Origin of the sequence: Streptomyces sp. NPDC005576 (genome assembly GCF_042871745.1) — a bacterium.
Lineage (GTDB): Bacteria > Actinomycetota > Actinomycetes > Streptomycetales > Streptomycetaceae > Streptomyces.
Genome location: NZ_JBIAJC010000013.1, coordinates 57,672 through 112,466, shown reverse-complemented (window position 1 = coordinate 112,466; position 54,795 = coordinate 57,672). Strand labels below are relative to the sequence as shown.

Genomic DNA, 54,795 nt, shown 5'->3' with positions numbered 1-54,795 from the left:
TCCACCGGGCGTCCGGCCGGTTCGCCGAGACCGTGGGCGGCGGTGAACCCGTCGTCGTACACGGTGCCGAGATACCGTTCGGGCCCGTCCGGGAAGACCGTGACGACGACCGCCTCCGGGTACGTACGGGCCGCCCAGGCAGAGACGAGGGCGACGGCTCCGGTGCTCCATCCGCCGCTGACGAAGTTCCCCGAGGCGAGCCGCCGACAGGCATGCACGGCTTCGGCGGGCCCGATCCAGTGGACCTCGTCGAACGCTTCGTGGACGACATTGTGCGGGCGGATGCTGCTGCCCAGGCCGCGCATCAGGCGTGGGCGAGCCGGTGGGCCGAAGATCGCCGATCCCGAGGCGTCGACCCCCACGAGCCGCAGGCCGGGCAGGCGCAGGCGGAGCGGTCCCGCGATGCCCGCGCTGTGGCCTCCCGTACCGACACTGCATACGAGGATGTCGATCCGGCCGAGCCGGGCGTCGAGTTCGGACGCGAGCGAAGCGTAACCGGCCACGCTGTCGGGGTTGCCGTACTGATCGGGCCAGTAACTTCCAGGGGTCCGGCGCAGGAGCTCGTGGAGGCGGGCCAGCCGGGCGGCCTGCCAGCCGCCCTGTCGGGCCGGGCGGTCCACGAACTCCAGCCGGGCTCCGTAGGCGTGCAGCAGCTTCCGCATGGCCGGTTCGAGTTCTGCGTCCACCACCAGAGTGACCGGGTGCCCCAGGGCCTGCCCCGCAAAGGCGAGCCCGACACCGAGTGTTCCGGAGGTCGATTCCATCACCGTTGCGCCAGGCGGCAGTTCGCCGCGTTCCCTGGCACCCAGCAGCATCGAGACCGCGGGACGTGCCTTCATGCCTCCGGCGCCCAGCCCTTCGAGCTTCGCCCAGAATCCCGGGTGCGGCCCCGCGAGGTCAGTGGTGATGCGGGCCAACGGGGTGTTCCCCACCAGGTCGAGGAGCGCGCGGTTCTCCACCGGAGCGCGGACGGCCGTGGTCACGGAGTCCCCCCGGAGAGTCCGCCGTAGAGGTGCACGGAACCAGGACCGCCGTCCAGCCAGAAGAACGGGTACGGCTCGGCGCACACCGCCGTGACGCCCGCCCCGATGAGCCGGGGCAGTACGGCGCTGCCGGTCTGGGCGAACATCACCAGCGGCTTGCCCTGCCGTACGGCGCGGGTGCGCAGGCCCTCGAACGTGCCGTTGCCCAGGGTCATTCCGGAGGCGAGTACGGCGTCGCAGTGGTCCAGGGCCCCGATCGCGTCCGTCGTCACGGGCTCGCCCCACTCCGTGGCGCCGCCTTTCCAGTCGCACGGGATGTAGCCCAACCCGCGACGACGCAACGCCTCAAGGAGGGAGTTGACGACTCCCACCACCAACACCCTTCCTCCTGGGCGGAGTCGCAACAGGCTCACGACGGCCCGCGCCCGCGCCCGCGACCTGAGCAGTGAACTCCCACCCGGCAGTGCCCAGGTCACCGCGCCGGAGGCGGGTCCGTGTCCGTGGGTGTGCATCAAGTAGGCGTCCAGGGCGGCCACGCGGACGGGCAGGAGCGGGTGCCCGAGAAGGCTCCCGGCATCCGATCCGGCGCATTCCGCCACGACGTCGGCGGGCAGCGAACCCGGCTCCACCGCACACGATCCCACCGCACCGGCCAGTCGCAGACTCAGTACTTCGTTGCGGTAGCCGGTGTTCCGCCCGTCGTGGCGCACAGCCTGGTGCGTGGTGAACGCCGACGCGATCCGCAGGTCTTCCGGGAGGGCGCCGAACTCCCCCGAGAGAACCCGCTCGACGAGTTCGGGGTACGAGCCCGCGGCGGCCCGGGGGCCGGTCGGGGCCGGCCCAGCCGGACTCGCACACATCAGGGGGGCCATGGCGTCTCCTTCTCGGTACGGGCGTCCGGGCGCGGCGGCAGATCCCGGCAGGGGTGAGCACCCCGGAGGATCACGTTATCGACAATCGTTTTCATTGTCATCTGTTCCGTGAAGGGATCCGCTGCCGTGTTCGCGCCGCACGGATCGAGCGAGCCCGCAGTGTCCCCGGAAGGGGTGAGACCTTGCCGTTGCGGAGCGGGTGCTTGAGGGGGGTGGGGGTCGAACCGTGCGGGTTCCGGGCCTCTCGCCTCACCGTGTGCCGGGTGGGAGCGGGCCCCGCGGGGCCCTCGCCGCGGTCTGCGGACGCGGGGGTGGCGTCGTCACGTCCGACTCGTCGGTATCCCAGGCGCTGAGCCGCCGAAGAGGGGCTGGTCGCCCTCCTGCTCCAGGGAGCTGATCGGAGTACGGTCGTGCGGACTGAGGACCAGCTCGTCGACCGTGCCCCGGACGGAGGAGTCGGCCGCCTCCGGGCCACGGTCGGCAGTGGTGGCCGATATGGTGCCGGGTCCGGGGAGACGGGTGGTCCGTGTGCCGTCGGCGGAGAACCAGAGGCGCCAGGAGCGGCCCTCGGAGGCGTGGAAGTCGACGACAGCCGGCTCGTGTGGCCAGGCACTCGTCACGCGGACTGTTCATCACCCTTCCCCTGAACGGCCCGGAGGGGCGGCGCGTGACCCGCGCCGCCCCTCCGGCCTGCCGTACTCCGGCTACCGCCGGCTTCGGCTCAGTCCACGTAGGTGATGTCGGAGGAGCTGTAGACGCAGTACGTGCCGTCGGCGCCCGAACCGGTCTCGGACGGCTCTCCGCTCGTCACCCCCTTGTACTTCTTGCAGATGTCGATGTCACGGTCCTTGTCGTCGTAGATCGTGACGCCCGAGATCTTGGCCGTGTCACCGTAGTTGGTGTTGATGCCCACCACGGAGGTGCCCGGCGCGGTGATCCAGACGTTCGAGATCTGGACGTGGCGGGCGTACTGCGTCGAGCAGTTGCCGCAGGAGCGGTACAGCTTGCCGAAGTCGTCCACCTGGAAGTTCTTGATCACGACCGTGCCGGCGCCGTTGTGCTGGAAGACCTTGTCGTCCGCCAGCCGCGCGCCGCCGCCGTCGACCGTGGCGACCTGCGAGGAGGAGCTGCCGCGGAAGGTCGCCGCGTCCTCGCCCACGTCCTCCCACCAGACGTTCTTGAGCGTGCAGGCACCGGCGCAGTGGACGCCGTCGGCGGCGGGGGAGCCGAGGATGACGTTCTGCAGGGTGGCGCCGGCGGCGAGTTCGAACATCGCCGGCTGGTCCTCGTCCTGGCCGTCGCTGCCCAGGTCACCGGTTCCGTAGAAGCGCTTCAGGCCGCCGTCGTAGGTGCCGGACACCTGGATGCTTGCCGAGACGGCCTGGCTCCCGTTGGCGGTCGGCCAGGCGGGCTTTGACCCCGAGGTGGGCGGCGGGGTCGTGGGAGGGGTCGTCGTGGGCGGGTCGGTCGGAGGCGTGGTCGTGCCGGCCGCGGTGAACGTCCAGCGCTTGCTGGCCACCGAGTCGCAGGAGTTCTGCTGGACCAGGGTGCCGGCGGCGGTGGCGGAGTCCTTGGTGTTCAGGCACTTGCCGCCGTTGCTGTTGACGACCTGGTAGACGTTCCCGCTCACCTGCGTGAGGGTCCACACTTGGGTCGCCGCGCCGCTGCACGTCTGCTGCTCCACGGCCTTGCCGGCGCTGGTGGAGGCGTCCTTCACGCCGGCGCACTTACCGCTGTGCGAGGCGATCAGGGTGTAGCCGCTGCCGGAAGCGGTGAGCTTCCAGGTCTGCGCCGCGCTGCCTGCGCAGGAGTTCTGGGTGAGCTGCGTTCCGGTGGCGGTACTCGCGCCCGGGACTTCCAGGCACAGTCCGCTACCGGCGTTCTTCAGGGTGTACGAGCCGGCTGCGGGTGCGGCCGAAGCCGAGCCGGTGGCGAACAGTGCGGTGAGCGTCGCCGCTATCAGTGCGGCGACCGCGAGGAACGAGGCGGCTGCCCTGCCGCCCCGCCTTCTGGCATGCTGATTCTCCGTGCGCATTCGAGGGTCCTTTCACCGCCTGCGGCGTCCTCCGCAGGCACCAGGAAGTGTTGGTGCGGTGGTAAAGGCAAGCTCTCGGCCGGGAAGGCGTGAGGAACTGTGTTCGTTCTTCTGAACCGAGTTCTTATATGCGAACGCCGGTGACGGTACGACAACCGGAATCGGCGGTCAATGGGTTGCGCGCGAACCGATGCGAAGGGGCCCCCGGGCCGCCGACCCGACCGGCGGACGAGCCGGAACCGGACCGGACGGCCCCGCGAACCGGCCTCAGGACTCGCTGACCGGCCGCCGCCGCCGCGTGCCGGTGCTGCTGAGCCTCCGCCTCAGCCGGCGCAGCAGGGGGTGACGCTCGTGCAGTTCCGCCGAGCGGCGGTCGAGTTCCTCGCCGAGCCGCTCCGTACGCTTGTCGATGTCGAGCTCGTCGAGCACCCGGTCCACCTCGGCCAGCAGCGCGCCGTGCAACTGCCACTGCCTGGGGTGCTCCTGCACGTCCTCCAGCAGGAGGTCCGCGATCCGGTCACGCGTCTCCCGGCCCCGCGCCAGCGCCTCGGCGAGCCGGTCCTCGGCCTGCTCGCCGCCCGTCGCGAGCGGGGTGGTGATCAGCCGGGCGAACGCCTCGATCGCCTCGGCCATCCGGGTGAAGAGTTCGGTCAGTCCCTCGCCCACGTCCTCGGGGAACATGGATTCCTCGGTGCGCTGCTTGGCCAGATCCGTCAGGGTGCGGGTCAGTACGCGCAGCACGACCGCGCAGATTTCCAGCGTGTCGAGCCCGGTACGGAGCACGACACGGTTCAGCAGCCCCTGGCGCACCCTCGGGTTGAGCATCAGGCTCTCCTCGGCCTGCCGCAGCGAGGCGTCCACCTCCACGATGTCGTGGTCGAGGCGACGGGCCTCGTGCAGCCGGGCGGCGGCCTCCGGTACGGGGATGTGACCGCCGATCTCCTGGCCCATGGAGCGCAGCATCGAGCCCATCCGGGTGGCCAGCCCCTCGATGGAGGCGCCTGCCGTCTCCACCCAGACCGGTGGCGCGAAAAGGAGGTTGAAGAGGAGCCCGACCCCGGCCCCGATCAGGGTCTCCAGGATTCGGTCCCAGGCGGTGTCGGCGATCTGCGACACCCCCAGGACGAGCATCGCGCTGATCGCCACCTCGGGGACGAACTCGTTGACCCGTACGACCCTCCCGACCAGCAGGGCGGTGAAGATCGTCAGTCCGAGACTCCACCAGCTCAGGCCCACCAGAGCGCTGAAGCCGATCGCGATGAGGACTCCGACGATCACCGAGTTGACTCTGCGGATGCCGGTGGTCAGGGTCGCGTAGAGGGTGACCTGCACGACCAGCAGCGCCGTCAGCGGAGCGGTCAACGGCGCCGGCTGCGGCAGCGTCGCCTGCGCCACGGAGAACGCGATGACGGCCGCGGCCGTGGATCGCAGGGTCTGCACGGCAGCCGGTTCGGTGGTGCGCCGGACAAGTTCGAGTACGGGTGCGGAAACTCCAGACATTCCTACAAACTGCCCAGAAGATCGCCTTCGCAGCATCCCCGCTTCCAGGTGCCACCGTACGGACGCAACGCGACGCCGGCTGCCACCGGGCGCGGGCCGTTCCGTGCCCGATGGCGAGTGGCGCGCCACCTGCCGGGCCATTCGGCCCCGACCGGCCTCGATCCGGTCCCAGACGCCGTCCATGACCGGCATCCGGTAGCGCCGTGTGCGGTCCGGCCGGGATCGGGCGCACCACCTCCGCGTGCAAGAACGCGAAGGACGGGGCCATGCCCGCGCAAGAGGCTCCTGGAACGTGGGGTGCGACGACCGTAACGTGTCCGGCGAAGCCGTCGTGCGGAGCGGGTCGCGAGAGGGCGGCAGGCGCCGGCACGGTCGCCGGGACCGGCACCCACCCCGCAGGAGGCATGGCGTACCGCATCGCCGCTGGTGAGCGGCGTGGACGCGGGGTGAAAACCACGTTGCGCCGACGATGGTGATGCTGCGACGCTGCCGCTCATGCCCGACAATGACGCACGCCCCGCTCCCCATCTGGCGGACCTCTACTCCCGGGGGCGCCTGAAGTCGGTCCCGCGCCGACCGGCCCGCCGGGGCCCGCTGCTGGCGCACCTCGCCGAGACGCTCTTCGAACCAGAACGCGACTACACGGAACGCGAGATCAACGACGCGCTCCTGACGGTCCACGACGACGCCGCGGCTCTTCGCCGCTACCTGGTCGAGGGGCGTCTACTCACCCGTACCCGCGACGGCAGCACCTACCGGCGCGTGGCGGAGGGCTCCACCGGCTGACACCGGCTGACACCGGCTGACACCGTCAGGGGGCTTTCGTCCGGATCAGGCGGGGTCGGTGCCGGGGCGCGAGCCCGGCATGATCCGATCGCGAGGCGCTCGGTACCTGGGGCGGAACGCGCCCGGTCGAGGCCGTGTGCTGAACTGTCCGGAATCCGAACGATTCAGGAGCAGCATTGTGAGCAGTTTCCGCCACCCGGGTGTCGTCTTCACGGACCGCAGGTTCACCGTCCCCCTCGACCACGCCGATCCCGAGGGCGAGCGGATCGAGGTCTTCGGCCGGGAGGCGGTCGCGCCGTCGAAGGCCGGCGAGGACCTGCCCTGGCTGGTCTACCTGGAAGGCGGCCCGGGGTTCGGGGCGCGACGGTTCATCGGTACGGAGGCATGGCTCGGCCGGGCCCTCCAGGACTTCCGGGTGCTCCTCATCGACCAGCGGGGCACGGGGTTGTCGACGCCGGCGAACCGGCAGACCCTGCCGATGCGCGGCGGCCCCGCCGAACAGGCCGCGTACCTCGCCCACTTCCGGTCCGACAACATCGTGCGGGACTGCGAACTGATCCGCGTGCAGCTCACCGACGGGCGCCCCTGGACGGTTCTCGGCCAGTCCTTCGGCGGATTCTGCGCCGTCCGCTACCTGTCCGCGGCCCCCGAAGGCCTGGCGGCCGTACTGATCACGGGCGGACTTCCCTCCCTCGACGCCCACGCGGACGAGGTCTACCGGGCGGCGTACCCGCGCATCGAGCGGAAGGTCGCCGCCCACTACGCCCGCTACCCGCAGGACATCGCGCGGGCCCGCGCGATCGCCGCGTACCTCGCCTCGCACCGCGTCGAGTCCGCCGGTCACGAGCTGACGCCCGAAGGGTTCCAGTCGCTCGGCATCCTGCTCGGCGGCAGCCAGGGAAGCCACCAGCTGCACTACCTGCTGGAGAACGCCTTCGTCGCCACTCCGGACGGCCCCGCACTCTCCGACGCCTTCCAGGAGGCCGTGCGCACGGCGAACTCCTTCGCAGGGCACCCGCTCTACGCTCTGATGCACGAGGTGATCTACGGCCAGGGCGAGCGGCCCACCGCCTGGTCCGCCGAACGCGTCCGCGCGGAATTCCCGCAGTTCGACGCCGGCTCCGCCCTCGCCGGAGACGGCCCCCTGCTCTTCACGGGCGAGAGCATCCACCCGTGGCACTTCACGACGGACCCCGCGCTCCGCCCGCTGCGCGAGACCGCGGACCTGCTGGCCGCCCGTACCGACTGGCCGGATCTGTACGACAAGGAGCGGCTCGCCGCCAACGAAATCCCGGTCGCGGCGGCCGTCTACCACGACGACATGTACGTGGACACGGCCCACGCCCTCGCCACGGCCTCGGGCATCCGCGGACTGCGGACCTGGGTGACCAACGAGTTCGAGCACGACGGCCTGCGCGCGGGGGGACCCCGTGTGCTGGACCGCCTGCTGGCCATGGTCCGCGACGACGCCTGAGGGCTTCGGCCCTACAGCTCGCGCCCGGCGCGCCGGGCGGTGGTGAGGCCGCCGGCCTCACCACCGCCCGCGGTGCCGGGGCCGACGTGCTTCATCTCAACGGCTCGCTCAGTTCCATGGAACGCAGAGCCGCCGCGAGAGCCGGTTCGTCGCCGAAGTCGAGGGCCGTGTCCGTCAGTTTGATGACGTGTTCGTCGCCGTGCGCCAGGGCCCGTTCGAAGACCTCCTCCTCAGTGACGTCGCCCGGCGGGACGTAGGCGACCGGTTCGGCCGGTGCGTACATCGCCGTCACCGCGGCGGAGGCCGCCCACGCAGCCCGCAGACTCGGCAGCCACAGGGTGTCCGGGAGCGCGGGCAGAGTGCGCAGGACCGCGTTGGGAGCCGTGGCCGCGTGCACCAGCATCGTCTCGTCGCCGTGGCCGTGGGTGGCGTACCGGTGAGTCGCCGCCCGGACCAATTCGGTGAGGCGGCGATATGCCTCACCCGGTTCCGACACGTCCGACCCCCAGACCGGCAGGGCCTCGACCAGGGCGAGCCGGTCCGAAAAGCCGCCGTTCCGGACGGCGATGGGCGTCACCGCGTCCAGGGCGGCTGCCGCACCCTCGGCGCCGGGCAGCGTCGCGAGGTCCGCTACAGGCCGGTGGCGAGCGGCCCAGTAGCCGAGGCCATGAGCGAGTTCCGCCACACGAGGTTCGGTCGTCTCGCCCGACAGCAGTGTGCGCACGGCATGCCCCACCCGGATCACCGGATGCGTCGAGCCGCCGTAGATGCCGGGCAGGAGACGTGGCCACCACCGGGTGAGTACCTCGCGCCAGGGATGTTCGGCGAGCTCGCGTTCGAAGTGGTCGACCCAGTCCGCGGCCCGAAGCGGATCGCCGAGTGCGAGCCGCCAACCGGCCGCCGTGACCGGCTCGACGCGCGGCGGGAAATCCTCGAGCCGGTGGGCGTACTTGTCGAGCCAGCGGTGCACCGACCGGGCCTGTCCGTGAACAGCGAGGGCCTCGACGGCCATCGGCGCATGATTGGTGAGCCGCCCGAGCCGCTCGGGACCGGAGTGGTGGAGTCGCTCGAGCGCCTCGTCCAGAGTTCCTGTCGGATCCATGGCAGGGACAGTAGAGGGGACACCGCGGCGTCTGTAAGGGGCCGAAGACGTAGGTCCGGCCCTGAGCAGGACGTAGGCCCGGCGTAGACCAGGCGTAGGCATGGCCTACGGGTGCAGGTCTTCGGGTGAGGCGAGCGGGTGGCCGGCGGCCGGGTGTCTGTCTCGACGATCGCCTCGGCTCGGCGGTGCGAGAGCCGGGCCCACGATCCAGCGTCTGCCCGCATGCGGTTCTGCCGATCGGACCGACATGGCCCGACGCCGACCAGGTCTGGTGTCAGCATGTCTGCCTCGGTCACGTACTCAGGTGGTCCCATACGGGCAGGCACTCCGCGAGCAGGTCGACGACGTCGCGCCAGGCTCGCTTCGCGTGCTGCGGGTGGTGGCCGACGCCGGGGACCATGGGGTGGTCGACCGGCGGGTGGTGGAAGGCGTGCAGGGCGCCGCCATAGACCGTGAGGCGCCAGTCGACGCCCGCGGTCTGCATCTCGGCGGTGAAGGCGTTCCGTTGCGCGGGCGGCATGATCGGGTCTTCCGACCCGACCCCGGCCCACACGGGGCAGCGAATGCGCGCCGTCTCGCCCGGTCGGCCCGTGGTCAGTGCGTTGACTGTCCCGATGACACGCAGTTTGACGCCGTCGCGCCCGAGTTCCAGCGCGACGGCGCCCCCGGTGCCGTAGCCGATGGCAGCTGTCCGGTCGGGGTCGGTCCGCGGTTCGGTGCGCAACACGTCGAGCGCCGCATGGCCGATGCCCCTCATCCGATCGGGATCGGCGAGCAGCGGCATGCAACGGGCCAGCATCTCCTCGGGGTCACCCAGATAGCGCCCGCCGTGCAGGTCGAAGGCGAGTGCTACGTATCCCAGCTCGGCGAGGGCATCGGCCCTGCGGCGCTCGACATCGCTGAGCCCCATGCCCTCCGGCCCGATCAGCACAGCGGGCCTGCGGTCGACACCGGCCGGGAGCGCGAGGTACCCGATCATCGCCAAGCCGTCGGCCGCATACTCGACCCTGCGCGTCGTCATCGTCGTCATGAGTCTGGACAGTAGTGATCGTCGCGCCCGGCCCGGCCGCCGTTTTGCCACGGGCAGAACAGCCCGGGATGCGCGCCCGGCCCTCCGGGCGCCCCCCGCCTCTGCCCGGGAAGGGGGCCCCGGAGTTCCCGGTCGCGGGCCGATTCCGCAGCCGTGGGCGGTCAGCCCGCGAGCCGTCACCAGACGCGGCGCGTCCGCGCGGGCCGGTGGGGCGCCGCGCGGTGCCGCACGCGTCAGCTCTGCAGCGCTTCCAGGGTCTCGTCGAGGTCCGGGGCGGTCTGCGGGGCGCGGTTGTGCGGCAGCCTGGCGAGCACCGCCGCCATGCCGCAGGTGTTACTGACCGCGGAGAAGACGAGACCCGCACCGATACCGGCCGACAGCCAGCGTGCCGCGGGGAGGCGGCGGCCGGCGAGGATGCCCGCCACCACGAGGGAGCCCGCCGCGAGCCGGACCTGGCGCTCCATGGGCCAGACCGCCTTCGCCCCGCCCGGACGGTCCAGGTCGTGCCCGGTGCTCTCCCAGGCGGAGGTGCCGCCGGCCAGGGTCGTGGTCGCTATGTCGGCATCGGCGAGTATCTCGGCCGCGCGGGTGGAGCGGACGCCCGAGGCGCACACCACGAGGAGGGGGCCCCGCGCGCCGGCGGACTTCAGCGCCGGGAGAGCTTCGGCCATGCGGTCCAGCGGGACGTTGTGCGCGCCGGGTACGTGCCCCGAGGCGTACTCGCCGGGACCCCGGACGTCGATGACGGTGAATTCCTCCAAGCGGGCTGCGGCCTGGGCGGGGGAGAGCGATGCCGGGCTGGTCACGAGCGGGTGTCCTTTCGTCCAAGGGCAAGCGGAACGGGTTCCTGCTGCCCCGAAAAGGATAAAATACCCCTGGGGGTATGTGCGTCATCGGAGGAGTGTGTGGGGAATTCGACATGGCGGCCGACGAGCTGAAGTCCGTCCTCAACCGTCTGCGCCGTGCGCAGGGTCAGATCGGCGCGGTCATCCGCATGATCGAGGAGGGCCGCGACTGCGAGGACGTCATCACGCAGATGGCGGCCGTCTCGCGTGCGCTGGACCGGGCCGGCTTCGCGATCATCGCGACGGGACTCCAGCACTGTCTGACCGAGGATACGCAGCCGGAGGACCGGGAGCGGATGCGGGCCCGCCCGGAGAAACTCTTCCTCTCCCTGGCCTGACGGGGATGCGCCCGGCAACCCGGGCCCGCTCGTCGGCAGCGCGCGCCGGCCTGCCTGCCGCCTGCCGCCTCTTGCCTGCCGACATCCGCGGGCGCCCGTCGAGGCGCCGCGCTGTTGACAAACGCCCTTGCCGATTCCGCACACTGGTCGCCATGAGGGAACAGGCGGACGAACAGGGACAGGCGCAGGGTGACTCCGAGCTGGACGCGGTGCTCTCCGGGGTGGGCCCCCGGTTGCGCCGCCTGCGCAAAGACCGCGAGGTCACCCTCGCCGCCCTCTCGGCGGCCACCGGTATCTCCGTCAGCACCCTCTCGCGGCTGGAATCGGGCGGTCGCCGCCCCAGTCTGGAGCTGCTGCTGCCCATCGCCCGCGCCCACGAAGTCCCGCTCGACGATCTGATCGGCGCCCCGCCCGTGGGTGACCCCAGGGTCCGGGCCAAGCCGGTCGTCCGGCACGGCCGGGTCATGTACCCGCTCACCGCCCGGCCCGGCGGACTCCAGGCGTACAAGCTCGTCCAGCAGGGCGGCACGGGCGAACCCTGCGAGCAGCGCACTCACGAGGGCTACGAATGGCTGTTCGTCCTCTCCGGCCGGCTGCGGCTGCTCCTCGCCGATCACGACCTGGTGATGGGGCCGGGAGAAGCCGCGGAGTTCGACACCCGGCTGCCGCACTGGTTCGGCCCCGCCGGGGAGGAGACGGTGGAGTTCCTCAGTCTCTTCGGGCCGCAGGGGGAACGCATGCACGTCATCGCCCGGCCGAAGGCCGACTGAGCACGCCGACGAGGGTCACCGGGGGCGCCCCCGCCCGCTCGTTCCCGGGAGCCGCAGAGTGTTCCCAGGAGAGCAAGCGACCGCTTAGTATGCGCCGGAGCAGGAGTTACGCCGACAGGTTTGTGGAGGCCTTCATGCAGGCATGGCGAGTGCACCGGAACGGCGAACCGAGCGAGGTGATGACCCTCGACGAGACGGACCGCCCGGTCCCCGGCGAGGGCCAGGCGCTCCTCACGGTACGTGCGGCGAACATCAACTTCCCCGACGCACTGCTCTGTCGCGGCCAGTACCAGGTCAGGCCCCCGCTGCCCTTCACGCCCGGGGTGGAGATCTGCGGCGAGACCGAGGACGGACGCCGGGTGCTCGCCACCCCCGCGCTCCCGAACGGCGGCCTCGCCGAGTACGTCGTGGTGGACGAGGCGGCCCTGCTGCCCGCCCCCGACGCGCTGGACGACGCGGAGGCCGCCGCCCTGCACGTCGGCTACCAGACCGGCTGGTTCGGCCTGCACCGCCGGGCCCGCATCCAGCCCGGCGAGACCCTGCTCGTGCACGCCGCCGCAGGGGGAGTGGGCAGCGCCGCCGTCCAGCTCGGCAAGGCCGCGGGCGCCACGGTCATCGGAGTAGCCGGTGGGCCGGAGAAGGCCGCCGTCGCCCGCGGACTCGGCTGCGACCACGTCATCGACCGGCGCACCGAGGACATCGTCGCCGCGGTCAAGGAGGCCACCGGCGGGCGCGGCGCGGACGTCGTCTACGACCCGGTCGGCGGCGACGCCTACGCCAAGTCCGTCAAGTGCATCGCCTTCGAGGGCCGGATCGTCGTCGTGGGCTTCGCCGGCGGCACCATTCCCGCACCGGCGCTCAACCACGTGCTCGTCAAGAACTACTCCGTCCTCGGACTCCACTGGGGCCTCTACAACACGAAGGACCCCGCCGCCGTCCGCGCCTGCCACGACGAATTGACCAAGCTGGCCGACCAGGGGCTCGTGAAGCCACTGGTCAGCGAGCGGGTTCCCATGGCTGCCGCCGCGGACGCCGTCCAGCGGGTCGCCGACGGCACCACCACCGGCCGCGTCGTGGTCCTGCCCACCGGAGGCGCCCGATGACCGTCACCGTCGACGCCCCCGAACTGCTCCGCCGCACCCGCGAGCTGCTCGCCGCACACCCTCCGGCCACCACCGGCCGCACCGAATTCCTGGGCGCCCGCTTCGACGCGGGGCTCGCCTGGGTCCACTACCCGGCGGGCCTGGGCGGCCTCGACGCGCCCCGCTCCCTCCAGCCGGTCGTCGACGCCGAACTCGCCGCAGCGGGCGCCCCCGACAACGACCCCCGCCGGATCGGCATCGGCCTCGGCATGGCCGCCCCCACTCTCCTCGGCTTCGGTACGGACGAGCAGAAGCAGCGGTTCCTGCGCCCCCTGTGGATCGGCGAGGAGGTCTGGTGCCAGCTCTTCAGCGAGCCCGGCGCCGGCTCCGACCTGGCCGCGCTCTCCACCCGGGCGGTACGCGACGGCGACACCTGGACCGTCGACGGGCAGAAGGTCTGGACGTCCAGCGCCCATCTCGCCCGCTGGGCCATCCTCATCGCCCGCACCGACCCCGACCTGCCCAAGCACCGGGGCATCAGCTACTTCATCTGCGACATGACGGACCCGGGCGTCGACGTACGTCCCCTGCGGCAGATCACCGGCGAGGCCGAGTTCAACGAGGTCTTCCTCACCGGGGTGCGCATCCCCGACAGCAGGCGCCTGGGGCCCGTCGGCGAGGGCTGGAAGGTCGCCCGGACCACGCTCATGAACGAGCGCGTCTCCATCGGCGGGGCCCGCACCCCCCGCGAGGGCGGGATGATCGGCCCCGTGTCGCGCACCTGGCGCGAGCGCCCCGAACTGCGTACCCCCGACCTGCACCAGCGACTGCTCTCCCTCTGGGTGGAGGCCGAGGTCGCCCGGCTCACCGGGGAACGGCTGCGACAGCAACTCGTCGCCGGGCAGCCCGGCCCCGAGGGCTCGGGCATGAAGCTCGCCTTCGCCCGGCTCAACCAGCAGATCAGCGGGCTCGAGGTCGAACTCCTCGCCGACGAGGGGCTGCTCTACGGCGACTGGACGATGCGCCGCCCCGAGCTGGTGGACTTCACCGGGCGGGACGCCGGCTACCGCTACCTGCGCTCCAAGGGCAACTCGATCGAGGGCGGCACCAGCGAAGTGCTGCTGAACATCGTCGCCGAGCAGGTACTCGGCCTCCCCTCCGAACCGCGCACCGACAAGGACGTCGCCTGGAAGGACCTCTCCCGATGATCGCCGCGAACCAGCCCGCCGCCACCCCCGATCTCCTCTACTCGGAGGCGGAGGAGGACCTGAGGTCTGCCGTCCGCGCCCTGCTCACCGACCGGTCCGGCGCGCCGTCGGTGATCGCCCGCACCGAGTCCGACACGCCGTACGACCAGCAGCTCTGGAAGACCCTCGCCACCAGCATCGGCGCCGCCGGACTGCTGGTGCCCGAGAAGCTCGGCGGCCTCGGCGCCTCCCACCGGGAGGCCGCCGTCGTCCTGGAGGAGCTCGGACGGGCCGTCACCCCGTCCCCGTACCTGACCAGCGCCGTCGTCGCGACGGCCGTGCTGCTTGCCCTGGGCCCCGAGGAGGGACCCGCCGCCGGGCTGCTCGGCGACCTCGCGGCGGGACGCCGCACCGCCGCGCTGGCCGTACCGTTCGCCGCCGCGCCCGGCGCCGCCCACACCGCCGACACGGCCGCCGACTGCGGCGCGCTGACCGGCACCGTACGCGGCGTCGCCGACGCGGCCCTCGCCGACGTGCTGCTGGTGCCCGCCCCCACGGGGCTCTACGCGGTGGAGCGTTCCGCCCGAGGGGTGATGGTGGAGCCGCTCGTGCCCCTCGACCTCACCCGGCCCCTCGCCGGGATCACCCTCGACGGAGCCGCCGCGACGCTGCTCGCCGGACCGGACGCCGCCTCGGCAGCCGTACGGCACGGGCTGCTGACCGGTGCGGGCCTGCTCGCCTCCGAACAACTCGGCGTCGCCGAGTGGTGCCTCGCCGAGACCGTCCGGTACACGAAGGAGCGCCACCAGTTCAACCGGCCGGTGGGCTCCTTCCAGGCGCTCAAACACCGCATGGCCGAGCTCTGGCTCCAGGTGGTCTCGGCCCGCGCCGCGGCACGCAACGCCGCCGACGCACTGGCCACCGACGCCGCAGACACGGCCCTCGCCGTGGCCGTCGCGCAGGCGTACTGCTCCGGGGTGGCGGTGCACGCGGCCGAGGAATGTGTCCAGCTCCACGCCGGGATCGGCATGACCTGGGAACACCCGGCCCACCTGTACCTGAAGCGGGCGAAGGCCGACTCGATCGCGTACGGGACGGCCGGCCGCCACCGCGAGGCGGTCGCCGAGCTGGTCGAGCTTCCGGCACCGTAGCCGGGGCCTGCCGGTTCCCGCAGGGTCCCGCCGGGCCACCCGCCTGCCCCTCCCGGCCTGCGAGGGGAGGCATCCGGCCGGCGCGCGGGCGAGGAGCCTTCGCACGGGCGCGCTCCGTCAACCCGGCGGGGTCACCTGTGCGGGCGAAACAGTCACAGCCAGTCAACACCCGTTCGGCGGACACGCAAGTCCGCCGAACGGCGCTCGCGCTCCGCCACACTGGCCGCGAAATGCCGCACACCGGGCGCGGCGGAGGAGGCGGGGCATGGTCATTTCCATCTCACTCGTGGTGTTCCTGTTGATCATCGCGATCATCTTCATGCGCAACGGAGGCCTGAAGATCTCGCACGCCATCGTCTGCGCCCTGCTCGGTTTCCTCATCGCCGGCACGCGGATGGCACCCACGATCCACGACGGCATCGTCAACACGGCCGAGATCGTGAGCGGACTGAGACCCTGACGGCGGGGCCCCGGAACGGGCCCTCCGAGAAGTCCCCGGCCTCTCCCGCGGGCCCCCCGGGGCGCGGACCGCGCACGACCGCCCGCCGCGTTCACCCGCGGCGGGCGGTAACGTCGTGTGCAGGTCCCCGTCCGAATCCCGGCGACCCGGAGCGTGCGCGTGCCGCTCCCCGTCGCGCGTCTGGAGAACTCCGCCATGTCCTTCCCGCCCTCCGGCCGTCACTCCGGCGCCGCGCACCACGAGTACTGCAACAGTGCCCTGTGCTGCCGGTGCCAGACGCGGACCTGGTCCACGAACGTGGCCGGGGAGCGGCTCTGCGGACCCTGCAGTTCCTGCTGCCGCGAATGCGGACGGGCCCCGGCGCCCCACCTGGACGGTCTCGACCAGGGGCTCTGCGGCGAGTGCCGCGGACTCTGCGGACGCTGCCTCACCCCGAAGCGACCGGACGGCTCCTGCGGCTGTGGGTCCTGGCACCGTTTCGCCGGGAAGGACCCCTTCGGCTACGTACTGAACGCCCTGCCGCAGCCCCTCATGCAGGGATTCGGCCGCCGGCTCCCCGCGGAGGTCCACGACCTGATCCGCCAGGAGCTCGGACGGCGGACGGCGTTCCAGCTCCGGGAGCGGATCGAGCGCCGCTGGAACCTCCGCTGGGCGCACGCCCTGCACGAGAAGGACGAAGACGGCCACCGCCGCTTCACACCGCTGGACATCGCGGAAGCCGTCCTGGCGCGGGGCCGCTGCCCGGACCCCGACTGTGAGGACGGCTACCTCATCGCCACCGACCTGCCGTGCGGACGCTGCCGGCAGCCCACGTACCGCTTCGTGCCGTCCGTCTCCGAGCGGAGGGCGACCACCGGCCACGCCCGGCAGACCGCGGCGGAGATCCGGCGCGATCTGCTGGAAAACCGCACCCGCACCCGGCGCGCCCCGCGCGGCTGACCCGGCAGCCGCCCATCAGCCGTGCCGACGACGCTGCGGGTCCATACGCCTACGCCGCCCGGGACGGATGCAGGCCCGCGTACACGCCGCCGCGGCGGATCAGCTCCTCGTGCGTGCCGATCTCCGCTATCCGGCCGCCCTCCATCGCCACGATCCGGTCGGCGGCCCTGATCGTGGAGAGCCGGTGGGCCACCACGAAGATCGTGCGTCCCCGCACCAGCCGGGCCAGGGCTTCCTGCACCAGCGCCTCGGACCGCGTGTCCAGCGCCGAGGTCGCCTCGTCGAGGATGAGTACCTTCGGGTCCCGGATCAGCGCGCGGGCGATGGCCAGGCGCTGCTTCTGGCCACCCGACAGCCGCGCCCCGCGCTCGCCGACCACGGTGTGGATGCCGTCGGGGAGGGACTCGACGAACTCCAGGGCGTTCGCGTCGCGCAGCGCCCGGCGGACCGTGCGCTCGTCCGTGTCGCCGAGACCGTAGGTGACGTTCTCCTCCACCGTGCCTTCGAAGAGGATGGACTCCTGCGGGACGACGGAGAGGAACCGCCGGTACGTACGCAGGTCCAGCGATGCCATGTCCCTGCCGTCGAGCAGGATCCGCCCGGACGCCGGCCGGATGAACCCGATCAGGAGGTTCAGGACGGTCGACTTGCCCGCCCCCGAGGCCCCGACCAGCGCGACCGTCTCGCCCGGCCGGGCGGAGAGCGTGAACTCCCGCACCGCGTCGCCGGAAGCCCCCTCGTAGGAGAACCCGGCGTTCTCGAAGTCGATGCGCCCCTCGACGCGCTCCACACGCTCCTTGCCCGCGTTGATCTCCAGGTCCGGCGCCTGGAGCACCTCACCGGCCGAGCGGACCGACTCCAGCCCCTGGCTGATCACCGGCGCCAGACTCAACAGGGTGGAGACCGAGCCGGTGAGCGTGGTGAAGAACGCGCTCAGCATCACGACGTCGCCCGCGGTGATCGCCAGCCAGCCGTGGTACGCGACCAACGCGGAACCGGCGAGGCAGCCGACGCCGAGCGAGTTGAGCAGGATCCAGGCCATCGCACCGAACCGGCCGTTGAGCACGTCCAGTCGCAGCCCCGCCGTCAGCACCTGGCTCAGCGGGCCGTCCACCCTGCCGAGTGCGGCCTTCTCCAGGCCGTGCGCCCGGGTGATGGGGATCAGGCTCGTCATCTCACTGACACGGGCGGAGAGCTGCTCCACCTCCTGGCGGAACGACTCGTTCTGGGTGCGCAGTCGGGTGCGCAGCTTCATGACGAGGAACGCGGCGGCCGGCACGACCACGAGGAACACCGGCAGGAAGGACGGCACCCGGACGGCGATCACGGCCAGTCCACCGAGGAGGGTGACGATTCCCGCCAGCCCCATGTCGGCGCTCTGCTGGACCATGTGCTCGACCAGTTCGACGTCCCGGACCACCTTCGCCTGCAGGACCCCGGCGCTCGTCCGCGAGTGGTAGCCGATGGAGAGCTGCTGCATGCGCCGGCAGAGCGCCTGCCGCAGCGACGTACCCATCCGCCGCACACTGCCGTTGAGGCAGCGGACGTACAGCAGATGCATCGGGTAGTTGAGGACGAGGACGAAGAGCAGCGCACCCGCGTTCAGCCACAACTCCCGTTCGGGGCTGTGTCGGACGACGACGTCGATGATGTTGGCGGTGATCAGGGGGAGCAGCCAGATGGGGCTGTGCTTGACGATGAACGCCCCCACGGCGAGCACCAGCCGGGCCCGGTCCGGGCGCAGCAGATAGCCGAGAGTGCGGATGGGGTGTTCGCCCCGGTAACGGTGGTCGAGCGCGGAGAGCCGCGGAGGAAGGGTAAGCGTGTGCTGCATCCGGCCAGCCAAGCCGTCCGCCCTCCGCCGCCGCAAGACCCCATCCGCATCGTGGGCGAGCGGCGGGTCGCGGTACCGGTCCGTCCCCGAGCCGTTCTCGCGGAGGGCGCCGCCCGGCGTGCGGGCGTCAGGCGCGACGGCAGAGCAGGAAGAGGTGCGGCTCGGGCGTCGCCTCCGGATGGGCCGGGGTGAAGAGCACGCCGCGTCCGGAGACGACCGTGAAGCCGGCCTCCGTCACCAGCGAGGTGAACGCGGGTGCGTCGAAGCTGGTCGCCCGCACCGGGTGGCCCATGAAAACCACGTCCACCCCCTCCACGTCCAGCGGGACCGTCGCCACGGAGAGCAGTCCGCCGGGCCGGAGGACCTGGGCGAGCCGGGCCAGCAGCGCCGCCTGTTCGGTCCGCGTCATCTGGAGGAGCGAGAAGTGGACGCACACGGCGTCGAAGGACTCCTCCGCCAGGGCGAGTGCGCGGATGTCGGCGCGGACGAAGGACGCCTCGGGGACCTGCCGCGCGGCCAGCTCCACCATGACCGGCGAGACGTCGACGCCGTGCACCTCGTGTCCCGCGGCCACGAGCACCTCGGCCGTCGGGCGGCCGGTCCCGCTGCCCACGTCCAGCACCCGGCTGTGCGGCGGAAGAAGCCCGGTCAGCTCGCGCAGGGCGTCCCGGTGCGCCGGTGCACCGGCGAAGGCCCGCTCGTACGCGGCGCCCAGCGCGTCGAACACCCTCGCCGCCGAAGTGCCGCTCACGTCGTCCATGGGTGTGTTCCTTCCGCGGGCCGGCCGGTCACCCCGGATCGTGCCACCCGGCGCCCCCGCCCACAACGGCGCCCGCACCGCACCCCGTCCCCGAGCGGACGACAGCGCCCCCGGCCCCGTGAAGGGGTGCCGGGGGCGCGTACGCCGTGCGGGGACTCAGGCTCCGGAGGCGTCCAGCATCGCCGAACGCTCCACCACCTTGATCCGCTCGCGGCCCTGCTCGGCGCCGAGCGCCTTCTCGTGGGCGTCCAGGCGGTGCCAGCCCTCCCACGTGGTGTAGCGGACCCCGCGGTCCTCCAGGTGGGCCACGACTGCGTCGGGCTCGGGCTGCGCCGGGGCGGACAGCCGGCCCTCGGCCCGGTCCGCCAGCAGGCATTCCACAGTCTCGTTGGCGTCACCCTTGGTGTGGCCGATGAGACCGATCGGACCGCGCTTGATCCAGCCGGTGACGTACACCGACGTCATGTGCTCCGAACCGGCGATGACGCGCCCGGCCTCGTGAGGGACCGTGCCGGAGGCGGGGTCCCACGGGAGCTTCGGGAGCTCGTCGGAGTAGTAGCCGACCGCGCGGTACACGCTCTGCACGTCCCAGTCGGTGAAGGCGCCGGTGCCGCGCACGTTGCCCGTACCGTCCAGCTCGGTGCGCTCGGTACGCAGACCGACGACCGAACCGTCCTCGCCGAGCACCTCGACGGGCGACTCGAAGAAGTGCAGGAAGAGCTTGTGCGGGCGGTCGCCGACATCGCGGATGGCCCAGTTCTCCAGCGTCTGGGCGACCATGTTGGCCTGCTTGTTGCCCCGGCGGGTCGCGATCGAGCCCTCGTCGTAGTCGATGTCCTCGGGGTTGACGATGACCTCGATGTTCGGCGAGTGGTCCAGCTCGCGCAGCTCCATGGGGCTGAACTTCGCCTGGGCGGGACCGCGGCGCCCGAAGACGTGCACCTCCAGCGCCTTGTTGGCCTTGAGGCCCTCGTAGACGTTGGCGGGGATCTCCGTCGGGAGCAGCTCGTCGGCGGTCTTGGCGAGTATGCGCGCCACGTCCAGGGCCACGTTCCCCACGCCGAGCACGGCGACCTTCTCGGCCGTCAGCGGCCAGGTGCGCGGCACCTCGGGGTGACCGTCGTACCAGGAGACGAAGTCCGCGGCGCCGTGGGAACCGTCGAGTTCTATCCCGGGGATGTCGAGGGCCCGGTCGGCCTCGGCACCCGTCGAGAAGATCACCGCGTCGTAGAAGGAGCGGAGCTCGTCCAGACCGATGTCGTTCGGATAGTCGACGTTGCCGAAGAGCCGGATCTGTGGCTTGTCCAGAACCTGGTGCAGCGCGGTGACGATGCCCTTGATCCGGGGGTGGTCGGGGGCCACTCCGTAACGGATCAGACCGAAGGGTGCGGGCATGCGCTCGAACAGGTCGATCGAGACACCCGGGTCCTTGGCGGCTTCGGATTTCAGCAGCGCGTCGGCCGCATAGATTCCGGCGGGACCGGCTCCGACAATGGCGACGCGGACGGGGCGTGTCATGGGGCTGTGGTTCCTTCGTTCCTCGGGGCGGGTGAACGCTGGCAGGGTGAAGTCAAGGTAAGGCTTGACTTACTACACCCCCCTACACGGTATGTCCTCGCCTTCCCGGCCCGGTGGCCGGGGTCGGCGCGAGGCGGTGCGGAGCCGCAGAGGGCCGACGCGGGCGACTGCGGAACGGTACGTGAAAATGCTTTCAGTATTTTTCCGCAAGGGATTGCGGGCCCCGGGGACGGCTGCTTGACTCGCTCCGTCCCACCACGAGCCGCGACCCCGGGGGAGTCCCATGAGCACGGAGTACGACGTACTGGTCCTGGGGGGAGCGGGTGTCGACACCATCGTGTACGTGCCGGAGCTGCCGCTCCCGTACGCCGACAGCCACATGATCCGCCCCGGCATCACCGCGCGCGCCGGACAGACCGGCGACTTCGTCACCCTCGGGCTCGCCTCCCTCGGGCTGCGGACCCACCACATCGACCTGATCGGCGACGACCACGAAGGCGAACTGGTCCGGGCCTTCCACCACGCCCGGTCCCTCCCCTTCACCGGGGTGCCGCAGCCACTGGGCACCAAGCGTGCGGTGAACCTCGTCGGCCCCGACGCGAGGCGGCTCTCGCTGTACGACGACAGCCGCGCGGCGGAGAGCGACCGGCTGCCGGAGGCCACCGTGCGGGAGCTGGCCGCAAAGAGCCGCCACGCGCACGTCTCGATCACCCACCCCTGCGCCTACACCCTGCCGCTGCTGCGGGAGGCAGGTCTGACGCTCTCGACCGATCTGCACGACTGGGACGGCGTGAACCCCTACCACGAGCCCTTCGCGTTCGAGGCTGACCTGGTGTTCCTCTCCGCCACCGCCCTGGAGGACCCCGGAGCGACCCTGCGCAGGATCGCCCAGCACGGCAGAGCCCGCGTGGCCGTCGCCACCGACGGGGCCGCCGGCGCCCATCTGCTCGTCGACGGCGAGCTGACCCACCTCCCGGCGATCGCACCGCCGGAACCCGTCGTCGACTCCAACGGCGCCGGCGACGCCTTCGCCGCGGGTTTTCTGCTCGGCTGGCTGGCGGGGGAAGAAGCCGCGCGGTGCGCCCTCTTCGGCGCGGTCGCCGGGGCGTACGCCTGCACCGTGGAGGCGACGCGGGCGGACGCCATCGGCCGTGAGCAGCTGCTCGCCCGCGTGGCGGAATGGGAGGCGGGCGCCGGGACGGTCGCCGCCCCGACGGCGGATGCGGTGGCGGCGCCCACGCGCGCTCGCGGCGTTGCCGAAACGCTCTGATAGCTCCGCATCGAGGCCGCTTTGGCGCCTTGCGGTCGCACGCACCGAGCCCCGCTCCTTCTTCCGCTCGACTACCCCGTACAGGCCCTGAGACCCGCGCGCCTCGGCGTGCGTACGGCCCTGGCGGGGACGACCATCGAGTCAGGTGTCCACCCGGTCCGTACGCCCGTACGCCCGCGCGGCGGACTCCGGAAGGCGGTTCCCGTGCCGGAAACACCCCGAAGCCCCTGCCGCGTCACGCTCACCGAGAACGGGCCGCTGCTGCTGGAGGGGCCCGTAGAGGTGACCCTGCCGGACGGCGGCACCGCGGTGTCGGACCGGTTCGTGGTCGCCCTGTGCATGTGCCGCAGGAGTCGCATCCACCCCTGGTGCGACACCAGCCACCGGCGGCGCGTGAAGAATGACGAGAGCTGACGGGGGCGTGCCCGGGCGGGCCCGGATCAGCCCCGTCCGGCGCGTACCGCACGTACGACGACCAGCTCCTCGCTGTCCGCGGCCCGCCCGAGCAGGCCCCGGTCGCGCAGCCACGCCCGCCGGGAGCGCAGGACCGGCCCCAGCGGAACCCGGGCCCGCTCGCACACCGAGGCGGGCAGCCCCGCCCGCTCCAGGCGCGCCACGGTCATGTCCGGGTCGCAGAGCGCCGAGTGCACCATCAGCAGCACCCCTCCGGGCCGCAACGCTTCCCTGGCCCCGTCGCAGACGCGGTCCAGGACGATCCTCCCGTCAGGTCCCGCGTCCCACGCCCTCGCGCGTCCGCGTCCGGGCACGTCCGGCGACGGCGAGGGCACATAGGGCGGATTGCACAGCAACAGGTCGTAGGCGCGACCCCGGACGGCGGCGGTCAGATCACTGCGCCGTACGTCGATGCGGTGGCGGTGGAGCAGGGCGTTGAACCGGGCGGTCAGGACGGCCCGGCGCGCGAGGTCCACCGCCGTGACCGACCCGCCGAGCTGAGCCGCGCGGATCGCCAGCGCCCCGCTGCCGGTACCGAGATCCAGCACACTCGCACCGGGCGCGAGGGCCTCGCGTTCGAGTGCACGCATCAGCAGACGGGTGTCGTGCTGCGGCGCGTAGACACCGGGCAGGGTGAGAACGAAAGGCGCGGGTGATGCCACATCGGTGGCCATCGGGGCTCCCTCGGACGGAGAGACGGGCGGTCTGTCTCAGATTGGGGCGGAATCGCCCTGGTCACCACTTGACGCCCCGCCCGGTGTGGCACCGTCCCCCGCAAGCACCTCCGTCAGGGCGTGGGCCGGTCCCGCCAGCCGGCCAGCAGCCGTTCCCCGAGCCGATCCTCCAGAAGGCCGGTGGCGGTGATGCCGAACGCGACGTCGGCCTCCAGCTCCGGCTCGTCCGCCAGGAGGCCCGCCACGACTTCACGCCGGACCACCTGCTCGTGCACCGCGTCCGCCTCGACGTGTTCGGCGTAGAAGAACTCGGCCGAGGGCCCGGCCCCGGTACGCCGCATGGCCTGTGCGAGGCGGCGCGAGGCGGGCGACGAGGTGATCTCCACCGCGGCGAAATGCCCCACCAGAGCGCCCCGGAGCCGCCGGTGCAGCCCGAACAGCGACATCAGATTGACCAGGGCGAGCATCTCGGCGTGGCCCTCGTCCAGATAGTGCCCGTAGGCGGTCTCCAGCCCCAGGTCCGCCATCAGGTCGGCGAAGAGGCGCGCGTGGACGCGCTCCGCGCGCCCGGCACCGAACTCGTCGTACTCGATCGCCGCCATCCCCGCCTTGGCCCGCCCGCGAAGCCTCGGCAGGACCCAGGCGTGCGGGTCGGCCTCCTTCAAGTGGTAGAGCGACCGCTGGACGGCGTACTCGCGGACGTGCCGCAGCTCCCCGTCGTCCTTGAGGAAGTCCGACACCCCCTCGCCGCGCACCGGCTCCACCAGGAGCCCGGCCAGGACTTCCTCCAGCGGATCGGAGCACCGGGCGTCGTGGCGCAGCGCGGCGAGGAAGGACTCCTCGGCATCCCGTCGCACGGCCAGCAGCTGCGGGTCCCACTCCAGGGCCGGGTCCACCCCCGCGAACCCCCGGTAGTGCAGCTCGTAGCACGCGTACAGCGCCAGATGGAGATCCTCGCCGTACGGATCGGCGGCACGGGCAGCCCCGGGGTGCGGCAGCCCGCCGTCACCCCGCAGATGACCGAGCACCGCGGCGGACAGCGGTCCGCGCTCGCGGGGCAGCCCCGGTGAGTGGTGCGCTCCACCGTCGTTGACGTCCATGATCTCCTCCGGTCCGGTGGTCGGGGCGCGCGCGTCCGTGCCCCAGGGCCGGTCGGCGGCGCTCGGGTCGGGGGGCCGTCCGGCCGTACGACCACAGGTCGGCTGGCCCCTCGATCACGGTACGCCGGACGACCCGTCCGGGCTCCTCGACCGGGTCCCGGTACGCCCACCCCGTCGGTTCAGTCCCTGGGCAGCAGGGACCCGAGGGGCCCCAGGTCCAGGTTGAGGTCCTCGGGACGAACCCCGTGCTGCTCGCACAGCTCGGCCATCCGCTGGTCGAGCATCATCAGGGTGGCGCCGATCTCGTCTGCCTGCTCGTCCGTGAGGTCCCCCAGGTCGACCCGGCGGATCGCCTGCCGTTCCATCAACTGGCGCAGCAGCTCCACCACCGTGAGGACGAGGGTGACGAGGTCACGGCCCATCCGCTCGCGGTCGAGGTCGAGCCGTGCCTCCGTCACAGCGGTCCTCCGTCGGCCCAGGGTGCGGGCACGCGTTCGTTGACCGAGGACAGCAGCGCGTGCAGAGACAGGCGCACGAGCGGAACGTCCGCGATGGCGATCACGAGATCCCCCCTGATGACCACTCCGGTCGCGAGTACCCGGTCGAGCAGATCGACCAGCGGCACCCCGATCGGACCACTCAGCGGCTCGGCGGAATCCCACGGCACCACCTCCCGGGTCATCCCTCCACCTCGCCCACGAAGGAGTACGGCACCCAGGGACCCGACAGGACGACCTGCGCGTCGCCCGGCTCACCCAGCGACTCCGCCAACCGGTGCAACTCGGCCGACCGGGTCTCCGCCACCAGATAGGTGGCGTTGAGGACCTGTACGCCTTGGCCCTCCGAGGAGGGCGCGGAGTGCAGCCGCAGCCTGCGTGCCTCCGCCGCCACCCGGCGGAACGCCTCGTCCACCGCGTCGGCCCTGAGCCCCGCTTCGACGTGACGGCGCTGCCGGCTTTCCTGGATGCTCCGCCGCCGGTTCAGATAAGCAAGACCCGAACCGGCCGCCGGACGTGCCCGTTCCGGCTCGGCTGCCGTCGTGGCAGCCGCACTGTCCTGAGCCGCCGCGGGGGAGAGGAACACCTTCACGCCCCACTCGCGGTGATGGGCGACCCGGTCGAGTGCGCGGTCGAACCGCGCCGCCTGCGACGCGAGCGCCGCCCGGGCGTTCCCGTCGCCGTGGTACAGCGTCGCCATGGGCAGCGGCACGGTGGGCGCGCCGACGGCGACGGCGGTGACCACAGCATGGTGCGCCCGCGCGTAGCGCTCCAGTTCCCGCTGGTCGGCGAGGCGCTCCTGCCACACCTCGTCGGTGAAGTCGTCCGCGCGCACGGTCTGCGCCACGGCCGACAGACGCGACCCGAGAGGCAGCGCGCGCACGGGCTCCTCGCCGGTGAGGCCGGGCAGCCGCCCGAGGGAGACGGAGGTGAGGTCGAGGTCGCGGCACACGGCGAAGACGTAGAGGGCGTCGTTCCCGGGGGAGGTGCCGCTGCGTACGGTGCTGGTCATGTGCGGGCGCGCTCCCTGGGTCTCTTCCGCTCTTCAGCCTCGTCGGAGGACTCCACGGTGTCGGAGGACTTCGCGTCGTCGGGCGACTCCAACGCCTCCAGCCGTGCACGCAGTTCGCGGTTCTCCTCCTGGAGGGCGCTGCGGGACGCGCGCGAACTCAGCGCGGGATCGGTTTCCCACCAGTCGATCCCGGCCTTCTTGGCCGTGTCCACCGAGGCCACGAAGAGCCGGAGCCGGATGGTGAGCAGCTCGATGTCCAGGAGATCGATCTTGATGTCTCCCGCGATGACGATTCCCTTGTCGAGAACGCGTTCCAGGATGTCGGCCAGGTTGGTCGTCTGCGGACCCGGAACGATGTCGGCGGTCTGCCGGTACGCCATGTCCGTCATCGACGTCCGCCCCTTCTCCGCTTCCGGGGACGAGGCGCTTCTTCTTCCTCCTCTTCCTCCTCTTCTTCCTCGTCGTCTACACCGTCCCCTTCGTCATCTTCTTCCTCCTCGTCCCCTTCTTCGTCGCCCTTTTCGTCTTCGTCTTCGTCTTCGTCTTCGTCGTACTCGGCGTCCTCGTCGGCGTCCTCGGCGTCCTCGTCCTCGTCGTCGAAGTCGCCGTCCTCGCCGTCTTCCTCTCCGCCTTCTTCCTCCTCGTCGCCCTCGTTCTCCTCGCCCTCCTGCTCTTCCGCTTCCTCCTCCTCGACGGCGTCCTCGTGGGAGACGACGACCTCTCCGTCGCGGATCTCACCGCGCCAGCCCTCGGCAGGTTCCGAACTGAGGGTGACGTAGCGCTGGAAGTGCTTGAAGTCCAGGCGAATGCGGCGCCCTTGGACCCGCCAGAGGTTGCCCGTCTTCTCGAAGAAGCCCGAGGGGTAGTACTCCACCACCAGGATGATCCGGGTCAGTGAGGGCGCCAGCTCGTGGAAGCTGACCGCGCCGCGTGTGCTGCCCTTGGCCCCCTCGGACGTCCAGACGATCCGCTCGTCGGGAACCTGCTCCTGCACGGTGGCCTTGAAGCCGCGGGTGGACGGACCGATCTTCACCTTCCAGTCACTCGCCATCTCGTCTTCCATCGAGACGCTCTGGACACCTTTGGTGAAGCTGCTGAACTGGTCGTACTGCGTCCAGTGGTCATACGCCTCGCGCAACGGCACGCCCACATCGAGGAACTCGATGATGTTCATGGACTTGCCGCCCGACTTGCTCTTCCCCTTGCCCTTTCCGCCCCCGTCCCCGCCGCCTCCGCCGAAGGCATCCTTCGCCTTGCCCACGACGTTGTCCTTCACCCCCTTCGCCTTCTCGGAGACGAAGGCCTTCAGGGGCGATTCCCCCTGCAGGACCCGCGAGCCGATCGCCGGCAGGGATCCACCGTTCTGGGCAACATCGGTGAGCTGGCTCGTGACGCCCGTGAGCTTCTCACCGGCTTTTTCAGCCAGACGCTCGACCTGCCCGGAGAGATAGCCCGACAACTCCTCACGCAGCCGGTCGACACCGGACACCTGGTCCTCGGAACCGTCCTTCTCGTTGCTTGCCATGGCTCGCTACCTCCGGCGATCGGCGCGCTTGGAAGCCGCCCGCTTGGACGACGTCGTCTTCTTGGCCGCCGCGCTCTTCTTCGCGGGTGCCTTCTTGGCGGCGGCCTTCTTGGCAGGTGCCTTCTTCGCCGCGCTTCTGGCGGGCGCCTTCTTGGCCGCCTTCTTCGCCGGTGTCGCCTTCTTCGCCTGAGCGGCCTTCTTCGCCGGAGGAGCCTTCTTGGCAGCCTTCTTCGCGGACACCGACTTCTGCGGCTCGGCCTTCTTCGCGGCGGTCTTCCTGCCCGGTGCCTTCTTGGCGGGTGCCTTCTCCGCGCCATCTTCCGGCGGACGGGCGTCGGAACGCTTCCTGGAGCGAGGGCTCGGTGCGGGTTCCGGCTCCTCGTCCTCCTCTTCGTCCGGCTCCTCGTCCTCGTCCTCGTCCTCCTCCTCTTCCTCTTCCTCGTCCGGTTCGTCCTCCTCCGGTTCCTCTTCGTCCTCGTCGAAGTCCTCGTCCTCGGGTTCCTCGTCTCCCTCCTCGTCCTCGAACTCTTCGTCTTCCTCCTCGTCCCGGGGCTCGTCGTCGTCCCCCTCGAACTCCTCGCCCTCCTCGCCGCCGTCTTCCTCTTCCTCCTCGCCGGGACGCCCCCGCTCGCCGAGCCGGGAGGTACGGTCGCCGATCGCCTCGGCCAGCGAGACCATTCCGCGATTGGCGGCCGCCGAGACCGCCTGGCGGCCCGCGTCGAGGACCTCGCCGCGCAACTGCTCCTGCAGTTCGGCGATCTGCGGCACGTCGCTCAGCCGTCGCATGCCCTCGGCGGCGAGTTGTTTCGGTTCGAGGCCGAATCGCCGTCCCGCCAGGTAGGTCGCGACCGTGATCGCGAGCCGTCCCTTCTTGGTCCGCCCCAGTACGTATCCGCCCACCACTGCGGCAGCGAGCGTCGCCTTGGCCGTGTCGTCCATGGGTCAGTCCCCTTCCATCGTCCGGTGTGCCGCCACGCCTTCGGCGTGGAGCCGGTCGAGCAGTAGTTCCTCTTGGCGCTCGAACTCTTCGATATCGATGAGGCCGTCCTCCAGATCGCTGTTCAGCGCGGCCAGTCGGGCTCTGAGAACAGTCGGATCGTTCAATTCGCGCTCCGCGGCCCCGTGCACCTTGTCCGCCACCCACACCACCCCGCGGACGGGAGCGAGGGGCAGCAGGAGGATGCCGGTGATCAGCCCCATGCCGCACCCGTCCGGGCCGGTGCGGGCGAGGGGCCGCCGGTGGACACGAAGCTGTAGCAGGGCAGAGGGCCGACGATCCTGAGGTCCACGTGGTCGGGGCGCGCGTCGGCGAGGCGCCGTGCCGCCGTACGGAACTCGGCCTCCCGCGCCCGGTCGACCAGGAACGACACGTTGAGCGCGCAGTCGTGCACCTGCGGCCCTCTCGACACCGCGTGGGCCATCGGCGTCAGTTCGGCGAGGATCTGCTCCCCGGCCTCGGTCGCCCTGCGCGCGAGCGCCTTGGCCACGGCTTCGCCCAGCCGCACCGAATTCTCGTAACCCGGGGTTCTCCGGGCGTCCTGCCGGAGACGCCGTACCTGCGGCTCCTCGGCGACCACCGCGGCGAGCGCGTCCTTGGCGGGGAACGCCTTCAGATTGATCTCCACGCGCCCGGCCAACTGCTCCAGGGCCTCCAGGCAAGCCTTCTCGGTGGCGGCCAACTGCTGGAGCACCGTCTGCTCGCCCGTCGCCACCATGCCGAACCGCATGGGCAGTACGGAGTCGACCTCCGCCAGCCTGACCAGCAGCTCCTGGTGCGCCATGAGATCCCGTCGCCGGGCGCGCAGTCGTGCGGGTGCCTCGCTGACCACGGCGCGTACCGCTCCCCGCCCGATGGCGGTGAGGCGCGCGGGAGGGGTGCCGACGCCGCTCAGCCCGGTCGGCACCGCCGTGGTGTGGCGGACGATGCCGTAGACGTACACACCCTGCGTCGGCATGGCTCAGGCCTCCACGGGCCGGCGGCGACGGGCGCTGCCGGAACGCTCGGGGGCGCGCCGCTTCTTGGGGCGTACGGGCTCCTCCGCCTCATCGGCCTCGTCCTCCCGGTCGGCGTCGCGGTCGTCCGCGCCCACCACCTTGCGGACGCTGTCTCCGACCGATTCCGCCGCCCTGCGCACCTTGCGCTTGCCGATCGACTTGGCCGCGGTCCCGCCGAGCAGCTCGGGGATCGTGGTGCTGCCCGAATCCCGCTCCAGGTCCAGACGGTTGCACGCCTCGGCGAACCGCAGATACGTGTCCACACTCGCCACGACGATGCGGGCGTCGATCTTCAGGATCTCGATGCCGACCAGAGACACCCGGATGAAGACGTCGATCACCATGCCCCGGTCGAGGATGAGTTCCAGCACGTCGTACAGGGTGCCGGAGCGTGGGGGGCAGGTGACTTCGTCGGAGTAGGAGGTCGTGGCCATGCGGGTCCTTCCGGTTCTGGGGCGCCGCGTCACTCGTCGGCGGAACCCCGTCGGTAGCGGCGTACTCGGCGGTACTCCACGAGTTCGCCCTCGTCGTCCAGCCGTACCTCGTAGGAGGCGAGGAGACTCGTCGTGTCCGGGATGCGGGGCACCTCGAGGACGTCGACGACGACGCACCAGCCGTCGTCCGCCCGTCGGACGGCGGAAACGCCTTCCAGCGGATGCGCGATCAAACTCTCCAGGCTCTGGCAGGCCGCTTGGGCAGCTCCCTGCGGGCCGCCGCCGTCCGAGGATTTCCTGCGCGCGGCGGGAGAGGTGTGCGTGGCCCGCTTATGACGTGTTTCTGCCATGGTTCTCAGTCTGGGCGCCCTCGCGCGTGCTGCATCTCGGGCGGAGCCATCGGCGCATACCCGCAGGTCGGCCCGGCGGCGGAACGTGGCTTCGCCGCGTGGGGAGCGGTGGCCAGGCGCATACTGGAAGGGAAACCGGATGGAGTGCGCCATGATCGTTCTGGGTGTGATTCTGCTGGTGATCGGCTTGGTCACCGGACTCTCGTTTCTGTGGACCATCGGCATCGTTCTGCTGGCCATCGGGGTGGTGTTGTTCCTGCTCGGTGCCACCGGGCGTGCGGTGGGCGGCAGGCGCCACTACTGGTAGCGACGACGTCCCGGGTACGGACCGGGGCAGCGGACGTGCGGGCCCCGACGCGGAGTGCCGCAGCGCCACGGTGGGCAGAGCAGTGGGCAAAACCCCGCCAGCCCCCGATCCAGGTGGGCCGACTCGGCGTGCAGTTGGCGTCGGTGCACCGTTTTCCGACCGCCCGGATAGCGGATGTGCCCGCAGGCGCGGAGAGTTGGCCCGCCCGACCGGGCCACGCCGAGCCATCGGTGAGCCGCGCTTGTTCCAGCGCACTCACTCAATGCAATCAAAATATGACAAAGCGCTCAGGCGGCACTAGATTCCCGTCGCAATGAACGTGTGTCGGATCGACCGGAGCGCATCGTCCCCGCGTGGACCGGAAGAGGCACCTCGCGGAGGGGAAACATGACCAGCGCCGAGGCCGGTTCCGGCACCCCCGCCGAGGCGTCACCGCCCGCGGCCAAACTGACTCTGCTCACCCTGACGACGATGGTCGTCGGCTCCATGGTCGGCGCCGGCGTCTTCTCCCTGCCCCGGCGCTTCGCCGCGGAGACCGGGGTCGCCGGGGCTCTGATCTCCTGGGCGGTCGCGGGTATCGGCATGCTGATGCTCGCCTTCGTCTTCCAGAAACTCGCGGTCCGCAGACCCGACCTCGACGCAGGTGTCTACGCCTACGCCAAGGCCGGGTTCGGCGAGTACCTCGGTTTCTTCTCGGCCTTCGGCTACTGGGCCAGCGCCTGCGTCGGCAACGTGACCTACTGGGTCCTCATCATGTCCACCATCGGGGCCATCGCCCCGGCTCTCGGAGACGGCGACACGGCGCTCGCCATCGTGCTCTCCTCGGTGGGGCTGTGGGCGTTCTTCCTGCTCATCCGGCGCGGAGTGAAGGAAGCGGCGGCGATCAACCGGATCGTGACCGTGGCGAAGGTCGTCCCGATCCTGGTCTTCGTGATCCTCGCCCTCTTCTACCTGGACACGTCCGTCTTCGCCGACAACTTCGCCGGGGCCGACTACGCGGGCTCGCTCTTCAACCAGGTGCGCGGCACCATGCTGGCCACCGTCTTCGTCTTCCTCGGGGTCGAAGGGGCCAGCGTGTACTCGCGCCACGCCAAGCGGCGCGAGGACGTCGGCCGGGCCACCGTCCTCGGCTTCCTCAGCGTCTTCGCCGTCTTCGCCTCCGTCACCATCGTCTCGTACGGCATCCTGCCGATGGCCGAGATCGCCGAACTCCGTCAACCCTCCATGGCCGGGGTCCTGGAAGCGGCGGTCGGTACCTGGGGCACGGTCTTCGTCAGCGTCGGCCTCATCATCTCCGTCCTCGGCGCCTACCTGGCGTGGACGCTGATGGCCGCCGAAGTGCTCTTCGTCGCCGCCAAGGACGAGGACATGCCCCGCTTCCTCGGCCGGTCCACCCCCGCCGACGTGCCGGTACCGGCCCTGCTCATGACCACGGCGTTGAGTCAGGTGGTCCTCGTCGTCACCGCGTTCTCGGACGACGCCTTCAACTTCGCGCTCGACCTGACCAGCGCCCTCACCCTGATCCCGTTCCTGCTGGCCGCCGCGTTCGCCGTCAAGATCGCGCGGAGTCCCGAACGCGAAGGCGCCGTCGGCGGCACCACCGGGGGAGAACTCGCGGTCGCCGCCGTCGCGACCCTCTACACGGCCTTCCTGCTCTACGCGGCGGGACTCAAGTTCGTCCTCGTCTCCTTCATCATCTACGCCCCGGCGACCTTCCTCTTCATCAAGGCCCGGCGCGAGCAGAACCGCAGACTCTTCTCGCCGGTCGAAGCGGTCATCTGCGCCGTCTCGGTCGCGGGCGCCGTCATCGGTGTGATCGCCCTGGCCGCCGGCTGGATCGAACTCTGACCCGTCCTACCCCGGCCGCCCTGCCGGGGAACCCCGAAAGGCTTCCCCATGACTGACACGACCGCCCAGGGGCCCGCCCTCGGCGTCCACTCCGAGGTCGGCAGATTGCGCAAGGTGCTGGTCTGCGCACCGGGGATGGCCCACCGGCGACTCACCCCCACCAACGCGGACGACCTGCTCTTCGACGACGTGATGTGGGTGGAGAACGCCCAGCGCGACCACGCCGACTTCGTCAACAAGATGCGGCAGGCGGACGTCGAGGTCGTCGAACTGCACGCGCTGCTCGCCGAGACCATGGCCATCCCGGCCGCCCGGGACTGGCTGCTGGACCGCAAGATCACTGCCAACGAGGTCGGCCTCGGACTCATCGACAACACCCGCGGCTTCCTGGAGTCGCTGGAACCGCGCCGGCTCGCCGAGTACCTCATCGGCGGCCTCGCGACCACGGACCTTCCCGAGGAGTTCCGCTCCGGCTACCTGGCACTGGCCCGCGAGTCGACGGCGGCGCGGGAGTACCTCATGCCGCCGCTGCCGAACACCCTGTACACCCGGGACACCACCTGCTGGCTCTACGGAGGCGTCACCCTCAACCCCCTGTACTGGCCCGCCCGCCACGGCGAAACGCTCCTGATGGCCGCCATCTACGCCTTCCACCCGGACTACCTGAGCGCGAAGGTGTGGTGGGGCGACCCGGAGCAGGACTGGGGCCAGGCCACGTTCGAAGGCGGCGACATCATGCCGGTCGGCAACGGCGTCGTCCTGATGGGGATGAGCGAGCGGACCTCGCGCCAGGCGATCACCCAGGTCGCCGCCTCCCTCTTCCGCGAAGGCGCCGCCGAGCGCGTCATCGTCGCCGGCATGCCCAAACTGCGCTCCGCCATGCACCTGGACACCGTCTTCACCTTTGCCGACCGCGACATCGTGACGCTCTATCCGAGGATCATCGACGCGGTCCACACCTTCTCCCTCCGCCCCAGCGACCAGGCTCCGGGCGTTGAGATCACGGACGAGGGTTCCACCCCCTTCGTCAAGGTCGTGGCCGACGGACTCGGCCTGCCGGCGCTGCGGACGATCGAGACGGGCGGCGACGTGTACGCCTCCGAACGCCAGCAGTGGGACAGCGGCAACAACGCCGTGGCGCTGGAACCCGGCGTCGTCTTCACCTACGACCGCAACACCCAGACGAACACCCTGCTCCGCAAGGCCGGCGTGGAAGTCGTCACCATCGTCGGCGCGGAGCTGGGGCGCGGACGCGGTGGCGGTCACTGCATGACCTGCCCGCTCGTCCGCGATCCCGTCTCCTTCTGACCCCCTTCGCGGTACGGCACAGAACCCCCGCCCGCCCGGCGAGGGGCCGGAACGCGATCAGGCCGAGGCCGTCAGCTTCCCGGGCAGCCAGGCGAGCTGCGCCGCTTCCTGGTAAGGGCCGCCGCCCTCGTGGTCGTTGAAGTCGTACACCTCTATCGACTTGTCGGTGTGGGCGTACGCGTTGAACGCCGCGAACACGGTGGACGGCGGGCAGGTGAGGTCCTCCAGCGCCGTCGAGAAGAGCGCCGGAGCCGTGGCCCGCGCGGCGAAGTGCACCCCGTCGAAGTAGCCGAGCGTAGCCTTGAGCCGCTCGGTGCGACCCCGGTGCGTCTTGAGGTAATTCCCCAGCTCGCGGTAGGGGTTGCGGTCGGTCACCGTGAGGGCGCGCGGGAAGTCGCACAGGAACGGCACGTCCGGCGCCACGGCCACCAGGTCGGGCACCAGGCCCGCGACCGCGAGCGTGATGCCGCCTCCCTGACTGATCCCGGCGGCCGCCGTGCGCGACGCGTCGACGAGCGGGTGGGACCTGGCAGCCTCGACCGCCCGCACGGCGTCGGTGTACAGCCGCCGGTAGTAGTACTCGTGCGGGTCCTCGATGCCGCGGGTCATGACCCCGGGGAACGAGGGCCCACTGCCCACCGGGTCGGCGGTGTCGCCGCCGGCCCAGCCGCTGCCCTGGCCCCGGGTGTCCATGACGAAGTGCGCGAAACCGGCGGACGCCCAGAGCAGATGGGTGTGCGCGAGGCCCCGCCCACCGCCGTACCCGATGAACTGCACCACCACCGGGAGCGGTTCGGTGGTCCCCGCCGGGAGCACCAGCCAGCCCTTGACCGGGTGGCCGCCGAATCCGGCGAAGGTCACGTCGTACACCTCCACGGTCTTCAGACCCGTCTTGGCGCAGAGTGCGAAGCGGGCGTCGAGCGGGTGGCTGCGGGTCCCTTCGAGCGTCCTCGACCAGAACGCGTCGAAGTCGGCGGGCTCCACCGACGTGCTGCGGTAGGTACGGAGTTCTTCGAGGGGCAGGTCGAACAGGGGCATGTGCCGGGCCGCCTTCGTCGTACGGATGAGTGATCACACGGTACGTGCGCCCCCCCCGGCCCGCAGAACCCGTATCCGTCTTCCCGGGAAGGAGGCCCCCGCAGTCGGCGCCGGGAGGGCGGAACGCCGTGCGCGGCGGCGTCGGGCACGTACGACCACCGGCCACCGCGGGGCCAGGGCCACGGCCTTCCGTCGCGCGGACGGGGCGTCGTACGGGCTCGGTGGACGCGGAGGCGTACCCGGCGGACACACGGCGCGACCGGCGGGCCCCGGACGCCCGGATGGCGGCGCCGCGGCCCGGGGCCTAACGTCGAACGGGTAAAGCGTCCGGCCCGTACGGACCCGGGGCGCCGCCGTCGGCAGACATGGGTACTGAAATGACGGACTCCCAATCGAATGTCGCACATCTCGCCGCGCCCCGGAACGAGGGGCGCGGCAAAGGTATGGCGCTCCTCGTCATCACCTCGTGCCAGCTGATGGTGGTGCTCGACATCACCATCGTCAACATCGCCCTGCCGCACATCCAGACCTCGCTGGGATTCAGCACCGAGAACCTTTCCTGGGTGATCAACGCCTACACGCTGACCTTCGGTGGTCTGCTCCTGCTCGGCGGGCGGCTGGGAGACATCCTCGGACGCCGCAGAGTCTTCATCTTCGGGGTCCTGCTCTTCGTGTTCGCCTCGCTGCTCGGTGGTCTGTCGCAGGAGTCCTGGCAACTGCTCGCCGCCCGTGCCCTCCAGGGCGTGGGTGGTGCCATCGCGTCCCCCACGGCGCTGTCACTGATCACCACGACCTTCCGTGAAGGTCCGGAACGCAACAGGGCGTTCGGCGTCTTCGCCGCGGTCTCGGCAGGCGGCAGCGCGATCGGTCTGCTGGCGGGCGGCCTGCTGGTGGAATGGCTCGACTGGCGATGGATCTTCTTCGTCAACGTCCCGATCGGCCTGCTGATCGCACTGGCCACCCCCCGCTACATCCCGGAGTCCGTACGACACCCGGGCCACTTCGACGTCCTCGGCGCACTCACCTCCACACTCGGCATGGTGGCGCTGGTCTACGGCTTCATCCGGGCCTCGAAGGACGGCTGGAGCGATGCGGTGACCCTCGGTGCGTTCACGGCGGCCGTGGTGCTGCTCGCCGCGTTCATCGCCATCGAGCAGAGGTCGAAACAGCCGATCACCCCCCTGTGGATGTTCCGCGACCGCAACCGTGCGGGCGTCTACGGCATCATGCTGTCCCTCTCCGCCGCGATGTTCGGCATGTTCTTCTTCCTGACCCTCTTCGTGCAGAACGTTCTCGGCTTCAGCCCCCTGCGGGCCGGGCTCGCCTTCCTCCCGGTGAGCGCCATCATCGCGGTCGGCGCCGGCTTCGCGTCCCAACTGCTGCCCAAGTGGGGGCCCAAGCCGTTCATGGTGGTGGGCGCGATCCTCGCCGCCGTGGGACTCGGCTGGCTGACCCGGACCGACGCCGACAGCACCTACCTGGGCAGTCTGCTCGGCCCGGTGCTCGTCTTCGGCTTCGGCATGGGGCTGCAGTTCGTGTCGTTGACCCTGATGGCGGTCTCGGGAGTCCGCCCCAAAGACGCGGGTGCTGCTTCCGGCATCCTGAACGCCACCCAGCAGGTCGGCGGTTCGCTCGGACTCTCCATCCTCGTCACGGTCTTCGGTACCGCGAGCCGCAACGAGGCCGACGACCAGATCGCGTCGTTCCTGCAGAAGGCGACACCCGCACAGAAGCTGGAGTTCCGCCGGACTGGCGAGCTGCCTCCGCCCTGGGGCAGCGAGGTGCTGGCGTCCGGCGTGTCCGCCGCCTTCGTCGTCGCGGCCGTGCTCGCCGTACTCGCCGCGCTGATCGCCCTCTTCGTGGTCCAGGTACGCGCCTCGGACCGCGAACGGCTCCAGGGCGGGGCGGCCCCCGCGGTGGACGAGGACGACGCCGTCGCCCCGGTGGGGACGGGGACGTCCGCCGGCCGGGACGGTACGGCCCGTCGGGACGGCCCCCCGGACGACGGACCGGCGCCACCGGGGCGCTGAGCTGAGCGAAAGAGGACGTCGCTCTCCGCCGACGGGCAGGCGGAGCGCGACGTCCTGAGGTGTCGGGAGAGAGCCAGGGAGCTTTCAGGGAGCGGAGGCGAGAGCGTCCGTCCCCGTGTCGAGCCGCATGGCATCGAGTACCTCTGCCAGCGCTTCCATGACGTCGACGAAGGCGCGCTCGCAGCGGACATCACCGTCCACCACCCCGGCGCCCGCCTCGTCCCGCAGCCTGCGCACGCTGCGGAAGTAGTGGAGAGCGGGTTCGACCACGGCACGCGGCGCGAAGACTTCCAACTGATAGCGGAGCTCATAGCACTTGGCGAAGCTCTGCCGTGCGCGGACCAGGCGGTCGGCATCGGCCGGGGTCCGGTCCAGGATCAGGAGTTGCAGCTCGCCGCGCACCTGGGAGAGCGTCCCGAGGTAGGCCCCATACAGCTCGCGCCTGCTGCGCCGCCACTCTCCGGCGGCCTCCCGTCGGTCTTTGCGGGCCTCGACCAGCAGGGTCGACCCCATGGCGATCACCGCACCGAGAAGCGTGGCCACCAGCGTCATCCATTCCATGCTGGAACACGGTAGGGAGACGACGTGATCCACGCCAGGGTGTTACGGAGCGCCCGCGGGGCCCAGCGCCGCTCAGGACGCGTCGGCCCGGACCGTTTCAGCCAAGGGAGGGCCCCGGGCGGCCTTCGGTGCGGCCACGAGGGGCCGGGGGTCAGCCGTAGCCGAAGATGCGTGCGATGAAGAAGGCGGCGAAGAGGACCGCGCCCACCAGGACGACGGCCGCCCACACAGCCGGGTGTTCCCACATGCCTCCGTCCGCACGTTCCTGGTGCGCCTCGTGGGTGGAGCCTTCGGCCGGCGGGGTCTCTCCCGGGGGATTCAGTGCAGTAGTCATGCGTCAACGGTCTCTCCACCCGCGCTCCGGCGCACGCCGTGGCGCGGCACACCACCGGGAGCGGGCGTCAGGGGCGCGCATGCCGGCCGCTCCGGTCGCCCCCCTGCCCGCTCGCCCTCCGGGCGGCCTGCCCGCCGGCGCCCAGCAGCCCCGTGGCCTCGAAGCGGGCCCGCTCCTCCAGCCTCGGGAGCTGCCGCCGGGACACCCAGGTGACCACCTGCGGAAGGAAGGGGCGTACGGGCTGCGCCAGCCGCAGCCACGGCGGCGCGTACACCGTGGGTGAGCGGCGCTCGATGCCCCGCACCAACCAGCCGGCGACCTGTTCCACGGGGTGGACCCGGCGCGCCGGGGGAGGCATGTGACCGCGCAGCTCGCGGAGTACGTCGTACCGGTCGGCGTCGCGGATCATGTCGGTGCCCGTCCAGCTCAGATAGGCGATGCCGACTTCCACCCGCCGGTGGGCGAGCTCGGCCCGCAGGGACTGGGCGAGGGACTCGACGCCCGCCTTCGACGCGCAGTAGGCGCTCATCATGGGTGCCGCGCCGAAGGAGGCCGTGGAGGCGATCTGGAGTAGGTAGCCGTGCGTCGTGAGCAGCCCCGGCAGGAACGCGCGCGCGGTGACGGCGCTGCCGACGAGGTTGACCTCGACGACCCGCCGCCAGCTCACCGGGTCCGAGGTGACGAAGGGGCCGCCCTCCGCCACTCCGGCGTTCGCCACGACGATCGAAGGCCGGCCGAGGCGGGCGGAGACCTCGGCCGCCACCCGTTCCATGGCCGCGTCGTTCGTGACGTCCACCTCGAAGCAGTGCGCCTCGGTCTCCAGGGTCCGCGCCACCAGCTCCAGCGTCTCCCCCTCCCGCCCGAGGAGGGCGACCCGTACGCCCCGGTGCGCCAGCTCCCTCGCCACCGCTGCACCCACCCCGCGCGCCGCTCCGGTGACGACCGCGAGACGTCCTGCCAGCGGATTCCTGTCGCGCATGCTGCACTCCTCGGCTGTGCGGGACCGTGCGTCTACGGCCCGGGGGCGGGGCCCCCGCCCGTTCCACCCAAACACGCCGGACCGGATCGGGCTCGCGCAGAGGGCCGACCGCCCCGGGTGCCCACCGGGTCCTGTACGCAGCCGGGGGCTGCCCCGCCGCGTACGGGGATGGGTGGGGCAGGGCAGGCACGGGACGCGACCCGGCGGCGCGCACGCTGCCCCGTCGCCGGCGCCCCTGCCGTCGCCGTCCTCGGCCGGAGCGCACCGCACCGACTACGTCACCGCCGACTCCTCGTTCCGCTGGTACGAGGAGACGTACGAGTACGCACCCAAGCTCGGCCCGCTGTCCCTGCAGCAGTCGGACCCGATCCTCTACCCGGCCGGACGCACCACCGACGTCACGTGGTTCGGCCCGTTCCAGCGGCCCCGGGTCAACACCAGCATCGACCTGCCCACCCGTACCGGCTCAGAGATCGCCGCGTACGTACCCGGCTGGGGCGACTCGGGCGAGAACCATGCCGGACTCGCCGGCTACGGACCCAACACCCAGACCACCGCGCTCTACCGCAACGGAAAGCTCGACGCGACCACGGACGGCGGCTACCTGTACGCGGACGTGCCCGCGGCCAAGGCGTCCTACCGACTGGTGACCACCACCGCCCGCACCGGGGACTACCCCTTCTCCACCAGCACCAGGACCGAGTGGACCTTCACGTCCCAGGCGGCGGAGGACCCGGAGGAAGTGAGCCAACTCCCGCTGATCCAGCTGGACTACACCCTCGACACGGCCGGCGACGGATCGGCGAGGAGGAACGCCTCCCTCCTCGTCACGCCGTCGCACCTTCCCGGCGGCCCGAAGGCGTCGCTGCGCACCATCGCCGTCGAGCTCTCCTACGACGACGGCGCGCACTGGCGGAAGGCACAGGTCCGCTCTTCCTCGAAGGGGGCCACGGTGCGGCTGAACGCCCCCCGCGGCGCGGACTTCGTCACGGTACGGGTGCACGTCACCGACAGCCGGGGCAACACCGTCACCCAGACCATCGTTCGGGCGGCGGGCATCGCCTGAGCCCTGAGCCCTGAGGCGCCCTGAGCCCTGCGCGTGACCCCGGCCCCGGGTGAGCGACACCCGGGGGAGGCCGGACCGGAGGAATCCGGTCCGGCCCCCGCACGTCGGGTTCGTACGCGTGCCGAGGGCCCCTCATGCGTGTCGCCGTACTCCCCGGGAGTGAGTACGGCGACTCACGCCGTGGGCGGCCCGGCCCACCGACGATGGAAGCCGCCCCGCCGACCGACCGCAGGAGAACCCGTGATCAGCCGCATCGCCGCCGCCGTCGTGCCCTCCCTCGGACACCTGACGACCACGTCCGACGAGGAGTCGTTCCCGGGCTCCGGATCGATCGTCGTCGCCAACCACACCTCTCTCGTCGATCCCGGGATCGTGCTGGCCGCTCTGCTCCGCCACGGGGTCGAGCCCGTCGTCCTCGCGACCGCCGGCCTGTGGCGCATTCCGGTGCTCGGCCCGCTGCTGGTGAGGGGCGGTCACGTGCCGGTCCACCGGGGCAGCGTCCGGGCGGCCGAGTCCCTCGACGAGGCCGTCGCCGCCCTGAGGGACGGCCGCCACGTCCTGATCTACGCGGAGGGCCGGCTGCCCCTGCGGAAGGATTCCGCCGAGTCCGCCCCCGAGAGATTCCGCAGCGGGCTCGCCCGCCTGGCGCTGGCCGCCGACGCCCCGGTCGTACCCCTCGGCCAGGCGGGAGCCCGCCGGGTGGTTTCCGGCGGCGCCGCGAAGCAGATCGCCGGACTCCTCACCGCACCGGTCCGCAGGCCCCGTCTGCACGTCCACTTCGGCAGCCCCGTACGGCTTCCCGGAGACATCCCGGCCGCGACCGCCGCCGCGCACCGGGCCGTCACGGCAGCCTGGCGTACGGCCGCCGCGCACCTCGGGGAGACTCCCGCACTTACCGCGTGACGTGCCGCTCGCCGCGCTCCGCCTGTCGTCGTCCAGGCCCGCGGACCGGACTACGACGTCCTGGTGTCGAGGTCCTCGGGAGTCAGATCCGGGCGCAGCCGGTGCCAGGACGGGTGCCGGAGCAGCCCGGCCCGGGTGCGGGTGGCGTAGGCCACCTCACCGACCAGGCGGGGCAGTACCCAGCGCGCGCCCGGGACCGCCGGCGGCGGGGTGAAAGGGCAGTCGGCACTCGCCGCCCCGTGGAGGAGCCCGGCGAGCGTGCTCCGTTCGCTGTCGCTCCATCCCGTGCCGACGTTCCCGATGTGCCGCAGGCCGCCGCCCCGGCGCTCACCCAGCAGCAGGGCTCCCGGCAGGTCGCTCAGGCGGCCGTGGCCGGGCAGCCAGCCGCCGACGACGACATCGGCGGTCCGGAGGTGACGGATCTTGATCCAGGCACGCGAACGCACCCCCGGTTCGTAAGCCGAGTCCAGCCTCTTGGCGATCAGCCCCTCCAGCCCGGCGGCCCGGGTCGCCTCCAGAGCACGCTCGCCGTGCCCCGCGATGAACGCCGGCGTCGACCAGTGGGTTCCGGTGAGGCCGAGCGATTCGAGGGCGGTACGGCGCTCGGTGTAGGGGAGTGACGCCAGTGGGCCGGTGCCGAGGAGGGGCACGTCGAAGAGGATCAGATGCGCGGGGACGAGGCGGGCCATCCTGGCCGCCTTCGCCGGAGCACCCGCCAGGCCCATGCGCGACTGGAGACGTTCGAAGTCGCTCCGCCCCGCGTCGTCGAACACCACGATCTCACCGTCCAGGACCGCAGCCGTGTTCCCCAGCGCCGTGCCGAGCGGCGCGAGATCCGGATAGGCGGCAGTGATGTCCGCGCCGGACCGGGAGCGCAGCAGCACCGTTCCGTCCCCGGGCAGGTAGACCACCGTGCGCTGGCCGTCATACTTGACCTCGTAGGCCCATCTCTCGTCCACCGCGGCGGAGGGCAGCCGGCCGGGAGTGGCGAGCATCGGGGCGAACCGGGGGAGATCCATGGTTCCGGCCCGTCAGGACGCGCTGCGCTTCCGCGCCGGCGCCTTGCGCGCGGGGGCCTTCTTCGCGGCGGACGACTTGCCGGCGGACGACTTGCCGGCAGCGGCCTTCTCGGCCGTGCTCTTCTTCGCCGCACCCCCGCGGCCGGACGCGTCCTTCTTCCGCGCGTCCCGCCCGCCGGCGGGCATCTCGTGGACCGTGGCATCGCCGCCGTGCTCGCCCCGGCCCTCCTGCGCGGCCTTGACCGAGGCGTTGAGGGCGGCCATCAGGTCCACCACCTTGGCGGGCTCCCGCTCGCCGCCCTCGGCGGGCACGGCCGGCTCCCGGCCTTCCGCCTTCGCCGCGATCAACTTCTCCAGCGCGGTGCGGTACTCGTCCCGGAACCCGTCGATGTCGTCGAGGGCCATGGTCGCGGTGAGTTCCACGGCCCGGTCGATCTCACCTTCGTCCAGCTCGATCGCCTCGGGCGCGAGCTCCCGGGGGCTGCGGATCTCGTCGGGCCACCGCATGGAATGCAGCACGATGGCCCCTTCCCGCACCCGCAACAGCCCCAGGCGTTCGCGGTTGTGCCAGGCGAACTTCGCGACAGCGGCCTTGTCGGAACGCTCCAGCGCCTTCCGCAGCAACGTGTACGGCTTGTTCGCCACCTCGCCGTCGGCCGTCAGGTAGTACGAATCGCCGATCCGGACCGGGTCGATGGTGCTCGCGTCGACGAACGCGACGATCTCGATCGCCTTCGCGGTGGGGAGCGGCATCCTGCCCAGCTCCTCGTCGGTCACCGGCACGGTCTGGTCCTTGGCGACCTCGTACCCCTTGGCGATCTCGTCCTGGGGCACCTCCTCGCCGTCCACCTCGCACACCTTGCGGGTGCGGACCCGGCCCATGTCCTCCAGGTGCACCTGCCGGAAGTGGATGGCGTGGTCCTCGGTCGCGGACACCACTCTGATCGGGATGGTCACCAGCCCGAAGCTGATGGCACCGGTCCACAGGGGTCGCGGCATCGACTACCTCCAGGCGCCCCGCCCCCGGTCGGGGGCGAACGGAGGGCGAGTACCGGCCCTCGGAGGCGCGGGCGGGTGCCCGCGCCCCTCCGGGCCCGTCCGGCGGACACGGCGCGGACGGCCCTCCGGTCCGATCCTCGCCCGCGGAAGCATCCCGCGCATCCGGGGAGGGCGGCGCGTCAGCTCCGGCCGAAGCAGCTCCGCAGCTCGTCCAGGTCGTAGAAGTGGCTGCCCCGGGTGATCGGCTCGCAGGAGGACTTGAAGGCGGTCTCCTTCTCGTTGTAGAGCATGCGGACGAGGTAGCGCGTCCCGCCCGATGTCTGCTTCCCGTTCTTCACGGCGTGCCGCGGTCCGGCGAACAGGTCCCACTGCACGTTGGCCGCCATCGGCGCGACCTGCGCACCGCGCCACGCGTTGTTCTGGTACGTGTACGGGTGGTCGGGATCCGCGGACTCCGTGCTGCCGGGGAGCCCCAGCAGCACGGCGAGCGGCATGATCTCCTCGGCGTGTGTGAAGCGGAGGGCGGCCCCCTTGGCGCTGGCGCCCGCGGCCTTCGCCTCGACCTGGTCGAACAGGTCGTCGAGCAGCACGTTCGCCATGTCGTACGTGATGGTGCGCCCGCTGAACGAGGGACCCTTCTCGTAGAACTCCTCGGCGTCGTCGAGGTACGAGAACCAGCGCGCGTTCCGGGCGGGCACGAAGACGTCGAGGTCGACGTCCGGGGCCTCCACCCGCAGATCGGGCGCTGCGGCGTACAGCTCGTACAGCGAGCGAGCGAAGGCGACCCGGCCCTCGGCGGTCATGGCGGCGACGTAATCGGACGTGAACAGGCGCGACACCACGTCCTTCGCGTTCCGCGCCGTGTCCGGAGCCCCGTCGATCCGCGCCAGCACCGCCGCCAGATCGGGGTCGTTCGCCACGTACTCCTGGTAGCCGGCGTTCTGCGGCTGCTTGTGGAAGTACAGCAGGTTCTTGTCGGTGACCGGAGCCTGGACGAGGTCCGTCAGCTTCGGCTCGGCGGCGGTGAGTCCGCCCGTGAAGGCGTTGGCGCTGGCCGTCGCGCGGGCCACCCCGGAGGTCTTGACCTCGACGGGCTCCTGCGCGGCGACGATCGCGCGGAAGAGGGAGGGCAGCCGCCGCTCCATGCGCTCCGCGGTCTGCCGCTGCTCCCGGACTCCGCGGCCGGACAGCTCCCCGTACCCGACGGAGGAGGCGGCCGCGAGCAGCGACTCGACCTGCGGGCCGAGCCGGGCCCCGAGGCGGGTCAGCGCACCCTTGCCCTCCGCGTCCCGCAGTACCGCCAGCACCGCGTCCCCGTCCTCGCTGTCGGACATGGCGCGGGACCCGTGGCGGGAGACGCTCTCCGTGAAGACCGGGGTGAACGACGCGGGGACGGCCTCGTAGTCGCGCACGTCCTGCTGTGGGGCGTACGTCGTCTTCGTGGTGTAGAAGTGCTCACCGGAGGCGAGGGACCGGCCCGGGGCGTGTGCGGCGGCGGAACCGCCGCCGCCGGCGGCGGTGACCGCTGCCGCGGCCAGGACCAGAGCGGTCATGGAGGAGATCGTGCGCTTCACAGGGGTCCTCGGGTGCTTCGGAAGGGCCGCACGGTCGAGTGCGACGCCACGCAGGTTCACAGCACGGGCCGAACGATCTCCGACTTTCCCCCGAGCCCCGGGTGACCTGCGGGTGAACAGCCGCCCCCGACCCGTCGTCGGTCGGAGGCCGCGGACCCCCTGGTGCCGCGGATCAAGGAGTACACCGTCGAACACCTGGCTGATCCGGAGCCCTCGCCGGAGCGGATCGCCACCGCCCACTCATCTCCCTGCGCTACCTGCACCGGCCCTTCGAAGCCGAGGGGATGACCCTCTCCCGCTGGATACTGCGGCGGAGACTGGACGTGTGCCGGCGCGACCTGGCCCGGCGGGAGGCGTCCGAGGTCACGGTGGCCTCCGTCGCCACCGGTGGGGGTTCGTCAGCGCGGCCCACTTCAGCAGGGCGTTCCGCGCGACCTACGGCGTGACTCCGCGCGAGTGGCGCGCGCAGGCGTGGCGGCCCGCCCCGGAGGACCGGGGAAGCGCGTACGCCGATCCCGTCCGACCAGGGTCGGCCGGACGGGATCCGCGCTCTCGGCGTGTCCGCCCCCGCGCGGGCGGACGCGCCGGTTCAGCCGATCGCCCGGACCGCCGGACCGCCGGACGCCGGCAGGCGGGAACCCCATGGTTCTCCGTGGCCCGACGGTGTGGAATCAGGCGGAGTGCAGAGCGGCGCGCAGGACCCGGACGGCCTGCTCGATGGCGGCCCCCGCGGCGTGCGTCCCGCGCAGTGCGTTGAGCATCACGAAGTCGTGGATGATGCCCTGGTAGCGGACCGCGGTGACGGCGACACCGGCCTCGCGCAGCTTGTTGGCGTAGGCCTCGCCCTCGTCACGCAGCACGTCGGCCTCGCCGGTGATGACCAGCGCCGGCGGCAGCCCGGTGAGCTGTTCGGTGGTGGCGCGCAGCGGCGAGGCGGTGATCTCCGCGCGCTGGGCCGGGTCGGTCGTGTACTGGTCCCAGAACCACTGCATGCCGTCGCGGCGCAGGAAGTAGCCCTCGGCGAACTGGTGGTACGAGGGGGTGTCGAAGGACGCGTCGGTGACGGGGTAGAACAGCACCTGCTGGACCAGCGGTACGTCTCCCCGCTCCTTGGCCATCAAGGTGAGGGCGGCGGTCATGTTGCCGCCCACCGAGTCGCCGGCCACCGCTATGCGGCCCGCGTCGAGTCCCTTGCCCGCACCCTCGGTGACCACCCAGCGGGCGACCGCGTAGTTCTGCTCGATGGCGACCGGGTAGCGGTGCTCGGGAGAGAGGTCGTACTCCGGGAAGACGACGGCCGCGCCCGCGCCGGTGGCGAGCTCGCGGACCAGCCGGTCGTGGGTGTGCGCGTTGCCGAACACCCAGCCCGCGCCGTGGATGTAGAGGATGACCGGGAGGGTGCCGGTGGCCCCGGCGGGCTTGACGATGCGTGCCTTGACCGATCCGGTGGGACCGCCTTCGACGGTGATCCACTCCTCGGTGATCTCGGGCTTCTCGATGTCGCCGGACTGGACCTCGTCCACGGCCTTGCGGCCGTCGGCCGGGGCGAGGTCGAAGAGGTAGGGCGGGTTCGCGGTCGCCTCGGCGAACGCGGCGGCGGCCGGCTCCAGCACGGGGGCGGTCGGCGTGGCGGGGAACTCGGTCATGATGCGTCTCCTGTCGTCCGGACTCCGACGGGGCCGGGTCGGCCCACGGGGCAGCGCCCGGTGCGGAAAAGGGGGGTGATGACCAGGACGCTACGGCGCCGGAGCAGGGGTGACTTGCCCATGAACGCCCCGACTCTGTCCTCTCCGTGCGCAACACCCCGGTCCGTCCCGCACGCGTCCGCCCCCTCGACCGGTCGTACAGGTCGTACAGGTCAGGTCCTACCGGCGTCAGCCCGGGTGGTCCGGCGCTGCCCACGGGTCCCCGGTCTTCCCGGCCGTCTCCACCGTCGACGTGATCCGGACGACCGAGGGAGCGCGGGGTGCCGAGCCGAAGCCGAAGGTCACCGGCGGGTGGACCGGGGCGAGCCCGCCGAGGTCCCTCCCTCCGAGCGAGGCGCTCACCGACAGCACGCGGTGCTGGTCCCGTGCCCCGTACCACTCGCGCCGCCCCGGACCCGCGCTGCCGAGCGTACGGACACCGGGCAGCAGGCGGGCCGGCACGTCGCACACGGCGGCCCAGGTGTGGCTGCGGGCGAGCGGCGCCGGTACCGCGCGCAGCAGCCGTCCCAGCGCCGTCCGGTGACCCGCGACGAGGTCGAGGTCGAGCCGGCCCGCCCGGACGGACCAGCGGACCCCGTCGCGGCGGACGTCCACCGGCACCACCTCGACGTGGTCGAAGGTGTAGGTGTCCGCGACGAAGCCGGCCACCCGGCGGGTGGGAGCCAGCAGCCGGCGCTCACCGCCGGGGTGCTCGATCATCACGTCGCTGAACGCCCCGAACGGCGAGCGCGGCCAGTGCCCCAGCACCAGCCGCGTTCCCGAGGCGGTACCCGCGGCCACGATCCATCCGTCGAAGTACCAGCGCTGCCGAGTCATGCCCGCCAGTCTGTCCCGGGCGCGCGGAGATTACCCGTAGCGCCGCCTACCAGATCACCCCGAGCCGCACCGGACCGCGGGAGGTGGAACCCAGACGCCACCGGACGGAGGAGGCCGGCTCCGTCAGCCGGAGCCCGGGGAAGCGGGCCGCCAGGTGGTGCAGGGCCAGTTGCAGCTCGGTCCGGGCCAGCCACGCGCCCAGGCAGTAGTGCGGCCCCGCCCCGAACGACAGGGTGGGCGTCTCCAGTGGTGCGAACAGATCCTCGGACCACTGGGCCGAGAAGACCGCCGGGTCCCGGTTGGCCATGCCGCAGTCCGCCACCACCACCGCGCCGGCCGGGATGAACACACCTCCCACCTCGACGTCCTCGTGTGCACGACGGGTCGTGCCGCGGTCGTCGCCCAGCGGAATGCCGTGCAGCAGCCGGTCCGCCACCCGTCCCGCCTCCTCCTCGCCCGTGGCGAGCCGGGGCCAGCTCTCCGGGCGCTCGCCGAGCAGGTAGAGCAGCGAGTTGCTCAGCATGGTCATCGTGCTGTCATGGCCTCCGACCACCAGTCCGCAGACCAGGCTCACCAACTGCGCCTCGGGGATGCCGCCCTCCTCGTCGGCGGCGTGTACCAGACCGCTCACCAGGTCGTCCCCGGGGTCGCGGCGCCGCAGGTCCAGCAGTTCGGCACCGAACGCGGAGAATTCGGCCATGGCCGCGCCGACTTCCTCCGCGGGCAGGGAACCGTCCGAGAGCGCGTACTCGCTCCAGTGGCGCATCCGTTCCCGCACCGAGGAGTCGAGCCCCATCAGCCGGCTGATCACGGCCACCGGCAGGGGCAGCGCGAACGCGGCGACGATGTCCACGGGGGCTTCCCGCCGGGCCAGTTCGCCCAGGAGCTGCCCCACGATCGCGGCGATCCAGGGCCGCCAGCGGGCCACCGCCCTCGGGGTGAAGGCGCGGTGCATGGTGCGGCGCAGACGCAGATGCTCGGGCCCTTCCTGGTTGAACAGCAGGTCGGGGTCGTCGACGAGGACGGGCACGTCCGGCAGGGACGGCCCGTCCGGCGTGTACAGCCCGGCCCGCCCGAACCGGCTGTCGCCGAGCACCTGACGGACGTCCGCGTACCGGCTCACCAGCCAGGCCGGCGAGCCGTCGGACAGTTCGACGCGCTCGGGCGGACGCGGCACCCCGAACTCCATGCGGTGGAGCGGGGGCAGAGCCTGGTTCGCAGGATCAGTGTTGTCGGTGACGGGGGCGGACACACGGCCTCCTGGTTGTTCCGGATCGCCGTCGGAACCCGATCGGCGGGGTGGGAGAAGGGAGAGCGGTGGGGGCGGGGGGAAGCGGCGGCGGGGCGCGCGCAGAGGTGGTTACCGCTGTTCACAGCTCCACCAGCACCTTGCCCAGGTGGGCCGACCGGTCGCGGTAGAGGCTCCGGTAGGCGGCCGGGATGGTGTCGAAGCCGTGGTGGAGGGTGTGGTCGCACACGATCTCGCCCCGCCGGACCCGGCCGCCCAGCTCCTCGTGGAGGGCCCGCCAGTTCTCGTCGGTGAACCACTCCAGGGAGAAGATCCCGCGCACGGTCGTGCGGGGGAACATGATGTACGGCAGGAGTCTCGGACCCACCGTGTCCCGGCCCACCTGGGTCGCCCACTGCCAGCACACCGCCACCCGGCTGTTGACGTTGAGCAACGAGAACACCGCGTCCGTGACCGCGCCACCCAGATTGTCGAAGTAGCGGTCGACACCGCCCGGCGCCGCCCACTCCAGCGCGTCGCGCACACTCCCGACGTTGTCGCCCTGGCGGTACAGCACGACCGCGTCGAACCCGAGCCCGGTCAGGTACTCCGCCTTCCGCGGGCTCGACGTCGTGCCGACGACGCGGGCGCCGGCCAGCCGGGCCAGCTGCCCGACCAGCGTGCCCACCGCCCCGGACGCCCCGCTGATCACCAGGGTGTCGCCCGGGCCGGCGTTCAGGAAATGGGTCAGCGTGCCCCAGGCGGTCATGCCGGGGCCACCCATCGAGCTGAGCGCCGTCGCGAGGGGGAGCGCGTCGTCGAACCAGCTCGGGTCGAGCCGCCGGTAGGCCGGGAACACCATCGGGAAGGTGCCCGTCTGCCAGAGCGCTTCCGTTCCGTTGCTGACGAGATGGGACCGCCAGCCGCCGAAGCCCTGCACCAGGTCGCCCGGCCGGTGGGTGGCGCGCGGCCCGGCTTCCAGCACCTCCATGACCGAGTCGGCGCCCATGTGGCCGCCGAGCGGAGTGTCCAGCGCGATGCCCTGGAGGTAGGGATCGACCGACACGTACAGCGTCCGCAGCAGCATCTCGTCCGGCGCCAGGTCCACGTCGATGTCCTCGACGACCTTCTCGTAGATCCGGTCCACGTCGGGGGCGCCCTCGACGTGTTCCCGCACGACCCACTTCTTGATCTTCACTGGTGCTCCTTGTCCACGCCGGTGGAGGTGAGGTGGGCCGTGGCGGAGGGAACCCGGGGGCGCCTCGGCACCGGGATGACCAGGTGGGTCGGCGGGGGACCGCTGTCGTCGACCGACGCGGTGAAGGCCCTTCTGTCGTCGCGGCAGACGAACTGCATGACGTGCCGTCCGGCCGCGGCCGCACGGATCAGCCCGCCGGTGGTCGCCCAGACACCGGACAGATAGAAGTTCTCCAGCCCCGGCAGCCCGGGGCCGTGTTTCTTGACGAGCTCCTCCAGGGTCTCGCCGCTCTCCACGAACGGCTGCCACCCCAGCACGGTCCCGTCGTGATTGCCCGTGTACCTGACCTGCGTGAGCGGGCTCGACACGTCGCGTACGGCGATGGCGTCCCCGATGCCCGGGTAGCGCTCCTCCAGGAACCGCAACAGCGCCGTGCGCGCCCGCCGCTTCGCCGTGTAGTAGCCGCGCCCGTGCCGTACCGGGAGGGTGTGCAGCCGCTCGCCGCCCCGGGTCCGGGTGAGCTGCTCGGGGCCTTCGTCCAAGGCCCGCCAGGGAGCGATGTCGCAGAAGTACGTGGCGTAGACGACCGAGGTCCCGCTCGGCGACAGCTCCGGGTAGTGGCGGCTGCGGAACTGGACGTTGATGCTCGGGTGGCGGATGCCCGTCAGCTCCGCGGCCTGCGCCTCGTCCAGCAGATGGGTGGTGCACGGATCGCCCTCGGGGAAGGGGCGCTTGAGCCCCAGGAAGAGGGTGAAGTACCCCGGGAACACCATGCCCGGTTCGTGCAGGGTCCGGGTGTAGAGCCGCCGGTAGGCGTCGTTGAGATGGCGCCCCTTCAGCAGCTTCATCATCGTGGTGGGACCGTCGCAGGCCGACACCACGATGTCCGCGCGCATCTCGCGGCCGTCGCTGAGACGTACCCCGACCGCACGGTTCCGCTCGACGAGGATCTCCTCGACCTTGGTGTTGTACGAGACCCGGCCGCCGAGCCCCAGGTACCGCCGCTCGATGGACCGCGCGAGACCGAGGGAGCCGCCCTCGGGGACCCCCGCCGACAGGTTGGCGTGCGAGGCGAGCTGGAAATGGGTCGGCAGCACGGGGAAGTTCGGATGTCTCTCGTACAGCACGAAGTTGAACGCCTGCCTCAGCAGCGGGTCCTCGAACCGCGCGGAGTAGTCCGACATCAGGACGGAGATCGACTTGCGGACCGCGTTGAAGTACGGCAGGAACGACGCGAGCATCCGCCAGCGCTCGACCCGGCCCATCAGCCCGACCGGTTTGAGGAAGGGGTAGACCGCCAACGCCTTGCGGAAGGCGCGCAACTGGCGGCAGAAGTCCCTGATCCGCTTCGCGTCGGCAGGCGAGAGCTCGGTCAGATGCTCCTGCAGCCGGTCCGGGTCGGAGTAGAAGTAGACCGCCCGGCCGTCCGGCGCGCGCACGATGTTGAACACGTCGAAGTGGCGGATCTCCTTGCCCTGCAACGCGCCGAGCTCCAGCCAGATCTGGTGCATCTCGTTGCCCGGCCCGCTGCCCAGCAGCCAGCTGACGCAGGCGTCCAGGGTGAAGTCCCCGCGTTCCCAGGCGGTGCAGCAGCCCCCCGGGAGTTCGTGCATCTCCAGCACCTCGGTCCGGTAGCCGTTCATCTGCGCGTAGGCACCGGTGGAGAGACCACCGAGCCCCGCACCGATGATGATCATGGTTTCCCTGCCGCGCGACGGACGCGCCACGGTCCTGCTCCCCTCGGTCGTCACGCGCCGTTGCCCTCCTTGGCGGACCACCGGTCGAGCTGCGGCAGCCGCCCCAGCTTGCCGGTGTGCCACGGCCCGGAAGGGGTGCTCTCCCACGCCCGGAACGGGATGCCCAGCTCCTCGCAGAGGTACTGGGCGGCGAACCGGCCGGTGGACGCGGCACGGATCAGGCCGCCCATGCCGACCCACTGGCCCGCCATGGAGAACCCGCTCAGCCCGGGCAGCCGCATCCGGTCCTTGCCGACGAGGCCGGATGCCACGTCGTCGGCGTCCGAGAACGCCTTCCAGGCCAGGATCGAGCCGTTGTGGTTGCCGGTGTAGCGCCGGGTCGTGGCCGGCGAGGCCACGTCCACCAGCTCGATCCGCCCGGCCGTCTCCGGCCACCGCCGCGCCAGGAAAGCGCGTACGAACCCGGCGACCTGCTGCTTCTGCGCCCGGTACGCCTTGCGGTCGCTGCGGCGCAGCTCCTGCCAGTGGGCGTAGTCGCTGAAGTAGGTGCAGTGCACCACCGACTTGCCCGGCGGGGCGAAGCCCTCGGAGTAGCGGGACCGCAACTGGACCACCAGGCTCCTCTGCAGGGCGCCCGGCAGCCGGGCGGCGTCCTCGGGGCCCAGCAGGTACGTGGTGCTGTGGGCGTCCTCCGCCGGGAGCGGGCCCCGGATGCCGACGAAGGCCGAGACCACCGCGGGGAAGAGGGTGCCCGGCTTCTCCAGCAGCTCGTCGTAGAGCCGGTCGATCCTCGGGCTGCTCCAACGGCCCCCCAGCAGACCCTGGATCGTGGTGCGCCCGTCGCAGGCGGAGACGACGTGGTCGGCGTAGTACCGCCTGCCGTCGCGGAGTTCGACCCCGATCGCCCGGCCGTTCTCCACCAGCACCTTCTCGGTTCTGGCGCGGTAGGTGACGGTCCCGCCGAGCCCGGTGTACCGCTCCTCCACCGACCGGGCGAGCCCGAGCGAACCACCCTGGGGGAAGCCCGCGTTGCCGTGGTGGGCGGCGGCCATGTTGAAGAGGTAGGGGAGCAGCGGGAAGCCCTCCGGGTCCTGGAAGAAGATGTTCCTGAACGCCCTGCGCAGCAGCGGGTCCTCGAACCGGTCGGCGAACCGGTGCATGGGCGTCGCGGCGGTCCGCCAGAAGAGGCGGAAGGCCGGCAGCACCGTGCGCAGGGTCGCCGCCCTCTCCCGTACGGTCCGCAGCGCGGGCGCGGTCAGGAACGGATACAGCTCGATCTCGGTGAACCGCCGCAGATCACGGCAGAACGAGTGGATCAGCCGGGCGTCCGCCGGGGAGACGCGGGTCAGGTGCTCCTCCAGCCGGGCCGGATCGTTCCAGAAGGTCACCGACCGCCCGCTCTCGTCGACCACCTTGTTGAACAGCTCGAAGTTGGTGATGGACTTGCCGTCCAGTGCGCCCAGTTCACGCCACACCTGGTGCGCGTCGTTGCCCGCGGCGGTGCCGATCAGCCACTCGATGCAGTAGTCGAAGATGTAGCCGTCCCGGGACCAGGCGGTGCAGCAGCCCCCGGGCAGCACGTGCTTCTCGAAGATCCTGGTCCGCATCCCGCTCATCTGCGCGTAGACGCCGGTGGACAGGCCCGCCACGCCCGCGCCGACGATGATGACGCGGGGCTTGCTCCCCGGTGTGCGCTCCCGTCGGCCCCACTCGGGGCCCGCCTCATCCCGCATGGTCGGCGTCCTCCGTCAGCAGGGCGCGCACCAGCGCGGCGTTGCGGGGCAGGTGCTTGGGATCGAGCATGTCGGCATGGGTCCCGGACCCCTTCAGCACGCGTGTTCCGGTGGTGGAGCTGCCGTACCAGGCGCCGGGGGCACCGACCGCGTAGAGGCCGGCCTTCTCCTCGTCCGTCACCACCCCGACCGAGGCGGCCACCGTTCCCGTGTTGGGCGTCCGGCCGCAGAACTCCAAGTACTCCGCCGCGTGTTCGAGCACCGTGCGGGTGACCACCTCCGAGCCCGTGTGCAGATGGATGTGGCGGCCCAACTCCGCCTCGAAGGTCCTGATCCCTTCCTCGCCCGGCTCGTACGCCTCCATGATGCGGCGGGAGTCGAGCACCACCACCCGTCCGACCTCCCGGCCCCGCGACTCCAGCTCCTTGGCCACCTCGAACGCGAGGTTGCCGCCGAGCGAATACCCGAGCAGCAGGCAGGGGCCGTCCGGTTCGACCGACTCCACCAGATCGGCGTACCGCGCCACCTTGTCCTCGCCCGGCACGTAGTTGAAGGCGATGGTCCTGTGCCGCGCCAGGTGCGCCAGTTGCTCCGCGAGACCCCGGTAGACCAGGCCGTGGCCGCCCGCCGGGGGGAAGCAGAAGACGGGCCGCCCCGGGCCGGGGTTGAAGGTCAGATAGGGGAGCTCCTCGGCGGACGTACTGTTGACCAGTTCCTCCACCGCCGCGGCCATCCCGTGCAGCGTGGTGACCTGGTACAGCCGGCTGACCGGGATGCTGACGCCGAACTCCGTCCGCAGATGGTGGAGAAGCTCGATCAGCTTGATGGAGCTCCCGCCGGACTCGAAGAAGTCGTCCCCGAGACCAGGCCGTTCCACCCCGAGCAGAGCGCCCCAGTGCCGGGCCATGCTCACCTCGTACAGCGTCACCGGAGCCTCGTGCGCCTCCTGCCGGTCCCCGCCCACCGGCACCGGAAGCGCCGTGACGTCGACCTTCCCGTGCGGGGTGAGAGGCAGCGCGTCGAGTTCGGTGATGTGTGAGGGCACCATGTACGACGGCAGGGCCCCCGCCAGATGGCGGCGCAGGGCCCGCCGGTCCAGCACCGCCCCCGGCTCCGCCACGCAGTACGCGCAGAGCGTGGCGTCCCCCGCGGCGTCCGGGCGGACGGCCACCACCGCCCGGGCCAGGCCCGGCAGGCCCGCCAGGTGCGCCTCGATCTCGCCGATCTCGATCCGGTGGCCCCGCAGCTTGACCTGGTGGTCGCCGCGCCCGAGGAGGTGCACCCGGCCCTCCGTGTCCCAGCGGGCCAGGTCCCCGGTCCGGTAGAGGCGCTCCGGCCGCGCGCCCGCCCGTCGGCTCAGCCGCCGGGTGACGAAACGTGCGGCGGTCTGCTCGGGGTCGCCGGCGTACCCCAGGGCCACGCCCTCGCCCCCGATCCACAGCTCGCCCGGAACGCCCGGTGGCACCGGTTCACCGTGTGCGTCGAGGACATGCAGCGTGGTGTTCGGCAGAGGTCGGCCGATCGGCACCATCCATCCCGGCTCCAGACCGTCGGCGGGCCCCTCGAAGAAGGCGCTGTCGATCGTGGCCTCGGTGAGACCGTAGGAGTTGATCACCCGGGTCCCGGGCCCGCAGAGATCGCGCAGCCGGGTGTACTCCGCGACTTTCCACGCGTCCGAGCCGACGACGAGGAGCCGCAGGAAGTCGAGCCGCTCGCCCTCCCGCGCACAGTGGTCCATCAGGCCCCGTACGACGGCGGGGACGAACTCCGCGCAGTCCACCCGCTCCGCCCGCATGGTGCGCAGCAGCCGGGGCGTGTCGAAGATCAGGTCCCGGTCGGCCAGCACCAGGCTGCCGCCCGAGCACAGAGCGCGCACCAGGTCGCCGGTGAACACGTCGAACGAGGGCTCCGCCATCTGGAGATGGACCTCCGAACCGTCGAGCCGGTACTCCCGGCGCCACGCTCCGTACGCCGAGGCGAGGCTCCGGTGGCTGACCCGGACCGCCTTGGGGCGGCCGGTGGAGCCGGAGGTGTTGATCACATAGGCGGGGGACTCCGGGTCCGTCGGCACCCGCGGGGCCGGACCGTCCCTCTCGGCCCCGCGCAGACCGTCCGGCGTCGTCACGGGGACGGGCAGATCCCGTGCCCATCCGGCACGTGTGCCCTCGACGACGACCAGGTCCGCCCCGGTGGCGCGCAGCACGTGCGCGACACGGTCCGCCGGCTGGTCCGGATGGACCGGAAGATAGGCGCCCCCCGCCTTCAGCACGGCGAGCAGCGTGAGGATCAGCTCCGGCGACTTGTCCAGGCAGACCCCGACGACCGACTCCGCGCCGACCCCCAGCTCGCGCAGCCGCCGTGCTCGCGCGTTCGCCCGCCGGTCCAGCTCGCCGTACGTCATCCGCGCCGTGTCCCCCGACAGGGAGGGCATCGAGACCGCCACCGCGCCGGGCCGGGCGGCGGCGACCTCCTCGA

General features: G+C 71.6%; 55 protein-coding genes (2 of these 55 running past the window's edge). 18 read left to right on the top strand and 37 right to left on the bottom strand.

The genetic code is table 11. From position 1 onward, the window contains the following. The 5 genes from ACFYPN_RS23695 to ACFYPN_RS23675 all read right to left on the bottom strand — a co-directional run. A protein-coding gene (locus tag ACFYPN_RS23695) for a PLP-dependent cysteine synthase family protein (RefSeq protein WP_358757514.1) crosses the window boundary here: on the bottom strand, positions 1-983 show its 5' portion. It extends 169 nt beyond the left edge of the window; only the first 983 of its 1,152 coding nucleotides appear in the window; it begins with the start codon at positions 981-983; its stop codon lies off the left edge, out of view. Then, a complete protein-coding gene (locus tag ACFYPN_RS23690) occupies positions 980-1,855 on the bottom strand; it encodes a Rossmann-like domain-containing protein (RefSeq protein ID WP_358757513.1) in 876 nt (291 codons plus the stop codon). The genes ACFYPN_RS23695 and ACFYPN_RS23690 overlap by 4 nt, the downstream gene beginning before the upstream one ends. 320 nt (positions 1,856-2,175) lie before the next feature. After that, a complete protein-coding gene (locus ACFYPN_RS23685) occupies positions 2,176-2,475 on the bottom strand; it encodes a hypothetical protein (protein WP_358757511.1) in 300 nt (99 codons plus the stop codon). A 101-nt stretch (positions 2,476-2,576) separates the two neighbouring features. Continuing rightward, on the bottom strand, positions 2,577-3,890 hold the full coding sequence (locus ACFYPN_RS23680; protein ID WP_389300808.1) for a pectate lyase: 1,314 nt from the start codon (positions 3,888-3,890) through the stop codon (positions 2,577-2,579). Positions 3,891-4,157: 267 nt separating this feature from the next. Beyond that, positions 4,158-5,390, bottom strand: coding sequence for an aromatic acid exporter family protein (locus ACFYPN_RS23675; RefSeq protein WP_358757509.1), 1,233 nt, complete (start codon positions 5,388-5,390; stop codon positions 4,158-4,160). 495 nt (positions 5,391-5,885) lie between these two features. Here ACFYPN_RS23675 and ACFYPN_RS23670 point away from each other — a divergent pair, with 495 nt between their 5' ends. Together ACFYPN_RS23670 and ACFYPN_RS23665 are read left to right on the top strand one after the other, a co-directional pair. Next, positions 5,886-6,176 carry a DUF2087 domain-containing protein gene (locus ACFYPN_RS23670; RefSeq protein WP_358757508.1) on the top strand — a complete coding sequence of 97 codons (291 nt, stop codon included), beginning with the start codon at positions 5,886-5,888 and terminating at the stop codon, positions 6,174-6,176. 178 nt (positions 6,177-6,354) lie between these two features. Next, complete coding sequence (locus ACFYPN_RS23665) at positions 6,355-7,650, top strand: alpha/beta fold hydrolase (RefSeq protein ID WP_358757506.1); 1,296 nt, start codon at positions 6,355-6,357, stop codon at positions 7,648-7,650. 91 nt (positions 7,651-7,741) lie between these two features. Here the strand turns inward: ACFYPN_RS23665 and ACFYPN_RS23660 are convergent, their stop codons facing one another. The 3 genes from ACFYPN_RS23660 to ACFYPN_RS23650 form a co-directional block, all read right to left on the bottom strand. Continuing rightward, entirely contained in the window at positions 7,742-8,752 is a 1,011-nt protein-coding gene (locus ACFYPN_RS23660) for a questin oxidase family protein (protein ID WP_358757504.1), read from the bottom strand. 292 nt (positions 8,753-9,044) lie between these two features. Beyond that, positions 9,045-9,782, bottom strand: coding sequence for a dienelactone hydrolase family protein (locus ACFYPN_RS23655; protein WP_358757503.1), 738 nt, complete (start codon positions 9,780-9,782; stop codon positions 9,045-9,047). A 233-nt stretch (positions 9,783-10,015) separates the two neighbouring features. Next, positions 10,016-10,588, bottom strand: coding sequence for a rhodanese-like domain-containing protein (locus ACFYPN_RS23650; RefSeq protein ID WP_358757501.1), 573 nt, complete (start codon positions 10,586-10,588; stop codon positions 10,016-10,018). Positions 10,589-10,701: 113 nt separating this feature from the next. Between ACFYPN_RS23650 and ACFYPN_RS23645 the strand changes: the two genes are divergently transcribed. The 7 genes from ACFYPN_RS23645 (at position 10,702) to ACFYPN_RS23615 (ending at position 16,554) form a co-directional block, all read left to right on the top strand. Beyond that, positions 10,702-10,965 carry a metal-sensitive transcriptional regulator gene (locus tag ACFYPN_RS23645; RefSeq protein WP_358757499.1) on the top strand — a complete coding sequence of 88 codons (264 nt, stop codon included), beginning with the start codon at positions 10,702-10,704 and terminating at the stop codon, positions 10,963-10,965. Positions 10,966-11,117: 152 nt separating this feature from the next. Beyond that, on the top strand, positions 11,118-11,735 hold the full coding sequence (locus ACFYPN_RS23640; protein ID WP_358757497.1) for an XRE family transcriptional regulator: 618 nt from the start codon (positions 11,118-11,120) through the stop codon (positions 11,733-11,735). A gap of 134 nt (positions 11,736-11,869) precedes the next feature. Next, positions 11,870-12,838 carry an NADPH:quinone oxidoreductase family protein gene (locus tag ACFYPN_RS23635; RefSeq protein ID WP_358757495.1) on the top strand — a complete coding sequence of 323 codons (969 nt, stop codon included), beginning with the start codon at positions 11,870-11,872 and terminating at the stop codon, positions 12,836-12,838. Continuing rightward, complete coding sequence (locus ACFYPN_RS23630) at positions 12,835-14,025, top strand: acyl-CoA dehydrogenase family protein (RefSeq protein WP_358757493.1); 1,191 nt, start codon at positions 12,835-12,837, stop codon at positions 14,023-14,025. The genes ACFYPN_RS23635 and ACFYPN_RS23630 overlap by 4 nt, the downstream gene beginning before the upstream one ends. Further along, the gene (locus tag ACFYPN_RS23625; RefSeq protein ID WP_358757491.1) at positions 14,022-15,155 is read left to right on the top strand and encodes an acyl-CoA dehydrogenase family protein; all 1,134 of its coding nucleotides are present in this window, start codon (positions 14,022-14,024) and stop codon (positions 15,153-15,155) included. Before ACFYPN_RS23630 ends, ACFYPN_RS23625 begins: the two co-directional genes overlap by 4 nt. Positions 15,156-15,420: 265 nt before the next feature. Then, entirely contained in the window at positions 15,421-15,615 is a 195-nt protein-coding gene (locus tag ACFYPN_RS23620) for a hypothetical protein (protein WP_358757489.1), read from the top strand. Positions 15,616-15,810: 195 nt separating this feature from the next. Continuing rightward, the gene (locus tag ACFYPN_RS23615) at positions 15,811-16,554 is read left to right on the top strand and encodes a hypothetical protein (RefSeq protein ID WP_358757635.1); all 744 of its coding nucleotides are present in this window, start codon (positions 15,811-15,813) and stop codon (positions 16,552-16,554) included. 49 nt (positions 16,555-16,603) lie between these two features. Here the strand turns inward: ACFYPN_RS23615 and ACFYPN_RS23610 are convergent, their stop codons facing one another. From ACFYPN_RS23610 to ACFYPN_RS23600, 3 genes are all read right to left on the bottom strand, one after another. Beyond that, complete coding sequence (locus ACFYPN_RS23610; protein ID WP_389300800.1) at positions 16,604-18,388, bottom strand: ABC transporter ATP-binding protein; 1,785 nt, start codon at positions 18,386-18,388, stop codon at positions 16,604-16,606. A 127-nt stretch (positions 18,389-18,515) separates the two neighbouring features. Continuing rightward, positions 18,516-19,148: a class I SAM-dependent methyltransferase gene (locus ACFYPN_RS23605; RefSeq protein WP_358757486.1), complete on the bottom strand. Its 633-nt coding sequence runs from the start codon at positions 19,146-19,148 to the stop codon at positions 18,516-18,518. Positions 19,149-19,304: 156 nt separating this feature from the next. Further along, on the bottom strand, positions 19,305-20,666 hold the full coding sequence (locus tag ACFYPN_RS23600) for an FAD-dependent oxidoreductase (protein WP_358757484.1): 1,362 nt from the start codon (positions 20,664-20,666) through the stop codon (positions 19,305-19,307). Positions 20,667-20,949: 283 nt separating this feature from the next. Here ACFYPN_RS23600 and ACFYPN_RS23595 point away from each other — a divergent pair, with 283 nt between their 5' ends. Beyond that, positions 20,950-21,936, top strand: coding sequence for an adenosine kinase (locus ACFYPN_RS23595; protein ID WP_358757482.1), 987 nt, complete (start codon positions 20,950-20,952; stop codon positions 21,934-21,936). Positions 21,937-22,140: 204 nt separating this feature from the next. Continuing rightward, on the top strand, positions 22,141-22,350 hold the full coding sequence (locus ACFYPN_RS23590; protein WP_358757480.1) for a CDGSH iron-sulfur domain-containing protein: 210 nt from the start codon (positions 22,141-22,143) through the stop codon (positions 22,348-22,350). Between the two features lie 26 nt (positions 22,351-22,376). Here the strand turns inward: ACFYPN_RS23590 and ACFYPN_RS23585 are convergent, their stop codons facing one another. The 12 genes from ACFYPN_RS23585 to ACFYPN_RS23530 form a co-directional block, all read right to left on the bottom strand. Then, a complete protein-coding gene (locus tag ACFYPN_RS23585) occupies positions 22,377-23,063 on the bottom strand; it encodes a HemK2/MTQ2 family protein methyltransferase (RefSeq protein ID WP_358757479.1) in 687 nt (228 codons plus the stop codon). Between the two features lie 113 nt (positions 23,064-23,176). Then, the gene (locus ACFYPN_RS23580; protein ID WP_358757478.1) at positions 23,177-24,163 is read right to left on the bottom strand and encodes an iron-containing redox enzyme family protein; all 987 of its coding nucleotides are present in this window, start codon (positions 24,161-24,163) and stop codon (positions 23,177-23,179) included. Between the two features lie 179 nt (positions 24,164-24,342). Then, on the bottom strand, positions 24,343-24,621 hold the full coding sequence (locus ACFYPN_RS23575) for a gas vesicle protein K (RefSeq protein ID WP_358757477.1): 279 nt from the start codon (positions 24,619-24,621) through the stop codon (positions 24,343-24,345). Continuing rightward, the gene (locus tag ACFYPN_RS23570; RefSeq protein WP_358757475.1) at positions 24,618-24,845 is read right to left on the bottom strand and encodes a gas vesicle protein; all 228 of its coding nucleotides are present in this window, start codon (positions 24,843-24,845) and stop codon (positions 24,618-24,620) included. The genes ACFYPN_RS23575 and ACFYPN_RS23570 overlap by 4 nt, the downstream gene beginning before the upstream one ends. Then, positions 24,842-25,672 carry a GvpL/GvpF family gas vesicle protein gene (locus tag ACFYPN_RS23565; RefSeq protein ID WP_358757473.1) on the bottom strand — a complete coding sequence of 277 codons (831 nt, stop codon included), beginning with the start codon at positions 25,670-25,672 and terminating at the stop codon, positions 24,842-24,844. Before ACFYPN_RS23565 ends, ACFYPN_RS23570 begins: the two co-directional genes overlap by 4 nt. Next, the gene (locus tag ACFYPN_RS23560; RefSeq protein WP_358757472.1) at positions 25,669-26,061 is read right to left on the bottom strand and encodes a gas vesicle protein; all 393 of its coding nucleotides are present in this window, start codon (positions 26,059-26,061) and stop codon (positions 25,669-25,671) included. The genes ACFYPN_RS23565 and ACFYPN_RS23560 overlap by 4 nt, the downstream gene beginning before the upstream one ends. Continuing rightward, entirely contained in the window at positions 26,058-27,197 is a 1,140-nt protein-coding gene (locus ACFYPN_RS23555; protein WP_389300794.1) for an SRPBCC family protein, read from the bottom strand. Before ACFYPN_RS23555 ends, ACFYPN_RS23560 begins: the two co-directional genes overlap by 4 nt. A 6-nt stretch (positions 27,198-27,203) precedes the next feature. Then, positions 27,204-28,136, bottom strand: coding sequence for a histone protein (locus ACFYPN_RS23550; RefSeq protein ID WP_358757468.1), 933 nt, complete (start codon positions 28,134-28,136; stop codon positions 27,204-27,206). 3 nt (positions 28,137-28,139) lie between these two features. After that, positions 28,140-28,397, bottom strand: coding sequence for a gas vesicle protein GvpG (locus tag ACFYPN_RS23545; protein WP_358757466.1), 258 nt, complete (start codon positions 28,395-28,397; stop codon positions 28,140-28,142). Beyond that, on the bottom strand, positions 28,388-29,152 hold the full coding sequence (locus tag ACFYPN_RS23540; RefSeq protein WP_389300791.1) for a GvpL/GvpF family gas vesicle protein: 765 nt from the start codon (positions 29,150-29,152) through the stop codon (positions 28,388-28,390). Before ACFYPN_RS23540 ends, ACFYPN_RS23545 begins: the two co-directional genes overlap by 10 nt. A gap of 3 nt (positions 29,153-29,155) precedes the next feature. After that, complete coding sequence (gene gvpJ / locus ACFYPN_RS23535) at positions 29,156-29,626, bottom strand: gas vesicle protein GvpJ (RefSeq protein WP_358757463.1); 471 nt, start codon at positions 29,624-29,626, stop codon at positions 29,156-29,158. Positions 29,627-29,655: 29 nt separating this feature from the next. Continuing rightward, positions 29,656-29,976, bottom strand: a complete 321-nt coding sequence (locus ACFYPN_RS23530) for a gas vesicle protein (protein WP_389300787.1) — start codon at positions 29,974-29,976, stop codon at positions 29,656-29,658. 151 nt (positions 29,977-30,127) lie between these two features. Between ACFYPN_RS23530 and ACFYPN_RS23525 the strand changes: the two genes are divergently transcribed. The 3 genes from ACFYPN_RS23525 (at position 30,128) to ACFYPN_RS23515 (ending at position 33,439) form a co-directional block, all read left to right on the top strand. Further along, on the top strand, positions 30,128-30,283 hold the full coding sequence (locus tag ACFYPN_RS23525; RefSeq protein WP_358757459.1) for a DUF6131 family protein: 156 nt from the start codon (positions 30,128-30,130) through the stop codon (positions 30,281-30,283). Between the two features lie 387 nt (positions 30,284-30,670). Beyond that, entirely contained in the window at positions 30,671-32,131 is a 1,461-nt protein-coding gene (locus ACFYPN_RS23520) for a basic amino acid/polyamine antiporter (RefSeq protein ID WP_358757457.1), read from the top strand. A gap of 48 nt (positions 32,132-32,179) precedes the next feature. Continuing rightward, the gene (locus ACFYPN_RS23515; RefSeq protein WP_358757456.1) at positions 32,180-33,439 is read left to right on the top strand and encodes an arginine deiminase; all 1,260 of its coding nucleotides are present in this window, start codon (positions 32,180-32,182) and stop codon (positions 33,437-33,439) included. 57 nt (positions 33,440-33,496) lie between these two features. Here the strand turns inward: ACFYPN_RS23515 and ACFYPN_RS23510 are convergent, their stop codons facing one another. After that, positions 33,497-34,477 (bottom strand): acetylxylan esterase, encoded by a 981-nt coding sequence (locus tag ACFYPN_RS23510; protein WP_358757454.1) that lies wholly within the window; start codon positions 34,475-34,477, stop codon positions 33,497-33,499. A 377-nt stretch (positions 34,478-34,854) separates the two neighbouring features. On the opposite strand from ACFYPN_RS23510, the gene ACFYPN_RS23505 reads away from it, so the two are divergent. Further along, positions 34,855-36,507 (top strand): MFS transporter, encoded by a 1,653-nt coding sequence (locus ACFYPN_RS23505; RefSeq protein WP_389300783.1) that lies wholly within the window; start codon positions 34,855-34,857, stop codon positions 36,505-36,507. An 84-nt stretch (positions 36,508-36,591) separates the two neighbouring features. On the opposite strand, the gene ACFYPN_RS23500 is transcribed toward ACFYPN_RS23505, so the two are convergent. The 3 genes from ACFYPN_RS23500 to ACFYPN_RS23490 form a co-directional block, all read right to left on the bottom strand. Further along, positions 36,592-37,068 carry a hypothetical protein gene (locus ACFYPN_RS23500; RefSeq protein WP_389300780.1) on the bottom strand — a complete coding sequence of 159 codons (477 nt, stop codon included), beginning with the start codon at positions 37,066-37,068 and terminating at the stop codon, positions 36,592-36,594. A gap of 151 nt (positions 37,069-37,219) precedes the next feature. Then, complete coding sequence (locus ACFYPN_RS23495; RefSeq protein WP_358757447.1) at positions 37,220-37,402, bottom strand: DUF6480 family protein; 183 nt, start codon at positions 37,400-37,402, stop codon at positions 37,220-37,222. Positions 37,403-37,469: 67 nt separating this feature from the next. Further along, the gene (locus ACFYPN_RS23490) at positions 37,470-38,381 is read right to left on the bottom strand and encodes an SDR family oxidoreductase (RefSeq protein ID WP_389300776.1); all 912 of its coding nucleotides are present in this window, start codon (positions 38,379-38,381) and stop codon (positions 37,470-37,472) included. A 172-nt stretch (positions 38,382-38,553) separates the two neighbouring features. On the opposite strand from ACFYPN_RS23490, the gene ACFYPN_RS23485 reads away from it, so the two are divergent. After that, positions 38,554-39,447: a hypothetical protein gene (locus tag ACFYPN_RS23485; protein WP_389300773.1), complete on the top strand. Its 894-nt coding sequence runs from the start codon at positions 38,554-38,556 to the stop codon at positions 39,445-39,447. 240 nt (positions 39,448-39,687) lie between these two features. Next, on the top strand, positions 39,688-40,350 hold the full coding sequence (locus ACFYPN_RS23480; protein WP_389300771.1) for a lysophospholipid acyltransferase family protein: 663 nt from the start codon (positions 39,688-39,690) through the stop codon (positions 40,348-40,350). A gap of 50 nt (positions 40,351-40,400) precedes the next feature. Here the strand turns inward: ACFYPN_RS23480 and ligD are convergent, their stop codons facing one another. The 3 genes from ligD to ACFYPN_RS23465 all read right to left on the bottom strand — a co-directional run bounded on the left by ligD (position 40,401) and on the right by ACFYPN_RS23465 (position 43,921). After that, positions 40,401-41,369: a non-homologous end-joining DNA ligase gene (ligD, locus tag ACFYPN_RS23475; protein WP_389300768.1), complete on the bottom strand. Its 969-nt coding sequence runs from the start codon at positions 41,367-41,369 to the stop codon at positions 40,401-40,403. A gap of 12 nt (positions 41,370-41,381) precedes the next feature. Further along, positions 41,382-42,368 (bottom strand): Ku protein, encoded by a 987-nt coding sequence (locus tag ACFYPN_RS23470; protein WP_389300765.1) that lies wholly within the window; start codon positions 42,366-42,368, stop codon positions 41,382-41,384. 179 nt (positions 42,369-42,547) lie between these two features. Next, on the bottom strand, positions 42,548-43,921 hold the full coding sequence (locus tag ACFYPN_RS23465; RefSeq protein WP_389300762.1) for a histidine-type phosphatase: 1,374 nt from the start codon (positions 43,919-43,921) through the stop codon (positions 42,548-42,550). Here ACFYPN_RS23465 and ACFYPN_RS23460 point away from each other — a divergent pair. Further along, entirely contained in the window at positions 43,920-44,699 is a 780-nt protein-coding gene (locus ACFYPN_RS23460; RefSeq protein ID WP_389300967.1) for an AraC family transcriptional regulator, read from the top strand. The genes ACFYPN_RS23465 and ACFYPN_RS23460 overlap by 2 nt on opposite strands. On the opposite strand, the gene ACFYPN_RS23455 is transcribed toward ACFYPN_RS23460, so the two are convergent. From ACFYPN_RS23455 to ACFYPN_RS23425, 7 genes are all read right to left on the bottom strand, one after another. Then, entirely contained in the window at positions 44,614-45,588 is a 975-nt protein-coding gene (locus ACFYPN_RS23455; protein WP_358757432.1) for an alpha/beta hydrolase, read from the bottom strand. The genes ACFYPN_RS23460 and ACFYPN_RS23455 overlap by 86 nt on opposite strands. A gap of 228 nt (positions 45,589-45,816) precedes the next feature. Continuing rightward, positions 45,817-46,464: a hypothetical protein gene (locus ACFYPN_RS23450; protein ID WP_358757430.1), complete on the bottom strand. Its 648-nt coding sequence runs from the start codon at positions 46,462-46,464 to the stop codon at positions 45,817-45,819. A 46-nt stretch (positions 46,465-46,510) separates the two neighbouring features. Further along, positions 46,511-47,653, bottom strand: a complete 1,143-nt coding sequence (locus ACFYPN_RS23445) for a cytochrome P450 (protein WP_389300964.1) — start codon at positions 47,651-47,653, stop codon at positions 46,511-46,513. A gap of 181 nt (positions 47,654-47,834) precedes the next feature. Further along, positions 47,835-48,890, bottom strand: a complete 1,056-nt coding sequence (locus ACFYPN_RS23440) for an NADP-dependent oxidoreductase (protein ID WP_358757428.1) — start codon at positions 48,888-48,890, stop codon at positions 47,835-47,837. Next, positions 48,887-50,587 carry an NAD(P)/FAD-dependent oxidoreductase gene (locus ACFYPN_RS23435; protein WP_358757632.1) on the bottom strand — a complete coding sequence of 567 codons (1,701 nt, stop codon included), beginning with the start codon at positions 50,585-50,587 and terminating at the stop codon, positions 48,887-48,889. The genes ACFYPN_RS23440 and ACFYPN_RS23435 overlap by 4 nt, the downstream gene beginning before the upstream one ends. Positions 50,588-50,637: 50 nt before the next feature. Continuing rightward, on the bottom strand, positions 50,638-52,320 hold the full coding sequence (locus ACFYPN_RS23430; protein ID WP_358757426.1) for an NAD(P)/FAD-dependent oxidoreductase: 1,683 nt from the start codon (positions 52,318-52,320) through the stop codon (positions 50,638-50,640). Further along, positions 52,310-54,795, bottom strand: the final stretch of a protein-coding gene (locus ACFYPN_RS23425) for a non-ribosomal peptide synthetase/type I polyketide synthase (protein ID WP_358757424.1). 6,916 nt of this gene lie beyond the right edge of the window; 2,486 of the gene's 9,402 nt are visible here — the last part of the coding sequence; the start codon falls outside the window, past its right edge — the gene reads right to left on this strand; its stop codon occupies positions 52,310-52,312. The genes ACFYPN_RS23430 and ACFYPN_RS23425 overlap by 11 nt, the downstream gene beginning before the upstream one ends.

Excerpts from the sequence above, each read along its gene's own strand:
- ACFYPN_RS23690 (WP_358757513.1), bottom strand. The coding sequence starts at position 1,855 with ATGGCCCCCCTGATGTGTGCGAGTCCGGCTGGGCCGGCCCCGACCGGC.
- ACFYPN_RS23680 (WP_389300808.1), bottom strand. The coding sequence starts at position 3,890 with ATGCGCACGGAGAATCAGCATGCCAGAAGGCGGGGCGGCAGGGCAGCC.
- ACFYPN_RS23675 (WP_358757509.1), bottom strand. The coding sequence starts at position 5,390 with ATGTCTGGAGTTTCCGCACCCGTACTCGAACTTGTCCGGCGCACCACC.
- ACFYPN_RS23670 (WP_358757508.1), top strand. The coding sequence starts at position 5,886 with ATGCCCGACAATGACGCACGCCCCGCTCCCCATCTGGCGGACCTCTAC.
- ACFYPN_RS23660 (WP_358757504.1), bottom strand. The coding sequence starts at position 8,752 with ATGGATCCGACAGGAACTCTGGACGAGGCGCTCGAGCGACTCCACCAC.
- ACFYPN_RS23655 (WP_358757503.1), bottom strand. The coding sequence starts at position 9,782 with ATGACGACGATGACGACGCGCAGGGTCGAGTATGCGGCCGACGGCTTG.
- ACFYPN_RS23645 (WP_358757499.1), top strand. The coding sequence starts at position 10,702 with ATGGCGGCCGACGAGCTGAAGTCCGTCCTCAACCGTCTGCGCCGTGCG.
- ACFYPN_RS23640 (WP_358757497.1), top strand. The coding sequence starts at position 11,118 with ATGAGGGAACAGGCGGACGAACAGGGACAGGCGCAGGGTGACTCCGAG.
- ACFYPN_RS23635 (WP_358757495.1), top strand. The coding sequence starts at position 11,870 with ATGCAGGCATGGCGAGTGCACCGGAACGGCGAACCGAGCGAGGTGATG.
- ACFYPN_RS23630 (WP_358757493.1), top strand. The coding sequence starts at position 12,835 with ATGACCGTCACCGTCGACGCCCCCGAACTGCTCCGCCGCACCCGCGAG.
- ACFYPN_RS23625 (WP_358757491.1), top strand. The coding sequence starts at position 14,022 with ATGATCGCCGCGAACCAGCCCGCCGCCACCCCCGATCTCCTCTACTCG.
- ACFYPN_RS23620 (WP_358757489.1), top strand. The coding sequence starts at position 15,421 with ATGGTCATTTCCATCTCACTCGTGGTGTTCCTGTTGATCATCGCGATC.
- ACFYPN_RS23615 (WP_358757635.1), top strand. The coding sequence starts at position 15,811 with ATGTCCTTCCCGCCCTCCGGCCGTCACTCCGGCGCCGCGCACCACGAG.
- ACFYPN_RS23610 (WP_389300800.1), bottom strand. The coding sequence starts at position 18,388 with ATGCAGCACACGCTTACCCTTCCTCCGCGGCTCTCCGCGCTCGACCAC.
- ACFYPN_RS23605 (WP_358757486.1), bottom strand. The coding sequence starts at position 19,148 with ATGGACGACGTGAGCGGCACTTCGGCGGCGAGGGTGTTCGACGCGCTG.
- ACFYPN_RS23600 (WP_358757484.1), bottom strand. The coding sequence starts at position 20,666 with ATGACACGCCCCGTCCGCGTCGCCATTGTCGGAGCCGGTCCCGCCGGA.
- ACFYPN_RS23595 (WP_358757482.1), top strand. The coding sequence starts at position 20,950 with ATGAGCACGGAGTACGACGTACTGGTCCTGGGGGGAGCGGGTGTCGAC.
- ACFYPN_RS23585 (WP_358757479.1), bottom strand. The coding sequence starts at position 23,063 with ATGGCCACCGATGTGGCATCACCCGCGCCTTTCGTTCTCACCCTGCCC.
- ACFYPN_RS23580 (WP_358757478.1), bottom strand. The coding sequence starts at position 24,163 with ATGGACGTCAACGACGGTGGAGCGCACCACTCACCGGGGCTGCCCCGC.
- ACFYPN_RS23570 (WP_358757475.1), bottom strand. The coding sequence starts at position 24,845 with ATGACCCGGGAGGTGGTGCCGTGGGATTCCGCCGAGCCGCTGAGTGGT.
- ACFYPN_RS23565 (WP_358757473.1), bottom strand. The coding sequence starts at position 25,672 with ATGACCAGCACCGTACGCAGCGGCACCTCCCCCGGGAACGACGCCCTC.
- ACFYPN_RS23560 (WP_358757472.1), bottom strand. The coding sequence starts at position 26,061 with ATGACGGACATGGCGTACCGGCAGACCGCCGACATCGTTCCGGGTCCG.
- ACFYPN_RS23555 (WP_389300794.1), bottom strand. The coding sequence starts at position 27,197 with ATGGCAAGCAACGAGAAGGACGGTTCCGAGGACCAGGTGTCCGGTGTC.
- ACFYPN_RS23550 (WP_358757468.1), bottom strand. The coding sequence starts at position 28,136 with ATGGACGACACGGCCAAGGCGACGCTCGCTGCCGCAGTGGTGGGCGGA.
- ACFYPN_RS23545 (WP_358757466.1), bottom strand. The coding sequence starts at position 28,397 with ATGGGGCTGATCACCGGCATCCTCCTGCTGCCCCTCGCTCCCGTCCGC.
- ACFYPN_RS23540 (WP_389300791.1), bottom strand. The coding sequence starts at position 29,152 with ATGCCGACGCAGGGTGTGTACGTCTACGGCATCGTCCGCCACACCACG.
- gvpJ (WP_358757463.1), bottom strand. The coding sequence starts at position 29,626 with ATGGCCACGACCTCCTACTCCGACGAAGTCACCTGCCCCCCACGCTCC.
- ACFYPN_RS23530 (WP_389300787.1), bottom strand. The coding sequence starts at position 29,976 with ATGGCAGAAACACGTCATAAGCGGGCCACGCACACCTCTCCCGCCGCG.
- ACFYPN_RS23525 (WP_358757459.1), top strand. The coding sequence starts at position 30,128 with ATGATCGTTCTGGGTGTGATTCTGCTGGTGATCGGCTTGGTCACCGGA.
- ACFYPN_RS23520 (WP_358757457.1), top strand. The coding sequence starts at position 30,671 with ATGACCAGCGCCGAGGCCGGTTCCGGCACCCCCGCCGAGGCGTCACCG.
- ACFYPN_RS23515 (WP_358757456.1), top strand. The coding sequence starts at position 32,180 with ATGACTGACACGACCGCCCAGGGGCCCGCCCTCGGCGTCCACTCCGAG.
- ACFYPN_RS23510 (WP_358757454.1), bottom strand. The coding sequence starts at position 34,477 with ATGCCCCTGTTCGACCTGCCCCTCGAAGAACTCCGTACCTACCGCAGC.
- ACFYPN_RS23505 (WP_389300783.1), top strand. The coding sequence starts at position 34,855 with ATGACGGACTCCCAATCGAATGTCGCACATCTCGCCGCGCCCCGGAAC.
- ACFYPN_RS23500 (WP_389300780.1), bottom strand. The coding sequence starts at position 37,068 with ATGGAATGGATGACGCTGGTGGCCACGCTTCTCGGTGCGGTGATCGCC.
- ACFYPN_RS23495 (WP_358757447.1), bottom strand. The coding sequence starts at position 37,402 with ATGACTACTGCACTGAATCCCCCGGGAGAGACCCCGCCGGCCGAAGGC.
- ACFYPN_RS23490 (WP_389300776.1), bottom strand. The coding sequence starts at position 38,381 with ATGCGCGACAGGAATCCGCTGGCAGGACGTCTCGCGGTCGTCACCGGA.
- ligD (WP_389300768.1), bottom strand. The coding sequence starts at position 41,369 with ATGGATCTCCCCCGGTTCGCCCCGATGCTCGCCACTCCCGGCCGGCTG.
- ACFYPN_RS23470 (WP_389300765.1), bottom strand. The coding sequence starts at position 42,368 with ATGCCGCGACCCCTGTGGACCGGTGCCATCAGCTTCGGGCTGGTGACC.
- ACFYPN_RS23460 (WP_389300967.1), top strand. The coding sequence starts at position 43,920 with ATGGAGGAGATCGTGCGCTTCACAGGGGTCCTCGGGTGCTTCGGAAGG.
- ACFYPN_RS23465 (WP_389300762.1), bottom strand. The coding sequence starts at position 43,921 with ATGACCGCTCTGGTCCTGGCCGCGGCAGCGGTCACCGCCGCCGGCGGC.
- ACFYPN_RS23455 (WP_358757432.1), bottom strand. The coding sequence starts at position 45,588 with ATGACCGAGTTCCCCGCCACGCCGACCGCCCCCGTGCTGGAGCCGGCC.
- ACFYPN_RS23450 (WP_358757430.1), bottom strand. The coding sequence starts at position 46,464 with ATGACTCGGCAGCGCTGGTACTTCGACGGATGGATCGTGGCCGCGGGT.
- ACFYPN_RS23445 (WP_389300964.1), bottom strand. The coding sequence starts at position 47,653 with ATGGAGTTCGGGGTGCCGCGTCCGCCCGAGCGCGTCGAACTGTCCGAC.
- ACFYPN_RS23435 (WP_358757632.1), bottom strand. The coding sequence starts at position 50,587 with ATGATCATCATCGGTGCGGGGCTCGGTGGTCTCTCCACCGGTGCCTAC.
- ACFYPN_RS23430 (WP_358757426.1), bottom strand. The coding sequence starts at position 52,320 with ATGCGGGATGAGGCGGGCCCCGAGTGGGGCCGACGGGAGCGCACACCG.